Genomic DNA, 57671 nt, shown 5'->3' with positions numbered 1-57671 from the left:
GTTATATACTGCAGTTAGCATGTTTATGATAAATATCGTTTTTGTCACCTACTAGATGAGTTATCACGATGTCAAAAAAACAGCCCAATCGGCTTGCCAAACTTATTGATCATCAAGCTTTTGCTGGTAGCGCACTACCCCAAACCCTTGCTGATAATATGCAGTTTTATATAAAAGCGACCAATGAGATAAAAGCGCTACTGGTAGATTGTCTACCTGAGGAAATCCTCAATAGCTGCTGGGTCGTCGGACTTACTGCTGAGCAATTGGTACTCAGTGTCAGCTCAATGACGGCTGCTAACCATATTCGCTATTTACAGAGCGCGTACTTGCAAGTCCTTAATGAGCAGTCAATTACATTTAAACAACTCAAGCAAATTCGCGTCATTGTAGCCAATACTTCTACTGAAAATCATGTATCAAAATCATCTTCAGGGCTAGCGGCGGCCTCATCAAAATCTCGTAAAGCTAATAAAAATCAGGCTCTTAGCCAAAACACAAAGCGGACTATATCACAGGCTGCAGAGCATGTCACCACTGATGAAAACCTCAAAAAAGCACTTTTGCGCCTAGCAAATCACTAAAAATCATCTCGTTACTATGTAAAGTTATGTAAACAAAAACAGAAAATCATCCCTTGAACGCTGGGTTTTTGTAATATCGCAAACAAAAAAAATCGTCTATCGCTTTCATTCAAATAATGAATGAAAGCGATAGACGATCATAAAATTATCCACAGCTTTTATATTGTCTAGGTTAGCGCAGAATTGTTAAAGTAAGCTAAACAATATATTCAAAAATACGAATATTCTATGACTGTAAGCATGGGCAACTTATGTAATATTGCGTAAATGTTTCGATACTTCGTGTATATTCCTGTATTTATCCTTCAACGGCCAAACCATTGAGTGGCAAATATTCGATCGGACAAGTTACGTTGTCATCAAATGTTACAATTTCAAAGTTATCATGATTGGATAATATCTCACGTACCAGCAAATTGTTTAGAGCATGACCAGACTTGTAGGCATTAAAACGACCTAAAATAGGATAACCTATCAAATATAAATCGCCCAATGCGTCTAAAATTTTATGACGGACAAATTCATCATTGAAACGCAGGCCTTCTTCGTTGAGTACGCTCATATCATCGATGACAATGGCATTGTCCATACTGCCGCCTAGCGCCAAGTTGTTTTGACGCAAAGCTTCGATATCACGTAAAAACCCAAATGTACGAGCCGAGCTGAGCTGCTCGATGAAGTTTTGGGTCGAGAACTGTAATTGGGCGTGCTGAAAGTCTTTGTCGATAGCAGGATGATCAAAGTCAATCTCAAAGTTTAACTCAAAACCCTCATAAGGGCGCAACTCTGCCCATTTATCATCGACTTTTACTCGTACAGGTCGCAAAATCTTGATGAATTTTTTGGGTGCTTCTTGCTCACAAAATCCCGCCTCCAGCAGTAAGGCGACAAAAGGCGCGGCACTGCCATCCATAATCGGTATCTCTGATGCCGACACGCGAATCAATAAATTATCAATACCCAGTCCAGCAATCGCACTAAGCAAATGCTCTACCGTACCCACGCGCGTACCTCCAAAGACCAGATTGGAGGACATCATGGTGTCTTGTACCAAAAAGGCACTGGCTGGAATCGGTTGGCTGCCGGCGATGTCTGAGCGCTCGAAAACAATACCTGTATCGACTGGCTGCGGATGAAACGCTAAGTCAACAGGCTGACCACTATGGAGACCAGTACCTGTAACGGCTATCGCTATTTTTATGGTTCTTTGGTTCATGGCTGTCTTCTCACATATTTTGTTACAATTGCCATAGTGTACCATTACCCGCCCCTATTTCGCCATAGTTAAAAGTAGCTATTTTACTTATCTCCTTGATTGATAACACTTATCACTGATTTTTTGCCGTCATCTGTGGTCTGTTTTTTCTCTTATATCCGTATCTACATCTCAAAATCTGTCATACTTTTTAACACTTAGATCAGGTTTGTAAACTACAGCAGACACAAAAAAGCCAGCAATGTATGCTGGCTTTTTTGTCTATATCTTATATGACAGACAAGATCTGTATGACAAACTACTTGTTTTGCTGACGCTTTAGATAGTCTTGAATACTGTTGGTTTTGGTCTTAGGCTGCTCTTGTATGGTGTTTGCACGGGCAGCATGGTCTTGATACATTTGCGCTTGTGATTGCTTTTGACTGTTTAACGCACTGGTATGTACGTTAGGATCAACAGGCTGAGTACTGTTTACAGACGGTACTGGCTGCTCTTTCACTTCCGGCTCTTTACCAGCGTTTTCGTCTAAAGTAAGACCGGTTGCGATGACGGTAACATGCAAATCATCGCCCATTTTTTCATCGATCACTGAGCCATAGAAAATATGCGCGTCATCGATGTCTGTGATTTCTTCGACGATTTCACTGATCTTGCTCATCTCGTCGAGTGATAACGACTCAGAGGAGATAACGTTGACCAATAGGCCTTTGGCGTTTTCTAGGCGTAAATCATCAAGTAGTGGCGATCTGATGGCTTTTTCTGTGGCTTGACGAGCACGATCATCACCGCTGGCGCGGCCAATTCCCATCATAGCGTGACCTTTGGCTGTCATCGCGGTGCGAATATCGTTAAAGTCAATATTAATCATACCTTCGCTGGCGATGGTCTCAGCGATACCTTGAACCGCATGCAATAACACGTCATCGGCTTTTTTAAAGGCATCCTGCATTGAGATATTGCCATAGACGCTCATCAGCTTGTCGTTTGGAATGGTTATGATAGAGTCTACAAAATTGGTCAGCTGCTCGATACCTGCCTTTGCCGCCTTAATGCGTTTACCACCTTCAAATTTAAATGGCGTGGTCACAACAGCAACTGTCAACACTTCCATCTCTTTTGCGATACGAGCCACCACTGGCGCGGCACCCGTACCCGTACCACCACCCATTCCAGCGGTAATAAACACCATGTCTGAATGCTCAAGCAAGCCGCGGATGGCTTCTTCTTCGCTCTCTGCTGCTTCGCGGCCGACTTCTGGGTTGGCACCAGCACCTAGCCCGCGGTTGGTCTTTGCGCCCAGCTGCAGTTTATGCGGCGCTGTCAGACGGTCAAGTGCTTGTTTATCCGTATTGGCACAGACGAAGGTTACACCTCTAATCCCTTGTTGTACCATATGTTCAACCGCATTACCGCCGCCGCCACCCACACCGAATACTGTGAAGCTTGCTTGGCCGTTATTTTGAAGCTGGTTATCATCTGGCATGGTGTATTTTAACATAAGAAAGATTCTCCAGTTGCAGATAGCGTAATGTTCGATACGTAGTAACGCACTCATGTGGCGCGCTATCGACATACTATATATAAATGTATTTAAATAAAATAGGGTAAATGGCCCAAATAGTTTGGCTAAGACGAAATATGTCGTCTTAGCACGGTATTTACTGCTTAATCTATTGTTTGTCGGTCTCGCTCTTGCCTCACCCCTCTATAAGCCTATATCAGAGTGTCTTGACTAAAAGCATGGCCCAACAGTATCAGCGGCACTTAGCAGCGTTATAGTATCTTTTTTAAGACATTGGCAAAACGCTGGCCTGCGCTCTGAAAAACGCCCGTGACGCGGCTTTTTTTGATGGCTTCAGGCTCGCTTTTTTCACTACGGCGAAACTGCTCACTTTGACTATATAGTAGTGTACCAAATGCCGTCTGATAAGCGCGATCATTCACTTGGGTATTAAGCTGTTTAAACGCTTCGTCATTATCAAAATGATTGTGTGCGCTGATTGCAGGATGAGTATTGGTCAGCACCACCGGCATTTTGAGCAGCTTTTTGGTAAAGGGTATCATGCCTTTGATGGCCGTACCGCCGCCTGTGAGCACGATGCCTTTATCAATATAGCCGATTAGGTCAGCCTCATGCAATTGACGCGCCACTTCGGTAAATATCTGTATATAGCGCGCTTCAATAATACGTGCCAGATTATAGGTACCGATATTGATCTCGTCATTCGATCCTTGTGGCTTAAAAAGAAAAAACGAGCTGGGATCGACGCTATTGACATCGACGGTACCATACGTTTTTTTGAGCTTTTCTGCCTCAATCATCGAGATGCCAAAATCTGCTGAAATGTCCATCGTTACCTCATGGCTACCCGTGGCGATACAATGGGTAAAAATCAGCTTGTTTTCTTTGTAAACACAAATACTGGTCGTACTAGCGCCAATATCCACCAAGCAAACCCCTTGCTGGCGCTCATCGCTCATCAAGCTATATTCAGCACTAGTCACCGCATCAAACACAATATGATCGATGCCGACATCACAGCTTTGTAAGAGTTTTTGGATATTTTGGCGACTAGAAACCGGCATCATCATCATGTGATACATCACGGTGATGTTGTGCGCCATCATCTCAATGGCATCATCGACCATAAAGTCTTGCTCATCGACATAGATACCCTGCTGGCAGCAATGCATCAGATAATAATCTGGCGACAAATCGCGGGATTTGGCATTGGATAGGGCTTGCACCATGTCTTTGGCACGGACCACTTCGTCTTCGACTCGCACCTCACCTGCACTGTTGCTACTGAGGAGCTCGGGCGTGGCAAGCGTGAGCCACACACTATGCACACGGCAATTGGCCATGTCTTCTGCTTCTTGGATGGCTTGTTTGATGGCGCCTTGTAGACGTTCGCGGTGTTTGATTTGCCCTTGATAAAAATCACTGTTTTTAACTTGTCCCACGCCCAGTATGCGAATGTCTGTTGCAGAGACGACATTGCCTATCACGACATATACTGCCGTGGCGCTTAGATGGACAACAACCAGATTTTCAGTATTTTTCATGGTACCAGACAAATTATCGCTAAACAGGAGAGCAGATGACGTCTCCATTAAATCATTAAAACCATCGCTATATTCTTTGTAGTAAATAAACAACTTGTACTAAATAAAAAACTTATACTAAATAAACAGCGTCTATCTGTCGGTGCGCTATGACTGGCTGTTTATCAGGTTTGTGCAAGACCGCTCATGCTCTTCTTTCTGAGCCGGCTCTTATCATTTTTTACTCAATATCATCACCGATTACGATGAGCGCGCTGGTGGCGCGCTGATATCCCAAGAGATGGTAAAGCCGTTTTTGTAACGCAAGTCCACTGACTGTATCTCATCACGGCGATCGCTTAATTGATTGGCCAGTAATTGACTCAGATTAAGCAGTTTTTGCGCCGTATTTTCGTTATCGACAATCACTCGCAATCCATTATCAAAACGAATCAGCCACGTCATTCTGGGTGATAAGATGATGTCCTCGACCTGTATACCTAGCGGCGCATACCAGTCGTTGACTTGCTGCATTTGCTGCATGATGACTGGTGCTTGTGATATCTCACCTTGCAGCGTCGCAAAACCCTCTTGCGCCAGGTCTTTGCTATCAGCAGGCACAAAAACCGCGCCTTTTGCATCGACCAGTCGCTCTGTACCAAAGTTTGCAATCGCTTGTTTGGGCAGTGCCGTCACCACGATGCCGCGTTGCCAATCGCGTGAGACACTCACTTGATCGACCCATGCTAGCCCGGTTGCGATATCTCTGAGCGCTTGCAAATCAGAGGTAAAAAAACTACTGACTTTTTGCTGATTCATCACTTGACTGAGCGAACGATACTGCGTCACGGTCAAGCCCTGATTGCTCACATGAATAGCAGCTGGCGGGGCATCTCGCAGCGCCTTGCCGCCCATCAGTAGTATCAGTACCAACAAACCTAGTACCAAGACCATAAATAAGTATCTAACCGAAGTCGGTACTTGAAAACTAGAGGTCGGGCGACGGGTTTTATCACTCATCAAGTCAGTTGCCTCGTTGACGGTTTGAGCCATAACGACCTTTTTCCCTATATTTGCATAGATTGCTCATGCTGTTTGTTGATATAAATTGGCTCATCAATGTTGCAAACCGTTTAAGTGCAAACCTTTTAAATAGTAGGTTAGCAAATACTTGGGAGAAAACGACATTTATAGTGCGCTCATGCTCTGTTAAATGTAACATTTTTCTTACTTTATGAACGACTTATGACAGCTGATCATAAAAAACACAAATATCACCAAAACAACCCAATAATTACAATATTAACGTATTTTGTGGTCAAACAATAGCCTAACCCCAAAGAGTGACTATGAATTTACACAAGTTTACATGAAGCTATGACACAGCAGCGCTAGCGATACATTATCCGTTTTCATGCCTTGCAGACTTTTGGGTAAAACGGCTTTTGATAAACCCTGCTAAACAGTCTGAGACAAAATATGCCAGCACAGCGCGTCAAAATCCATACCGCGCGCTTTTGCAGCCATCGGCACCAAGCTATGACTGGTCATCCCAGGTACTGTATTGATTTCTAACAGCCAAAAATTGCCCGCCTCATCCTGCATGGCATCGATGCGGCCCCAGCCTTTGGCATCGACGGCACGGAACGCGGCAAGGCTCAGCTCTTGTAAGTGCTTTTCGTCGGTGGCACTTAAGCCGCAAGGGATATAGTAGCTGGTGTCGTTGCGATTGTACTTGGCCTCAAAATCATAGAAATTGGTGATATCGGCAGGCTCAAGGCGAATCACAGGGTAGGCCTCGTCATCAATGATCACGATGGTAAACTCACGGCCAGTAATCCAACGCTCTGCCATGACCGCGTCGCCGCACTGCACGGCTGTTGCATAGGCGGCCGGTAGCTCGTCGAGATTGTTGACTTTGGTCATGCCAATGCTTGAACCTTCATGCACCGGTTTGATAATGAGCGGCAAACCCAGCATATTGACCACTTGCTGCCAATCGGTGTCGGCTGTCAATAATGAGAACGGCGCGGTTGATAAGCCGCACCCTTGCCATAACTGCTTGGTGCGTACTTTATCCATACCCAGTGCCGAGGCCAAAATACCTGAGCCTGTCTGCGGAATATCGAACCATTGCAGCACGCCTTGTAGCAAGCCGTCTTCGCCGCCGCGGCCATGCAAGACATTAAACACGCGATCATACTGACGAAGCTCGGTGATGTCTTGGTACTTAGGATCAAAATGGGTGGCATCAACGCCTTGGTTTTGCAAAGCTTGCAAGACAGCAGCCCCGCTGTCTAACGACACGCTGCGCTCATTGCTACTGCCACCATAAACAACGGCCACTTTACCAAATTCACTGGCATTTTTGACTTTAGAGGTCACCGCTTTTGATGACTGCTCTTTGGTTGATTGTTTGTTTTCCATACTGCTCTTCCCTGCTTGTGCCGCTGCTGCGATGGCTGGCTCTGGGTTGATGATAATGGTTTTATCCTCAATGATAGGCTCATCTTGTTTTAGCGTCTCTGCTAGGCTATCTGGAGTGTCTTGCTGAGTTTGTATCGTCATGAGGATAATTCCTAAAGGTCTTTTAGCTTACTGGATATAAAGGTTGTTTGCGGCCAAGTCGATGGCAATCTGCCCAACATTACCAGCGCCTTGAGTGATCAGCATGTCATTGGCCTTTAATAAACGCTGCATAGCAGGGGCTAGATTGTCCTTATCGATAATCGTCGGCTCGACTTCACCGCGCAGACGGATACTGCGTGCTAAGGATTTGGTATCAGCACCAGCAATCGGATTTTCGCCTGCAGAGTAAACTTCTAATAACAACAACTCATCGACGCTTGAGAGCACTTCGACAAACTCATCATAGCAGTCACGTGTGCGGGTATAACGGTGCGGCTGAAACAGCATCACCAAGCGGCGATCCGGAAAGCTTTGGCGCGCCGCTTTAATCGTCGCATCGACTTCTTTTGGATGATGGCCATAGTCATCGATGAGTAACACATCGCCCTCATCGATAGGCACAGCGGCGTGCTGCTCAAAGCGGCGACCAACGCCTTCAAACTTTTGCAAAGCGCGAGTAATCGCCTCGTCATCGACGCCTTCATCGGTCGCCATGGTGATAGCGGCCAGCGCATTGTAGACGTTATGGATGCCAGGGATGTTTAAGGTCAGACGCAGCGGCTCGCGGTCGCGGCGCAATACGGTGAAATGCGTCTTGGTGCCTTCACTCACCACATCGATCGCTTGCACATCATTAAAAGGCTCAAGCCCAAAGGTCAATACTGGACGGCCAATATCATCAATCATCGCATACAGCTCAGGATCATCACCGCAAACCACAGCCAAACCATAAAACGGCATGTTTTGTAAAAACTGAATATAAGCCGATTTGAGCTTATCAAAGCTGTTTTCGTAGGTGTCCATATGGTCTTGATCGATATTGGTCACAATCGCTGCCATCGGATGCAAGGACAAAAACGACGCATCTGACTCATCGGCCTCGGCCACCAAATAACGACTGCTACCGAGCGCGGCGTTTTTGCCAGACGCATTGAGTTTACCGCCGATGACGTAGGTCGGGTCTAGCTGCGCCTCTGCCATCATTGTGGTCAATAAGCTGGTGGTGGTGGTCTTGCCATGTGCACCCGCAACCGCGATACCATGACGATAACGCATCAGCTCGCCCAACATATCAGCACGGCGCACCACAGGCAGGCGCGCTTCTAACGCTGCTTTAACCTCAGGATTACTCCGATCAATCGCGGAGGACACAACGATGACATCGGCGTTGGCGATGTTTTTAGAGTCATGCCCAATCGATATATCGATACCAATCTGCTGTAAGCGGCGCGTCACCACACTGTCAGCAATATCAGAGCCGCTGACCTGATAGCCTTGATTGTTCATCACCTCTGCAATACCGCACATCCCCGAGCCGCCAATACCGACAAAATGCAGATGTTGAATACGGCGCATTTCTGGTATTTCGATCAAACGCTTGGGTAGAGATTTTTCAGAGGTAGACATAAGAGATTCTCTTGGTTAAAGGCAAATAAAATAGAGTAAGTCAAAATAACGGATTAAGACAATCAGCCTCAACGCCTGTCGCTGACCACGATAAAAACTATAACGTTTGCCAAATGATATCAGCAACCTGCTTGCTGGCATGGCGATTGGCAAGCGCGTGGCCTTTCTTGGCCATCTCCAAACACGTCGCGCGATCCAGTGCCGCCAGCTCTTGGCTCAAGCGCTGCGCGGTCAGCTCAGACTGCGGCAATAAAATCGCAGCACCGTGGTCCGTTAACGTGCGGGCATTGGCGGTTTGATGGTCATCCACCGCGTGTGGCAATGGCACAAAAATCGCCGCAATACCGACGTTTTGAATCTCAGTGACCGTCAAAGCGCCGGCACGGCATACGATGACATCTGCCCAATTATAGGCGGCGGCCATGTCATCGATAAAAGGCTTTACCACAAACGTGTGCTGGCTCAAATCCTCATGATCGTAGGCCACTTGCGTCGTTTGTTCATTATTACGGCCGCATTGATGACGCACATCAAACGGCTGATCTAATAGCGCCAAAGCCTTGGGCACATTGGTGTTGAGCGCTTGTGCACCCAGCGATCCGCCTACTACTAATAGCTTTAGGGGCGTGCTGTCGTGGATATCATAACGCTCAGTAGGCTTTGTGACGCCCGTAATGGCGTTGCGCACAGGGTTGCCCACAGTCTCAAGCTTAGCATCCTGCTGGCTATTGGCAAATGTATCTTCAAACGCTTGTAGCACCTTGGTTGCCATCTTGGACAAATAGCGATTGCTCATACCAGCGATGGCGTTTTGCTCATGAATGATCAGTGGGGTTTTGGTCAAACGCGCTGCAATACCGCCAGGCGCAGTGACATAGCCTCCAAAACCCACCACCATATCGATCTGATTGCTACGAATCACTTTGATAGCCGCCATCGTCGCCGAGAGCAGGGTCACCGGCAGCTTTAAGAGACGGCCAACGCCCTTGCCACGCAGACCCTGCATATCGATTGCATGAAAGCGGTAGCCTGTCGGCTCGACCAAGCGATTTTCCATACCAGCGGGCGTGCCCAGCCAGTGAATCACCGCGCCGCGTTTGCTCAGCTCTTCACTAACGGCCAGTGCCGGAAACACGTGGCCACCTGTCCCAGCAGCCATCATTAGTATATGCGGTGTTTTCATGAACCCCTGCCTATCTTTTTTGTATTTATATGAAGCACTTATTGTCCTATCGTGGTCATGGCCCACCGTCCAAAACGAGCCGCCGAAAGCTGGCATAGTATAGTGTAAATTATGGGCTGATATATAGTACTTTATGCACAGTTCATAACAAAAATCCAAGCCATGAAAAATCACGGCTTGGGCGTTATTAGTATGTGCTTAGAGGCGCATTTTTCGGCCCCATCTTAGCACAAGGTTTTTTTCTCATTGTGCACATACTTTAGTAATAAATTACGCTATCGTTACTGCTTTGTTTAATGAGCGCGCTTGTGCTCGATTGCGATAATCAAATCTGTAGCAATATCGGTGCCACACTGGTCATCAATCTCGCGTACACAAGTCGGACTGGTAACGTTAATCTCTGTAATACGGCCGCCGATCAAATCAAGCCCGACAAACATAAGACCTTTTTCTTTGACGATGGGCGCGACGACCTCTGCCACTTGACGCTCCATATCGGTGAGCGGCATCGCCACCCCACTACCACCGGCCGCAAGATTGCCACGCGTCTCGCCTTTGACTGGAATACGTGCCAAGCTATAATCAACCACCACGCCATCGACGATGAGCACACGCTTATCGCCCTCAGCGATCTCAGGTAAGTAGCGCTGCGCCATGATCGGCAAAGTCTCAAGCTCAGTCAAAATCTCTAGCGTCACCCCGATGTTTGGACTGTCAGCGGTCAGGCGAAAAATACCGGTGCCGCCCATGCCGTCTAAGGGTTTGACGATGACGTCTTGTTGCTCGGCGATAAACTGGCGAATGTGTGCCTGTTTGCTGGTCACAATCGTCGGACTCATATAGCTGCTAAACCAAGTGGCGAACAGCTTTTCATTACAGTCGCGAATCGCTTGTGGGTCATTGACCACCAATACGCCTGCCGCTTTGGCATGATCCAGCATATAGGTGGCATAAATGAAGCGCATGTCAAACGGTGGATCTTTACGCATCAAAATCACATCAAAATCACTGATCGCGCCTGTGGCCTTGTCGCCCAAGCTATAAAAATCTGCCGGATCACGTTTGACGGTCACAGGCTGGGTATCGGCCATCAACTGACCGCGATCCAGCCACAGATCATGAATCTGACAATAGCCAAGCGTATGACCACGGTCTTGAGCCGCCCACATCATCGCCAAGCTGGTGTCCTTTTTATAATTGACCTGCTCGATAGGGTCCATGATGACCAGTATGTGTAAGGATTTTTTTTGATTTTCTTGGCTCATAATAAGACTCATTTATATTAGATGGTTTAGGCGCGCTGATATATAACTGATATACAGTCGATATGCATACTGTCAATCACAGAGCAGCAGTCACTATAACGATAATGACCAACTATACACCGTACTGCGCGCGGTAATGCTGCATTTTTGCAAGTTGGGTGGCGTCTTTGTACTGGCCGTTTGCCGCTGCCAAATAGCTGATCAGATCGTCGATATCGACCAATGCTCGTACTGGTACGTTTAGCGTCGCGGCCAGCTCTTGGATAGCAGAGTGCTCACCTTGGCCTTTTTCTTTGCGATCAAGCGCCACGATAATACCTGCCACGCTGGCGCCCGCTTGCTCGAGTATCTCGACCACTTCGCGCATCGCTGTGCCAGCCGTGATCACATCATCGAGCACCCAGACCGCCTTACCGCTGACATCTGCACCCACCAAGTTACCGCCCTCGCCATGTGTTTTGGCTTCTTTGCGGTTATAGCCCCATTTGGCGTTGATACCGTGATGCTGCCACAACGCTTGCGCGGTGGCAGCAACGAAAGGGATGCCTTTATAAGCCGCACCAAAGATGACCAACTCTTGCATATCCGCTTCGTCACTCTCGGTCATTTGTGCCGCCAAAGCATCTGCATAGCCGCGTGCCAGCAAAGACAACATCTCACCTGTCGCCAGCAAGCCTGCATTAAAAAAATAGGGACTGATACGACCAGACTTTAGGACGAACTCGCCAAACTTAAGCACTTGGTTATCAAGCGCCAGCTGAATAAATTGATGTGAAGAAAAAGAGGCGGTTTGGGCGTCAGCAGTTGCAGCATTTAGCATGAGATATTCCTATAGGCAAAAAAAGGCAAAAAAGTGGCGTTATTGTACGCATTATTGATCAGCTTGACCAACCGTTGATGGCATAATCCTGCATATTGGGATAACGCATCAATAAGCCATTACGCGATGAGAGGTTAAAGTAACAGTGACCGTCGTGGCTGACTTGTATGTCCCAGCCCAAATGGTAAGCGGCGACCACGATATGACCTGCAAACACTCGAATTTGCCTATAAACATGGCGCTGCGCAGGCTCACAGATTACCTGACTGAGTAAATAGCTGCGTACGTACTGGCACACTTGCGCCGCACTATAGCTTTGATTGATACTTTTACGTGTCTGGCACTGCTTTAGCGCATGAACCGCCGCGCTGCACGCCATGATATCGGTGGCCAAGCTGCCCTCGCCCGTTTCAAACTGCTGCGGCTGCAAGATCACCTGCCAGTCATCAGCATAGGCATCGCTTAGTAACTCGTCAGGATTATAACGTTTGATAAGAGCGCGCAAAGAGGCGGTAGAGGTTTTGGTCTTCTCAGGCAAGCCTGCGCTTGTTTGGTGGGTTTTTACCGAGCGATCAGCAGGTGCAAAACCATAACGATGGAGCGCTGGATACGCGCGCATGGCCTGATGGATATCGGCCATATCCAACAGTATCATGCCACTTAGCGGCGATAGTAGCGGCTGTTCGCTGTGGTTTTGATAAAAGCTGTCAGGCAGCTCGACAAGCTTTGCTGCCTGTAATAGCGCCAAATGCTCAGCCAACGCCTCAGAGGCAATCAGCGCCCACTTCGATAAGCCGCTGGTACAAGGCTGATAGAACCGCGCAGAGTTGCCGTAAAGCCGGCGCAGCTGACCGTTTAGCCGCCGCGCTGGCTCTGGAATATCACTCAGCGGCCGTGCAGGATCGAGCGGCGCTTGGCTTGGGTCAAAATTAGGGTGCACGATGGCAGGCTGCTGACTATCAGGCAACGTAGAGGAGCGCTCAGCATTGCCTTCTGCCAGCATGTCGCCTGCTGCGTGCTTTGCAGTAGATAAGCGGCTCTCAGAAGTAGAAGGCTGGGTCATGAAATCTCCATCAATAATAAAAAACGATAAGCGCGAAATAAGTACCAACTGTGCTGTATCGGTTTTAAAATAACTGAACGATAGGGTTGACGATAGACGGCTATTTTACGCTTGATGGCGCAAAATATCACGGTAACCTACTTGCCAGTCAGGATAATCAAGCCACGCTAATGGTATATTGCTGTGCAGACGCTTGCCCGTGACAGCGGTTTTTTCATCCGCTATCGCTGGCGGTGCTTCTCCCACTTGCGCACTGAGCCAAACACCAAGCTCCAAGGTGGTGACTGGCGCATAATCCGTCGCAATATAAAGCGGCTTTGGCGCAGCAATGGTCAAGACGTTGACGATGATATTGACCAAATCGCTATCCATAATACGATTGCTCCAGTGGGCGGCGGCGACGGGCTTTTTTTGCGGATCACGGGCTTGACGCAGGCGCATCAGACGCTCGCGCCCATAGATACCACTCGGGCGAATGACAATGGCGCGATCACCAAAGCCTTGCTGCAGTACCTTTTCTGCTTGCAAGATAATTTGCGAAGCTTCGCGCTTAGGCAGGGTCGGCACTGTCTCTTCGTCTATCCACTCACCGCCATCCTGCCCATAAACGCCCGTTGACGAAATAAACACAACGCGCGTCAGATGTGGTAGTTGCTCGGCCAGCGCGGCTACATGCTGAGCAATCGCCAAATAGCTGTTTTGATAACCGCTGGCTGAGTAGTCATCGGGCGTGACGATAATCGCCAGATGGGTAAAGCCTTGTAGCTCATCAGCGCGCAAGCACAAGGCATCTGCTTGCATAAAGCTTGCTTGATCATTTAAATCATAGTGCTCGCGGGTGCGGCGAGCAAGACCGGTAACTGACAAACCATCCTGCGCCAGTTTATTGGTCACGGGCAGTCCGATGTCGCCTTGTCCGATAATCAGTAGGTGCATACTCATTTTATATCCTTAAAAATAGCGTCGGTATGACAGCTGTATATCGTCATTGGCGTCGATACGCTCCTGCCACTCATAGCTGGCATTGATGCGCACTGCTTGATTTTTATCGATATCGTACTGTAGGCCGATGCTTGAGATTGGCTGCCAATAATGACTGCGAACGTCTGGGTCGTCACTGCTGCCATGATACCAATATGGCAATTGCAATTGGGCCTGCGCGCGTAACTGATTGTTAATCTGATAGTCACAGCCTGCATTGACCCCAGCACCGATACGAAAGCCTTTATGGATGCCGCGGCCTGTTTGCCCCTTCCCTGACAATAGGGCGTAGCATAGCTGCGGCGGCATCTCTCCGCTACCAGCTTTTGGGCTGCTAAGCGCCCACGACCAGCCCGTCTCATAGCCGGCGCTACCGACCAAGTGATCGCGCCCTGATGGTTGCGAGCCATCATTTACGCGGGTCGCCTCGACACTGGCGCCCCACGTTTTTCCTTGCTTGGCGGTATTGACAGGATTAAAAGAGCGACCTCGTAGTATTGTAAAATTCTCTAACACCACACGATCTGGCTCATGGTCTTTACTGTTGTCTGTCTCATAAAAACGCACGGTCGCAGCCAGTGCCTCTAGATTAAAAAACTGCGGAAATCCTGCAGCGCGATCCAAGGTATCATGGAATCCCAAACGCATCCCCACATCAAGGTAGCCGTTATCACCGCGCTGACCTACGCCAATCTGAGCCACTTGCAATGGATGCCTATCAACTGGGTTGTTGTCCGAGGCGATAATGCCATGATCTATGATGGTCTTTTTATCGCCAGCTGAGATACTCGATGCCACATTGCGCGCGGCTGATTGAATATTACTCGCGTCATCATTGGTGAGATTTTGATAGCCCAGTGCGGCCGCCTTGGCCTTATTTAGCTCGGCTTGACGCACGGTACTATCAGATGGGGTATAGCGAGCATCTGCCAATAAAGACTCCTCATCAAGCAGCTTGACCACATCGGAGGGAATGACCACATAAGGCAGCTGGCTGAGCAAATCCTGCTCGGGGCGCACCACATCGATCAGACGCAGAATCTCAGAGGCGCAGTTGTCCGTGGTAAAATAATAAGGAATGTCTAAATCCTTAGTCTCCCACACATGCAGGATGATTTGCCGTACCTCTGCGGGTGTCAAATCCAACTGATACGTCCACGCGTCACGCTCATCGTCTTTGAGATATTTGGCCAGCTTTTCGGGATAAGGGTCAATCTCAATTCTATTATTATAACCGCCGCTGGTGGCTTTAATGGCATAAACGGCAAACGCATCGTCAGGGTCGCCATCGACGGTGTCATTGAGGGCGTAAGCATGGTGAATCTGACTGGGATCAGCAGCGCTGATCGGTGAGTCGATACGTAGCAAGGTATGGGCGAACGCGGAGATTGGATTGTCCAAGTACTCCTCAGCAAACACAATGGACAGCTGCTCGGGGTTTAGCATCGCCATCCACTCTGTCAGCTCAGGGCAGTCCGCTTGCAAGCTTGAGCTATCAATGCCTAGCCTCTGAGTGAGCCAGTGTGTGCGCGCAGGAAAGCGGCAAATAGCTGACTGTGCATCGCTGCGGGGTTTGGACTCAGGCGGTGCGACCCTCTGCTCGGCCAAGGCCACTAGCAGCGCATCCAGCTCAGCGCCAGCGTCGTGCTGGCCGTCAGTGCTGAGGAAAAACGTAGGACTATCGATAAGGCTTTTGGACGCGCCCTTATTAAAGAGCGATTTTTTATCATCCAAAAAGTACAACAATCGCCGCCAAGTGGTATGCTCAGCCAGACTGTGCGCTTGCACCTGCTGACGCCATGTGGCTAATAGTTGTTCGGCTTCGCTATTTTGACTAGGCAGGGTGCCATCAGTCTGCGGCGTTAGGCTCTGGCTAATATCAGCCGTGATGGTTGGCGCAGCCGCCAGCTCGCCTGTCATCACCAAAGACGCAGGCATCGGCAGCACAGCCTGCACTTGCGCTGAGAGTAGCAGCGCTGCCACTGCAAAAGGCAAACGTGCACGCACGCAGCACGCTCGCAGGCGAGTAGCGCTTGAGGTACAATTTACAGAAAAACTCGGCTTTGTAGACATGAGGAAACTCTCGCCCGTTATCATATGAGTGAATATAAATCTAAATAACAACTAAATATGCTAACCATCATCATCGATGCCATACATCTGACATCTGCGCTCAACCTATTTATAACGAAAACGACAATATAAAGAGAACATTATGCCCAGCTCAACCATCCCATCATCCATGACTATCGATGATGGTCTACTATCGGCTGCCACTTGGCTTGCATCACCCAATTTTAATAAGCGACCTGAGCACACCACCATTGACACCATTGTCATTCACAATATCAGTCTACCGCCCAACGAGTTTAGCGCATGTGGCTCTGATGGTGTGCATTATGTCAAAGCACTATTTACCAATCAGTTGGACTGGGACGCCCATCCGTATTTTCAGACGATCAAAGGTGCTGAAGTGTCAGCGCACCTGTTCATAGAACGTGATGGAGCAATTACGCAATTTGTCAACTTCAATGAGCGCGCGTGGCATGCTGGTAGGTCCAGCTACCTTGGGCGACCTGAGTGTAATGATTATAGCATCGGCATCGAGCTTGAAGGGTCTGATTTTGTGTCCTTTACCGCCGCGCAATACCACACGCTTGCAGCCGTCGTCGCGGCTATATATAGCGCCTACCCCAACACCCGCCGTCACATCACTGGACACAGCGACATCGCCCCTGGACGCAAGACCGATCCAGGCGAGTTTTTTGAATGGGCGCGGCTGCGTGAGCTTATTGCTCATCAAATGGCAGGATAGCTGCTGGCTGGTAGCATTTCCACAGTCGTTCCATTTATCTCGATAACGAAAGTGCTATAATTTGTCAGTTTTTTGACACCCATCACTCAGTAACTTCTTATCAGCAACCCCTTATCAGTAAACAACATAGCAAAACAGGTTCTTATGGCAAAAAGTCGGTTATTTCGCTCTACGATGGTCGTCAGTAGCATGACCATGCTGTCTCGTATTTTAGGCTTGGTACGTGATGTGGTGTTATTGGGCGTGTTTGGCGCAGGTGGCCTGATGGATGCCTTTTTGGTCGCTTTTAAGATTCCAAACTTTTTGCGGCGTCTGTTTGCCGAAGGCGCTTTTAGCCAAGCATTCGTCCCTGTGCTGTCTGAGTATAAAGAAAAATATAGCCTACAGCAGGTGCAAATTTTGGTCAGTCGCACCTCAGGGGCGCTGCTACTGGTGCTGTCCATGCTGACGGTGCTGGTGATTTTAATCGCGCCATGGGTGGTGACACTGTTTGCCCCAGGGTTTGCTGACCAACCCGATAAGTTTGCCATCACCGCTGAGCTGCTGCGCCTGACTTTTCCGTATTTGTTGTTTATCTCTATGACCGCCTTTGCCAGCGGTATCCTACAAAGCTATGGCCGCTTTGCCGCACCAGCCTTCGCCCCCGTATTATTAAACTTGTGCATGATTGGTGGTGCGCTGATTTTCGCGCCGATGTTTGATACACCGATCATGGCGCTCGGCTATGCAGTGGCTATCGCAGGATTGCTACAGTTTTTGATACAGCTGCCGCAGCTTTGGCAACAAAAGCTGCTGGTCGCGCCCAAGGTTGACTTTAAGCATGAAGGGGTCAGACGTATTCTAAAGCTGATGCTACCAGCTATCTTTGGTGTCTCGGTCACCCAGATTAATCTGCTGCTCAATACCGTCTTTGCCTCATTGATGATAGGCGGCTCAGTCTCTTGGCTCTATGCAGCCGAGCGCATGAGCGAGCTACCGCTTGGGCTCATCGGCGTGGCGATTGGGACGGTGATTTTGCCCAGCTTATCAAAGAGCGAAGCGCAAAAAGACGATGTCAGCTTTAAAAAAACCATCGACTGGGCGGCACGTCTGATTATTTTGGTGGGCGTGCCAGCGTCGGCGGCGTTATTTATCTTAGCCGATGCGCTCATGCAGGCACTGTTTTTACGCGGTGAGTTTACCTTACGTGATTCACAAATGAGCGCGCTGGCGCTGCGTAGTATGGCGGGTGGTATTTTAGGCTTTATGCTGATTAAGATTTTTGCACCTGCGTTTTTTGCGCGGCAAGACACCAAAACCCCAGTAAAAATCGGTATTATCTCTGTCTTTGCCAATATGATTTTTAGCGTGGTTTTTATCGGTATTTTTTACTTTTTAGAGATGCCGCTACATGGCGGATTGGCCTTAGCCACCACAGGTGCTGCTTTTGTCAACGCCGGCTTGTTGTATTATTTCTTGTATCAGCGTGAGATTTTTCGCTTTGGTAGTCATTGGAAAAAACTGTTTGCTCAGTTTGCGATTGCTACAAGTGCCATGGTTGCCGCCCTGTACGTCATGCTGCCTTATTTTCCAACCGATGAAGCGCAGTGGCAGCGTATCATTGCTCTGCTCATCATGTGTGCGGTGGGCGCAGCGGTCTATGGCGTGGTCTTATTGGCCACAGGCTTTCGTCCGCGCCAGCTCAAACACGGCTAAACGACGCCTTTACCAAACCAAAACAAGCCTTATATGAGAAATGATAGTGCGTGAAGCTGATAGTTGTGATAATTGACGTTTAACGAATACATAAATTTTAAGGGTCAATATGACAACGAAACAATCCACCTTACTACGCTTACCGACCTTACTCACTGCTAGCGTTCTAAGCACCGGCTTACTTGTGAGTGGTTGTGGCAATAATGATAATAAAGATACCGCGGCTATTGAAGATAACGCAGCTGTTGCCAAAACCTCTGAGGATGACCTAACGACTGCAGTAGAGACAGTCGATAGTGATAATGTCAATCCTGTCACCGCCTCTGCCAAGCAAAAAAGCTTGGTGACTAATCCAACCGAAGCAGGCACGCCAGAAGATACGGTAAAAAAAGCGCTAGATAGCTTATATTATGGTGATGCCAAAAAATCCTCCTCATATTATGAAGTGAATATGGCAAACTTTGAAGAAGAGCTGGCCAACACGCAGTCAGCGTTTCAACAAACAGTCGATGGCGTCACCATTACGGATACCAAGTATAGTGATGATAAAACGCGTGCCACCATCACAGGCGAGCTGATGCTAAAAGGCCAAAGTGAGCCTGCGCCGCTGACTTATGAGCTGCAAAAGATAGATGGTCAGTGGAAAATTTTAGGTTAAGATGGTTTAGTTAAGGTGTTTTTGATAAATGTCCTGTAGATGAATATTCTTTATATAAAGGCCGCTTAAATGATAAACATCTTCGGTCAAAAGATGCCAAACCAACGCATTTAAGACGTTTTATCTGAGATGTCATCTGACGTCACCGCTTTACCGAGCATCACCACATCAGCGACAAACCCCTGCATATCGCATACTTTTGGCATGTAGCCCCACTGCTCAAAGCCAAGCTTACCAAACAGTCCTAAGCTTGGCTGATTGTGCGCAAAGATTAGCGCGACGACATTATGAATACCAAGGCTTGGTGCTTGCGTCAGCATCCAGCGTGTCAGCAAGCTGCCTAAACCCTTTGCTTGATAGTCTTGATGCAGATAGATACTAATCTCTGTGCTGATATGATAAGCCATACGCGCATATAAGTCGCTAAAGCTGCCCCACGCCACGATTGGTTCTGTTTTTTGACTGGTTTGCGCCGCTTGCACTGTTTGAGCTGTATCCTCGCTCGCTTGCTCCCTCGATTGAGCCCTAGCTCTAACGACATAAATAGGCCGCGTCGGACTGTTTATGTGCTCGGCAAACCACGCGGCACGCTCTTCACAGGTCACGGGTGTCAGCTGCGCTGTGGCTTGTTTGCCAACGATACTTTGATTGTAAATCGCCACAACCTCGGGCAAATCCTCTGCTCTAGCATGCTGTACCGACCATACATCATTGAGATGGTAAGACGGGGCCAAAGCAGGTAAAGAAGTAGCAGTCATAGAATGTCCAGAGCTAAAAAGCGACACAGGGTATTTGGGAAAATAATACTCACCATCTAGACCTTCATCAACAGACAGTAAAGCTGCGATAGCGCAGATCAGCAAACACGTTTTTTGCGATGCAGCCATCGCTGACACAAATCGTTTGATACTGGTTCGTTTGATACTGGTATTATCCATAGACCATAAGATGTTAGTATGGCTATTTTACTTTATAATGGCTGGTTTTAGACACCTCAATGTTTTATCTGGGCGTGTTTTTTCCTTCTTTATTTGGTCTTATTTATCATAGCTGACATTTATGAACACCTATTTTCTTGAGCAACTGATTGCCACACCAAGCGCCCTGCCTGCCCATACTCACCCAGTAGCGCTAGCGCCTTGTGTGCTCACTATCGGTAACTTTGATGGTGTGCATTTAGGCCATCAAGCGATGCTCGCCCAAGTACGCGATATCGCTGATGCGCGGGGGCTTGACGCTGCTGTCATGATATTTGAGCCGCAGCCACGTGAGTTTTTTGCGCCAGCAAGCGCCCCTGCTCGCCTCACCAACTTGGCAGAAAAGCAAGCACTACTTGCAGAGTACGGCGTAGAGACACTCATTGTCGCAGGATTTGACAATGAGTTTCGCTCGCTATCGGCGCAGGCATTCGCGGATTTACTGGCACTACGCCTAAACGTCAAAGCGTTGGTGCTAGGAGATGATTTTAAATTTGGCCATGATCGGACGGGCGATAGTGCGTTTTTGCGCAGCTACGGCTTAGACGTGACCAATCTGCATACCGTCGTCGATGATGGCGGCAAAGCAGCACGTATCAGCTCAACCCGTGTGCGTGATTTGTTATTGGCAGGAGATATTGCGTCGGCCAACGCCTTGCTTGGCCGCGATTATACAATGACAGGCGAGGTCATCAGTGGGGATAAAATCGGCCGTACTCTGGACTTTCCCACCGCCAATATCGAGCTTAAGCGCTTAAAGCCTGCGCTGCATGGTATCTTTGCCGTCGATGTGGTCAGCTTGGATGACAGAGGCGAGATAATCGCAGATGGTTTAACAAAATTGGCTAATGATGACAATATGGGCATAACAGGTTTGCGTCCGCACAGTTTGTTTGGCACGGCCAGCATCGGCACCCGCCCCTCTGTCGACAAAGCCCACGACTGGCGCTTAGAGGTACATTTCCCTAACCTACAAGCTGACTTATATGGCCTGACGCTACAAGTGCGCTTCTTGCACTATTTGCATGGCGAGCGCCATTATGAGAGCTTAGACGCCCTAAAAACAGGTATCCATAATGATGTCAAAGAGCTGATTGCTTGGCGCGCGCAGCAGCCTGATTAAGCAGTATATTCAGATGTGATAGGTGTGAAGCTCAGACGTTCAGACAAAAAAACCCACAGTCGATATCGTACTGTGGGTTTTTTATGCTTTTCTAATATTTCTATATTGGGTTTTTTATATCAGCTTTTAGGCATCTGGATGCATACGGACATTTAATTCATCAATCGTCTCTACCCAAGCGGCGTCTTTTTTCCACTCCTCTTGCAAAAACATACGCTGATTGTCCGTCCAGATATCAGAATCTACCAGTTTTTCATCTTTGGCCAATTTGTTTTTTTCGATAAACTGATTAATCGCCTCATCAGAGTTATCGAGTCCTAACTGAGCAAATAACTCATTCATATTATATTCAGGTTCACCTAGCATACTGTCTCTCCTTAAGTGGTGCAGGTTTAATTGTACTTATTATTGCAACGAACCCATTTATTGTAGCAAGCTTTTTTTTGTTCGCTGTTAATCCACGTTTATCTAACGTTATCAATTGTATTGATAAGGGTCTCAATAAATGTCAACGCACAAAAAAGGCCCTCTATCTTAAGAGGGCCTTTTCTATATGGCTGTCTACCATACTTTTAGCAAAGTCATGGCTTACGGTAGTAGGTGTGCTACCGCATCACGCTCTTCGCTCAGCTCTTGCTCAGTGGCAGCCATTTTCTCTTTTGAGAATTCTGATGACACGTCAACGCCGTCTACGATAGACCAGTCGCCGTTAGCGCATGTGCATGGGAATGAGTAGATAAGGCCTTCAGCGATACCGTATTCGCCATTTGAGTAAACACCCATAGAGACCCAATCGTTCTCGTCAGTACCGAGCGCCCACGTGCGCATATGAGCGATAGCAGCGTTGGCAGCGGAAGCTGCAGACGAGGCGCCACGAGCTTTAATGATAGCCGCGCCGCGCTGCTGTACCTCTGGGATGTACGTGTTTTCGTACCAATCACGATCAACCAATTCTAGCGCTGGTTTGCCATTGACAGTCGCAGCCGTTAGGTCTGGATACTGGGTCGATGAATGGTTGCCCCAGATGGTCATGTTTTTGATGTCATTGACAGTGCTGTCAGTTTTTTCGGCCAGCTGTGCCATCGCACGGTTATGATCTAGGCGAGTCATGGCGGTGAAGTTACGTGGGTCAAGATCCGGTGCATTACGCTGGGCGATTAGCGCGTTGGTGTTGGCAGGGTTGCCGACGACCAATACTTTTACATCACGGCTAGCCACTTCGTTCAATGCTTTGCCTTGTGCTGAGAAAATCGCAGCGTTGGCTTCTAGTAAGTCCTTACGCTCCATACCTGGGCCACGTGGACGGGCACCGACGAGTAACGCGTAGTCAGCATCTTTGAATGCCACATTTGCATCATCAGTTTGAACGATACCTGCCAACAATGGGAATGCGCAGTCTTCTAGTTCCATGACCACACCCTTTAGGGCGTCAAGCGCTGGTGTGATTTCAAGCAATTGCAAAATAACTGGCTGATCTTTACCTAGCATCTCGCCAGATGCAATACGAAATAGCATCGCGTAGCTGATATTACCAGCGGCACCAGTGACGGCAACACGTAAAGGCTGTTTCATTGACATTGAATACTCCCTAATTGATGGTTAGATCATTCATGATTGTAATAGATGATTATCTTTTTAGACATCGACTTGTTTGCTGCACAAAGGCAGCGCTAAACCGAGAGCTAGTGTAGCACTTCGTTTGGTAAATCGTCTAGAGACAATCAGAGGCTTGCCGCGGATTGTCACAGATTATATTGTTACATTTTATACAAAATAATCGACGGGGTCACAAAAACACTGAGGCGACCAGCGCTTAAAAAAACGGGTAAAAACAAGGTAGAAACAAGATAAAAGACAGCGAGTAAAGACTAAAACACGGCCTTAAACAATCACCAAAAAGAGAGCGTGGCAACACAGCCTGCAAAAAAACAGCGCTCATACCCGAATAGTACAGCGGCCAGTGTCCATGTTGGATTACGGCAACACCTACTTACCGCCTGAGATGATAAACTTGCTACCGCAATTATTTACCACTTGATAGCACTTACCAAAATCACTGCCATCATAACAGACATGGATGTCGGTCAAAATCGACTGACGACGATTGCCAGCCTGACAGATCAGATCAATACCACTGGCGGACATACCGCTATTTAAGCGCGTCATTTGACTGATAAATCGCGCTTTAGAGACAGTGTAGCTGTTACCCGTATTAAGCTCGTTTGGGAGTTTTAGCGCACCGGCGTAGTTGGTGATTTGACGAAAGTAACTGGCCGCACTCAGAGGGCTACAAGCGCCGTAACGCTGCCATGCCTGACTACGAACCGTGGTATCAGGCATGATACGATTGACGACTTTTAGCTGTAACGGTGTCAGACGCGGCTCACTGCCCACGCCGCAGCGCTCACCATAGCCCATATCTAGCCCCGACACCGTCAAAGAGTAGCCTTCTAGGCATTGACGCATGCGCGCGCGTGTCGGCTGTATGCTACATAGCGCAGGGGTCATCTCAATCATCAACACCCGCTGTCCTGTCTTGACGGTGCTAGCAGCGTGCGCGGGTAACAACATCACGCCTTGCAACATGATCAGCGCGCCTATACTAGATGACGCCATAATGGCTCGGCCAGATGGGCTAAACTTGGACGCCGACTTATAAAACAAGTGCATTTTCATCTGTGATGATGAGGGATGCCTCGCTTTTGATAATACAGACAGGGTAAAATATTTTTTGATCATAGGAGGCTGGAAACATCTAGCAATGACAAAACATGAACTATCACTTAGGGCTGCACAAAGACGTCGATATCGGACATCGCAAGGCTTACTAAGCATAAAGGTAACAAAAATATGAGTGCTTACCAATTGATAAACACAAAACTTTGGCGCTAAACAACAGGCCAATAACCACAACACAATAAAATCATGGTAGCAAACCGTTTTTTTTAATCTATAGCAGAAACGTAAACATCGGAGCAAGGCGGCAGCTGTAACACCGCCATATATGCGACTCCCTGACAAAGTCAGGTCTGTGCCAAAGCGGCAGCGCCACGAGCAATGGCCATGTTGTCGCTACATCTGTCCTAAAATAAGCCACCAAAGGCAAACCATCAAAGACGAGGCATTGATGGCTATTAAAGGATAAAAGTATTAAAACGCTGCTGGTACGGTGCCCATACGCTGCGAGATCGGCTGACTGCGGCCAAGCAAACTGCTATATACCGTCGCGTTTTCCATCACATGCTTGACATAGTTACGAGTCTCAGGAAAAGCTATCGACTCCACATACTGGTCGGCCGCAAGTGAGCCATACACAGGCTGCCAGCGTTTGGCGTTGTTGGGTCCAGCATTATAGCCTGCGGTGGCCAGCACTGGCTGGTAGTTGAGCTTGCCTAAGATATCACCCATATACCATGTGCCATAGCGGATATTGGTATCGCCGCTGTTGGCACGGCTGGCGCTATAGCTCTCGCCCAAATGACGAGCGATATACTTTGCTGTACCTGGCATGATTTGCATCAAGCCGCTTGCACCAACGTTTGAGCGTGCCGACGTCACAAAACGGCTCTCTTGACGCATGATACCATAAGCCCACGCAGGATCGATGCCTGCCGACTGGCTATAGCGTACCACTGCGCTCTGGTGCGGCATCGGATGCGATAGCGCCAGACTGTTTACGCTATCGGTATTATCAATCGCATAAATAGCCCGATCCAGCCAGCCCATGTCATAGGCTTGCTGAGCGGCAGCAATGATGAGGCTGTCATCACGATTGTCTCGGGCCTGCTTGACAGCCCAGTTCCACTCGCGGTTGGCATAGCCCCGACTCGCGTCAGAGTTGTATAGTGCAAATGCACGAGCAAAGTGTGGGTTTTGCATGACGCGGGCGCGCTCTGCGGCGCTGACAGTTGGCAAGTTATTGCCGCCCAAACGGCTGGCATCAAAACGCTGACCGACTTTATCTTTTGCTAGCAGGCCATAGTAATCATTACTCTTGGCGATATTTTGATACATTCTTTTTGCTAGGCCGCGTTTACCTGCATCACTTGATTGCTCATAAGCGCGTGCCAGCCAATATTGCCACTGATTGCTTTTTTGGGTTTCGCCATCCATCTTTGAGATGGCTTCGACTACATCATCCCAGCGGCTAAAGCGAATCGCGGCCATGGCATAGTCTTCGGCTTCTTCAAAGTTAAAGTCATCATCTAAGCTATTGCGAAACCAGTCCACCGCCTCAGCATTAAACCCATCATCGGTATTATGATTCATACGCTGTACCCCAAGGATACGATAGGCGTAGCGGCGGGTTTCGTCATTGAGCAAGCGTGTCGCGCGCTGATTGTCTTGTTTGATATCAAAGTCCAACTGTAGCGCTGCTTCACGATAAGACTTATCGGCGACGCGGCCCAATGCATATAAGTACAAGTATTGATTGGTTTGGCTGGCAGGCTCACGACCAAAACGCGTAAAAAACGCCGATGGGTTGAGCTGAATCTCACTCAACGCCGCATAAGCAATGGGCGTCCCTAATCGCGATGACAAAGCCATGATATCGCCCGTCTTGCCTTTACGTAGCATACGCTTGAGGCGCGCGGCGCGATCTTGGTTGCTAATCAAGGCGTTATTGTTCATCTCCATCGCCAGCTGATCACACAGTGCAGGCTGCTTTTTGGTGGTCAGCCATACATCAGACTTGGCCGCCATGGCACGCATGGTATCACCGCCATTATTAAAACCAAGCGCCACCGCACAGCGCTCAGAGCTATCAGCATTGGTTATCAGATTGGCCACTTGCCGTACAGCGGCATAGTCATTGGCTGCCGCTTTGGTCTCAGCAAAGTCCGCCACCAGCTTTTCGGCCATGACCGTATTAGGATACTGACGGACAAACTGCGCCACCGCCGCCGAGCTTTGTGAGCCCAAATCCAAGTTCATGCGCCAATAAGTCGGGTACATCGCAAACAACCCACCACTCATCAACTGTTCGTAATTATACAGTGCGCTGACATCTCCCCGATCGGCTGCTATCGCCGCCGCCATAAACGAGTCAATGCTATTGTCTTGTTGATAACTGGGTTTTTGCTCAAAGCGGTCATCCTCGCCCCACGTCAGCTCCGCACAAGCAACTTGTGATAGACCAAGCGCACCAAGGGCTGTCGCCATGAAGACGCCAAGCCGCAGCGTACTGGTGGTCAACCGCGATGGGCGGTATTCTCGGCGAACAGAGGCTCTATCCTTGATGCTATGAGCGGCACGCAACTTTGTCATACTGACTCTCTTTATTATGTCTTTATCAATAGGTAAACAGCGGTTTATCACGTACCGCTAGTCGTATGCCACTTATCATACTATACCCGTTGCACTTTCAACCATCACCTTTACCTTTTATTAATAAATACGACAGTACGGTGTAACATAAAAGTGATAGTAAGTGGTGTTATTTTGCAAAGTGGTGATTAGTCGCAGTAAATAATTGATACTGTTAGAAATAACCCACCCTATCGCCGCTTAATGACCCTTGCTAATTTTTCACATTGGCACAGGGTTGTGATAAAATACGCCACCTGTTAATCGGCTACCCTGCTATATTTTAGTCAATCATGGACTTATCCTTATGAGTGTTACTGTATTTAATCCCCGCCTCGATGACGCTAATGTTACCCCAACAACGGCGAGCGCGCCTACCGTTGCGGCACTCAAAGACTCAAGTTCTGCCAGCATATCTGCCGATCAAGCCCCGACCAAAAAAGTCTTTGTTACCACGCAAGGCTGTCAGATGAACGTCTATGATTCTGGCAAGATGCTCGATGTGCTCGGTGATTCACACGGCATGGAGGTCACGCACAACATCGATGAAGCAGACGTCCTGCTGATGAATACTTGTTCTATCCGCGAAAAAGCGCAAGAAAAAGTATTTTCAGAGCTGGGCCGCTGGCGCAAACTGAAAGAAAAACGTCCTGACCTTGTCATCGGTGTCGGTGGCTGCGTGGCCTCACAAGAAGGCGATAATATCCAAAAGCGCGCGCCCTATGTCGACATGGTGTTTGGCCCACAAACCTTGCACCGTCTGCCAGAGCTGTATGACCAATCAAATGAGCAGCGTAATATCGCACCCAAAAACCGTATTGGCACCATTGATGTGTCATTTCCGAGTATCGAGAAGTTTGACTTTTTGCCGGAGCCGCGTGTCGAGGGCTACAAAGCATTTGTCTCTATCATGGAAGGCTGCTCGAAGTATTGCTCGTTTTGTGTGGTGCCTTATACTCGCGGTGAAGAGCTCTCGCGCCCGCTCGATGACGTCTTGGCCGAGATTGACAGTCTTGCCGAGCAAGGCATTCGTGAGATAAACCTACTTGGTCAAAACGTCAATGGCTATCGCGGCGAAAAAGACGACGGCAGTATTTGCCGTTTTGCAGAATTGCTGCACTATGTCTCGCACGTCGATGGTATCGAGCGTATTCGCTATACCACCAGCCACCCGCTGGAGTTTACTGACGATATCATCGATGCCTATGCCAAGCTGCCAGAGCTGGTTTCGCACTTACACCTGCCGGTACAAAGCGGCTCAAATAATATCCTTGCGGCGATGAAACGCAACCACACTATCGATGTCTATATCAATCAGATCAATAAGTTAAAAGCCATTCGCCCAGACATTCACTTATCGAGCGACTTTATCATTGGGTTCCCTGGTGAGACCGATGAAGATTTTCAAGATACATTGAACCTGGCAAAAGCGTTGAACTTTGATCACTCGTACAGCTTTATTTACTCTAAGCGTCCGGGCACACCCGCCGCTGAGCTGCCCGACAATGTGAGCTTTGCCACCAAAAAAGCGCGCTTGGCAGAGTTTCAGAAAGTCATTGTTGAGTCAACGCTAGCCAAGACCCATGAGATGGTCGGCACCACGACGCGTGTCTTGGTTGAGCAAGTGGCCGACCGTCACCCTGATTGCTTGATTGGTACCGCGGATAACACCCGCACGGTGATGTTCCCTTATAATGAGGCACAAATGAACGAGTTACTCGGTAAAATCGTCAGCGTACGCGTGACCGACTTTGTCAGCCCGCACATGGTCAAGGGTGAGCTGGTCGAGGTATTGGCGTAATGTTGCCTGCGTAGATATCAGCCTTCTGCTTCTTAAACGCTCATCAAAAAGCCGCTCTCTACTGAGGTAGGGAGCGGCTTTTTTAGCAGTGGCTAGGGCGTGTCGAACATTCAACCTTGGCAAGGTTAAACCATAAATCCATTCAATACCTCAGCCAATAGTGCCGCTGCAATAAGGATAAATATCACCCCGCAGCCACGGTTGAGCCATGCCAAGCGACTGCCAACATCTAGCCAGCTGGCCAGCTTTTTGCCACCAAGCGTATAGACCATCTGCCAAATCGTCTCACTCAAAAACAGCCCGCAAGTCAGCATAAGATACTGCGGCCATAATGGCGCACTAAAATCGATAAACTTGGGGAAAAAGGCGGCAAAAAACAAAATGGCTTTGGGGTTGGACAACGATACCCATACCCCAGTACGAAATAGCGTCATGTTGCTGGGCGAGGCCTTTACCGCGGCGCTAGAGAGCGAACGCGGCCGAGGCGTGTCGTGCGCGGCTAAGGACGGCAAGCTCTCTGGATAATCGGCCGCCACCTCTTCGCTCATCTCGCGCGCATCATTCATCAAACTTCCTGCACTTGCATCACGCCAAGAGCTTATACCCAAATAGATCAAATAAGCGGCACCGACAGTCTTAATCAGGGTCAGCAGCCACGGCGACTGACGACTAATCACATCGAGCCCCAGTAGCGTCGAGAGTAGCAATAAAAACAGCCCAAGGCTCAGACCCGCCAGCGTCCATAGCGTGCGCTTTACCCCATAGTTCATCCCATACTGAAACGCCAGCAGCATATTAGGACCAGGGGTTGCCGAGATAAAAAACGTACTTGCAAAAAACATCGCAAACAGATGCCAAGACATCAGCCAACCCCTACTTTTTTATAAAAATAACTGAATATACCTAAAACGAAGACACGGAAACACCACCACAAGGACGGTGTATTTTATGCCTACTTATATAAAAAACAAGCGATTTTATGCGTCAGACTCGCTATAGGCGAATCCAAATACATCAGATACGTGGCTGTCAATGAGAGCCAATGAAACGTTGTGTCGTTTTGTTTTTATATCAAATTGACTATATTAGGGCGTGTTGAACATTCAAATGTGGCACTGGCGGCGGCTATTTTTTGCCAATACGCAGTGAAACTTTCGAAGCCTAGTCATTCTAGGATAGACAATTTCGCCATGTATTGGCAAAAAAGAGCCCCGCCCCGAAGGGCTGATGCTAAAATCACCCCAAACGGTGTTGTAAACCTAGCTAAGGCCTCGACATTATCGTCGGTTTACGCCTAGTTTGGTGCGATTTTATCTATCAGCAGTCCTAATATTTGAATGTTCAACACGCCCTAAACTCACGACTGCGATGTAGCACTTGCTAATAACTTTTGCAAAAACGCATCACAGCGCGCCATCTCACTGAGCGCGACAAACTCATCAGCCTTATGCGCCTGCTCGATACTACCAGGACCGCAGATAATCGTCGGAATACCGCTATTAGTAAACTGTCCGCCCTCTGTGGCATAAGCCACTTTGTGACGGCTGTCATCATCGGTGAGCGCCGCTATCAGCGCTTGTAGCTCGGCACTGTCGTTGTCAGTCATCGCAGGCACAGCCTCCATCTGTAGCAGCTCAATGCCGGTATCAGCAGCACGCGCTTGCATCTGCGCGCTCAGCTCTGCGACCTTGGCTTTGATCGGTACCAAGATATCGTCTTGTGTCATGTGCGGCAGGTTACGATAATCAAAGGTAAACTCACACAGATTGGGCACGATATTGGTCGCAGTGCCGCCTTGTATAGTGCCGACAGACAACGTCGAGTACGGCACATCAAACAACTCATCATTGTCATCACGGCCGCTGATCTCGTCTGCCAGCTCATCGACATAACCAATCAAACGGCTGGCATAGCTGATGGCGTTGACACCTTGCGCGGTCAATGACGAATGCGCCGACTGACCATGTACACGGCAACGATAAACCGCGACGCCTTTATGCGCGACAACCATCGTCATGTTGGTCGGCTCGCCGACGATACAATAATCAGGCGTGATACCGCGCGCCTTGAGATCTGCCAGCAGCAATGGCGCACCCAAGCAGCCAACCTCTTCATCAAACGACAATGCCAAATGCAACGGCCGGCGCAATTGACCGGCGTTAGACAACTTTACTGCTTGCGGTAATAGCGTCAGCGCGCAAGCAATAAAGCCTTTCATGTCGCAGGCACCGCGGCCATAGAGCTTATCGCCGCGAATGGTCGCAGTAAACGGTGCTGTCGTCCAGTCCTGCCCCTCCACTGGCACCACATCGGTATGACCAGACAGCACCAGACCATGGTTCACCTCATCAGCGTTTGCCCCAGCAGGTACTGTGACAAACAGATTGGCCTTATCTTTGGCGTCATTAAAGGTCAGATCTACGGTCAAACCCAACTGCTCACAGTACCCTTGCACATCCTCAATCAACGCTAGATTTGAGTGGCGACTGACGGTATCAAAACCAATCAAACGCCTAAGCCAGTCGATACTATCCGTAGGATAGCCAGTGGCGTACGAGTCGTCTTTGAGCTGATCATCACTGTGTAAAGTCATAAAACATCCTTATTATGAGGTACCTGTTACGATACAGGCGTCGTCCCCCTTGAGGTTTAAGAGGGATTATTTTGGTTCATCACATCCACCACAGGCGGCATTGGTTTTGGCAACTTACCTTCTGCTTGTAGCTCTTTGGTGGTTTTTGCATCGATGGCCAATCCAGCGATTAGCGCGATGTCTTTTACTGGTTTGCGCTTGCGAGTTGCAAAGCTCACGGGCACCATCCGCGCAAACTCGTAAATATACAAATAAGACTCTTCGCCGCCCTCAAAGTCCTCATCTTCTGCCAGACGAATCGCCCCAATCTTGGCCAAATCCGATAGCATCTCGTTTTCATCACCACTGATCTGACAGTCAGTGATACCAAAGCCTGTCATAAAACCATTGGCCCACTGTTTCAATGCCATCACACGCTCGTATAGATCGTGTTCGTCATCCGGCAGCAGCGGCATATACGCATAGGCATCGTCTTTGTCCTTGAGCTGAAACACCGTGTCTTCTGCTTCTTCTGTGAGCAAGGTCAGCGCCGCTTCAGGCAGTGGCGCAAAGCTCAGCTCTTCAAACACCTTTGCCCATACTTGCTCGTCAGGCGCGTTACACGCCGTCATCAACCCCGTCATCAGACCATGCACCTCACTGATCGATACGTCATTCCAGTCGTCAAATGCGGTCAGCCACGTATTCCAGCCAGAGATATTGTCATTCATAATAATTGTCCTAGTAAATGGTTGTGACTTATAAAATCAGAAAAATCGCTTATAAAACAAAAAATCAGCTCGATATCACTCATCGCGCTGAGCCAAAAAATACATAGATAAGATTTAGGTATATGTAATTACTTTGTTGATATAGATATTATGCGGTCACCTATGGCATTATTAAATACACAAAACAAAATTCATTCACGCTTACTTGTTAAGGATAAAAACTGACTATGTATGATCAACTTAGAATATTAGAGAAAATGATACTCGACATCAAAAAACAGTATCAGCTTGTCAGTGCTGAACTTAGCAGCCTAAAAAAGCACCCAACCACAGATCCAAAGCAAATCACCGACTTACAAAACAAGCTAAATACCAGCCATAGCGAGCGTGACGGTGCCAAAAAACAACTGAACGATCTAGATAAGCGCTATCAAAGCTTGGCCGAAGCCCATCATATGATCGGTGAAGAACAAGATAAGCTACAAAAGCAGATCAGCCAATTACAACAACAAAACCGTGAATTGCAGCAGCATAATAATGAGCTAAAGCAGCAGTATAGCGATATCAAACAACAAAATAGCGAATTACAGAAAAAGAACCAGTTGGCAGCAGAGCGTACTCAAGTTGTCCTCAAACGCCTCACGCGTATCGACCAAGCCGAAGGTTAGAGTCTTGTTGATCGCTGTAATAGCTGATACCCCCATTTACTGACCCATATATTGTAGGATTTATCATGACTGATGACCATACCAATGCCGCAAACAAGTCGCCTAAGCAAGCAGGATCTAACGCCTCCAAAGCCCCTGCCAGCCCAAATTCGGCAAGCGCTGCCAGCAAGCCTGTGACACCCGAGTCCCAAGTCAAAAAAGTCGACATTGTCATCGCGGGCGTAACCTACCCCATTTACTGTCCGATCCATGAGCAAGAAGAGCTACTGTCTGCCGTCTCCTATATCAATAACTACGCGCTGGATCTCAGACGCGAGGCACCCAGCCTGAGCCAAGAAAATCTGCTGGTGCTGTGCTGCCTTAATTTGTATGAAAAAATCCATGCCAATCAAAGAAGCGAAGAGGATCGCCTGCAGCAAGATAAACAGTCTGAGGCGCTACTCAAAAAGATCTTGAAAGACGCCCAATCTATTTTGTAGGCCAGCGTGTCTTTTGGCCTGTTTGATAGATAGGTTAAAAAGAAAGTTTATGAGTAAATAAAAAAGCGCTTGGCTCTATAAGCCAAGCGCTTTTTTGATACACTTTTTGATACTATGGCTAGCCGCCATTATGCATTAGGATCATATACCTTGCCTGCATGATAGTCTGCCTGATGCTCGTAATTGCAAAAAAACAAAACGTTACTATCCGTCTCCATACTGCCAGCACTTGGCTGTGCAGTATTTGCCGTGACAGATGCAGGCTTGGTTTCGAGGACACCGCGGTACTCAGCCAAACTATTGCCACAAAAATCACAGGTGCGCGGTGTGACCACATCGCCTTTTTGCGGCATCATGCTTTTGGGTGGCCGCGGATACATAAACTTATAAAAGGCCCACATCACAGCCCAGATGATGAGAATCACAATAATCACAGCAAACACGGCGGTGCTCCTTTGAAGATGGGTTCAGACATGATAAATGCAGCGCGGCAGCATCGCCCAAAAAGCTGGCAATATAAGGCCAGCTTTTTTATGGGCTAAATAGGCTGGTAGATGCAATATAAACCAGCAAAAACAGGCCGGGAACCTTTGACTATAACAGATATAGTCGTTACTAACTAAAAAAGATACACGGTATAAACTCGCTAGACTGGTATAAATTTCCTTGCGTTCGGTGCTGCGCCGACGGGTGCGGCAAAAATTTATCCCAGTCTCGCTGTATTCTTTTATACTGACCTGACTATATCTTAGCGACAACGGGCACTATAGCTGTAATTCACTGATATCAGCCACGGTCAAAAACAGCGCTCGTACTTGCTTGAGCAGCGCCAAGCGGTTGTTTTTTAGCGCCGCATCTTCACTGTTGACCATAACATCAGCGAAAAACTGGGTCAAAGGCGCATCCAGACTTGCCAGCGTTTGCAAGACTTGCGTATAGTCAGCGGTTTCTAGCAAAGGTTTGACCGCTGTTTTCGCTTGTTGGACAGCCTGATACAATTCTTGCTCAGCAGGTTCAGACAATAGCGCCTCGTCGACGTTATCTGCCACGCTGACCTCTGACTTGGCCAATATATTTGCCACCCGCTTGTTTGAATCGGCAAGTTTTTCAGCTTGAGCCAGCTCACTAAACGCTTGTACCGCACGAATACGCTGATCAAAATCCAGCGGCATATGCGGCTGGATCGCTTGCACGGCTTGGATGGTATCGACGCTCACGCCCTGCTCGGTGTACATCGCCCGATAGCGAGAATTTAAGAAGCCCATCACTTGGGTAAAAGTATCACCCATTTTGGCAATCTTACTGCCATCGCTGGTGCTATAGCCTTTAACCGCTTGCTCAACCAAAACGGCAAGATTGATCGGTAGCTGTTTTTCGATCAAGATACGCAAAATACCAATGGCCGAGCGGCGCAGACTAAACGGATCTTTTGAGCCGGTAGGTGCTTGGTCAATGGCAAAAATACCGACCAGCGTATCCAAACGATCAGCCAATGCCAGACAGATACCAATCGGTGTCTGCGGCAACACATCACCGCTAAACTTCGGCAAATACTGCTCTTGCAGGCTGTCCGCGACTGCCGCAGGCTCACCATTTAAGCGTGCATAGTAGGTTCCGGCGATACCTTGCAACTCCGGATACTCACCGACCAGCGAGCTTGCTAGATCAGCTTTGGACAAGATGGCAGCGCGCACGGTGTCTTCGACCTCGATATCGTGGCCTTGCTGCTGCATCAAGGTGGCGATAAAGGCAGCAAGCTTGGCGATACGCTCAGACTTTTCCCAAATCGTACCGAGCTTGTCTTGGAAAACGCGAGTCTTTAAGCTCTCGGTCAAAGCAAACAGTGGCTGTTTTTGATCTTGCAAAAAGAAAAACTCGGCATCAGCCAAGCGCGGCCGCACGACTTTTTCGTTGCCTTCGATGATTTGATTCGGGTCTTTTGACTCAATATTGGTGATAAAAATAAAGTACGGTTGCAACTTACCTGCTTTATCGGTTAAGCAAAAATACTTTTGATCCGCTTGCATGGTGGAGATTAGCGCCTCTTGCGGCACTTGCAAAAAGCGCGGCTCAAAGCTTGCTCTAAGCGCAATCGGGAAATCAACCAGCGCGGTCACTTCATCTAGCAACTCTTGCGGTACGATGGCGTCGGCATTGACTTCATCGGCCAGTGCTTTGACTTGGTTTTTGATGAGCATTTGACGCTTATCAAAATCGGCCACCACTTTTAGATCCGTTAGCAGCGACTCGTAGTCGGTAGCATGAGCAATTTTATGATAGTCAGGGCTGTGGAAGCGGTGACCACGGGTTTGGTTGCTGGTTTGATGCCCTTGGATAGTGGCATCAATCACCGCATCGTCTTGCATCAAGACTGCCCACTGTACCGGACGCACAAACTCATCACGGCTGCTACCTGAGCGCATACGCTTGGCAATTGGCAGACTATCTAATGCCGTCTGAAAGATACTCGGTAGCAGCTCTGTGGTCGCTTGACCGTGAATGGTCTGCTCGTAGCCGACATAATCCCCTTTATCGGTATTAATCGTTATCAGCTCGCTGGCTTCAATCCCTAAACCCTTAGCAAAGCCCATCGCTGCACGGGTTGGGTTGCCATCGCTATCAAACGCTGCTTTAATCGCAGGGCCACGTTTTTGTTCGGTACGATCAGGCTGCTTATCGCTAATTCCTGTGATCTGAATCGCCAAACGGCGCGGTGCGGCAAAGGACTTGATGGCATCAAAACTGATATCGGCGTCATTTAGTTGCTCGGTGACACTCGTTTGCAAGGCATCGCGTAGCGGTTTTAGGCTTTTTGGAGGTAGCTCTTCACACCCCAGTTCAAATAAAATAGTACTCATGGGATGCTCCTATTTGTCGTTGGTAGATTGGTGGTGGTTGGTGACAGCTTTATCGCCTGTCACATCGTCTGCTGCCGCGTCTTCTTCTGGTGCTTTTGGTAGATACTTATCGAGCGCTGCTTGGCGATGTTCTTCATCAGCCAACGGGAAGCCAAGCTTGGCACGCGCTTCAACATAACCAAAGGCCACTTTGCGCGCCAAGGTACGGACACGCAAAATAAAGCGCTGACGCTCCGTCACAGAAATGGCGCCACGAGCGTCCAGTAGGTTAAAGGCGTGAGAGGCTTTGAGTACCATCTCATAGGCTGGCAGCGGCAGTCCTTCGGCCACAAGCTTATCGGCCTGCTGCTCATAAAAATCAAACATCTGCCCCATCATCGGCACATCGGCGTGCTCAAAGTTATAAGTGGACTGCTCCACTTCGTTTTGATGAAAGACATCGCCATAGGTCACACGGCCAAACTCACCATCCGCCCAAACCAAATCATAGACGCTATCGACGCCTTGTACATACATCGCTAGACGCTCAAGACCGTAAGTAATCTCACCGGTGACTGGAAAGCACTCAATGCCGCCCACTTGCTGAAAATAGGTAAACTGCGTGACTTCCATACCGTTTAGCCAAATCTCCCAGCCCAGTCCCCACGCCCCAAGCGTTGGCGACTCCCAGTTGTCTTCGACAAAACGCACGTCATGAACCAGCGGATCGATACCGATGGCGCGCAGTGAGTCCAAATACAGCTCTTGGATATTGGGCGGATTGGGCTTGAGCACCACTTGAAACTGGTAATAGTGCTGCAAGCGGTTTGGGTTGTCACCGTAGCGGCCATCTGTCGGGCGGCGTGATGGCTGCACATAAGCGGCATTCCAGCGCTCAGGGCCAAGCGAGCGCAAAAACGTCGCCGTATGAAAGGTACCGGCACCGACTTCCATATCGTAAGGCTGCAAGACCACGCAGCCTTTGTCAGCCCAATAGTTTTGTAAAGTGAGAATTAAATCTTGAAAAGTCATCGGTTGAGCATCTTTTTTTGCTGTCATCGAAGTTGTCGCTTGAGATGTCATAGTTTGGGTTTTCATAGCAAAGCCACTGTGGAATTAGTATTATTGAATAAAACGTTGATAGCACTCGTAGCACCTATATGGCAACGACTCTATTTGCCTGCTCACCTTACTAAAAATTGACCATTTTATCCATATTTACCGCAACTAAATTTATGCTACCTATCCAAATACCGTGCGCTATGCCCCATATCAAATGGCATTGAGGGTATTTATGTCTATCAAGCAGCGTAGATATAGCACGCAAACAAACCCTATACCCGTCGCACCTCTCAACTTATAACCATTTTTTCAATTGACCATATAGTCGATGCACTCTAAGAAGAACATAGCGCTACTGGGATGAATTTTGCGCAGCCTCTGGGAACGCAGCACGCAAGTAAAATTTATACCAGTAGCGCGTTTAAGTTTATATAACAGTTTTATTTTCAATTGACCATAAAGGCAAAAACAAAAAAAATACCCAAATGCGTGAGCATCTGGGCAGGAGGAAAAGTATGTCGCTGGTATCCTGATGGGTCAGGCTTTTTGTTTTTTTAGTAACGCTTACTTGGTGACGCTTGTTTTTTGATACAGATTTTAATATAAGTTTTAATGCAAGCAAAGCTGGGTAACGAATCGTTTGTATGTCAATCTATGAAATATCAGCCTATTGGGCGCTACTGATAAGACTCATGAGTGGCTTTTGGCATGATAATCCATAAAATAATATAAATTAAGATACCTGGAACCGCCGCACTCAGTGAAGATACAATCACAAACAACAATCTTACCCAAGTAGGCGACCAACCGACGTATTCTGCAATACCGCCCATCACCCCTGCTATCATACGATTGTTTTGCGAGCGATGTAATTTTGCTAATTTAGCCAAATCCAATACCTCTCTATTTTATATTTTCTATTTCTTATTATTCCAACCTAAATAAAAGACCGCGATTCTGCCTTTTATTCTTTGCATTATATTTTTTATCTTACGTCTTTTAGCGTCTTTTAGTTAGGCTTAATCTGTAGTCTTTCTAACTTACAAATCAGTATAGCAACTATTTTCTTATGGTCTGTTGAATATGTACCAGTGCTTTGTGAATTTATGCTACCTAAGCTTGCCCTAATCTATCCTAACTGCCTGTAAACTACTGATTTTAAATAATTATTTCAAAATGTTTCAAAAATGGGTTTGTTGCCAAAACCTTACTTTCACTGCCTACCTACTCTAAAATACCAAGCACAATCAACCAGATACGCTTATATGATTTTTCTGGTTATACTGATGATTGTATCTATAGGTTTATAGGCAATCCGATATCAGAATAATACAGCGAGATGACAAGTCGTTTTTTGCAGCCTCTGTGATAACAGTACACAAGGAGAATTTGTACCAGTTGCACGTTCATAGGAGCGTATCGATTTTATTTTAAACTGACGATACCCTAGCCATATTGTTTTATCACCGCTTAACGCCTGTTTAATAAAAACAACCTTTATCAGCGCTTGTTTACAATAACCTACCTGCAAATCGACCAAAACCTTTATACCATGCAGATTGTCTTACTTTTATAAAAACGCTTACTAAAAAACCAACAAGGATTGCTATGTACGATACGGGGTTGATGATTGGTCATTTTGAACCACTACATTTGGGGCAAATGCGCAGTATGTTGGAGGCCGCAGGGCAAGCTAAAATACTGCATATCGTCATCACAGCACACCCGACGCCGCATCCAGACTTTAGTATTACGCTACAAGATAAGGCACGCTGGCTACAGATGGCCTGTGCTGACCTGCCTTTTATTCATATTCATACCACCCATGAGATTGCCCTGCCGCTTCATGATAGCTTTGATGAAGTGCACATCGACATCCCAGCCAGCAATGCCAAGCTGCATCGTCTGAGCCAAGCGCTCGCGTTGCCTGCAGAAGCGGTGCTGTTTGTGGCACAAAACCATCCTTTAGCCAAATCCCATATCACAGAACACCTGCAGATGCCCGTGGTGACGACGGCGCTACAGCCAGCGTTTGACTCTTATGCCATCGCTCGCGATCCTATCGCCCATTGGTCAGCGATTCACCCTCAAGCGCGCAGTGATTACACAAAGACGGTCGCGATCGTCGGCGGTGAAAGCTCAGGGAAAACAACCTTGGTACATAAGCTTGCCAACTATTATGGCGCAAGCTTTGCGTTAGAGATGGGACGTTTATACATCGGTACGGACTTGGGTGGTAGCGAGATTGGGCTGCAGTACAGTGACTATGGCCCCATCGCCCTCAATCATGCTCAGGCGATTCGAGAGGCCGCAGCCGTAGCGACTGCCCCTGTGACCATTGTCGATACTGATTTTGTGACCACGCAGGCGTTTTGTGAAGAGTACGAAGGTCGCAGCCACCCGTTTGTGGCCGCATGTATTGATGAGCTTCGCTTGGACCATACCATCATGCTAGACAACAATACGCCATGGGTAGATGACGGCATGCGCTCACTGGGCACCCCTGAGGCACGCGGGCGCTTTGAGCAGCGGCTGGTCGATATCTTTACCCGCCATGGTATCGATCCGCATTTGATCGATGCGCCTGATTATGATGCTCGCTATCGGCAAGCGTTACGTTTTATCGATCGACATGTCTATAACAAAAACCAATAACAAAGCGCGGTGAGTCAACGCCAAATAAAAAACAGATAAAGTAAAAGACAGATGAAGTAAAAGACAAGCAAAGTAAAAATACAGAATAAAAACAGCATATTATAAAAGAAGTGGCTTGTAAAAGAGTCAAAACCACAACAGTCAAACAAGCCGCTCCCAACATTTATTTTAGGAAAAACCTATGCGTATTCAGCTATTAGACAATATCACTGGTAAGTGGGCCATGCAGTGGATCATCACTTGGTTTATCTGCGGCGTGATTGCTTTATCAGCAGGCTTTTGGTTGACCACCGATCATACTACCCTAGATTGGTTTTATTTGGCGGTGTCCTTTATCGGCTTGATTTGTGTGGTATCGCTATCATTTCGCAAAAACGTCTTGGGCAATGGCTTTGGCATGGCCGCCACTGCAGGTGAAGTGGTGGTGCAGGCAACCTCGGGCGCGGTGGGTTTGATGCTGGCGCCTCTGTTTAACTTTTTTACCCATGTCTATGGTATTTTTTATTGGTCAAAGCACACCGACCCTGACGGCGACATGATACCCAAGTCTGCCAGCAAAGCCGTTTGGCTGATTACCATTGCCTTTATTGTGATTGGGCTGGCGCTATTTCCTACCGTCAACGACCTTTTAGCCAGCTATGGTTATGCGGTGGTTGAAGACGAAAACAGTCTATTTTTAGGCTTTATTTCTTTTTTTTGGATCAATGTCCTCGCCTTTGTGCTCTCGATCACCGCCCAAGCCGCCATGATTTTGCGCTATTCGTTTAACTGGTGGCTGTGGATTATCGTCAATTTTGTTTGGCTCATTGTCAATCTTATGTCTGGCAACTACATTTTTGCCATTCAGACCATGATCTATCAAGTCAACTCCTTTATCGGTCTGTATGAATGGCATCGTAGCGAGAGAAGCTAATATACTGAAATAATAGGGCTTAGATGACTTAGATGTATGGCTTAGACGCTTTTGATAAACCCTATCGCATCTAGGATAAAGCTGACAGACCTGACAGACCTGACAGACCTGACAAACTAAAGAACCGCCATAAGAAAGCCAAAAACGAGAGAAATGCTCAGCGCTGACTGAACCGTCTATCAGATACTATGGTAGAGAAGTCCAATTAGTGCTACAAATGATACTAGAGGCGCTCTGATGTGGGAGAGGAGTGTCGTATCTTAATGACTAACAAGGAGGTTAGTATGTCTCGTCGTCCGCCCCGCATGTCAAAACGCACACTTGAGCAGTGGCTCAGTGAGTATTCTGTCAGCCACCAAAACCTAATCAACAAAAAAATCCATTGGCTCTGCGTGCCGACCATCTTTGTCAGTTTGCTTGGGATGGGTATGTCGCTATCCGTTTGGTTTACCTTAGTGCTTAGTGCCTTGGTCTTGCTATTCTACATGCGTTTGTCCACGCCGTTATTTTTGGCGATGGGCATGTTTATCCTTATCTGCCTGTCTGTCATGACCTTACTACCGTGGGGCTTTAAGGTCTGGGCAGGTGTCTTTGTTGTGGCTTGGATTGGGCAGTTTATCGGTCACAAAATCGAAGGCAAAAAACCCTCATTTTTTGAAGATTTACAGTTTTTATTAATCGGCCCTGCATGGGTGGCCAATAGCCTGATGGGTAACAAAAACAATAGCTAACCATCCGGTGGAGCGCATTATGTGCTCAGGATTGGTATTCTGACGGTTTTTATACCTGTTCTTTTCGTTTATATGGTTTTGTCTTTATGCCATCAAAGCTGTACGACGATAAATCACTTGATTTCTTCATCCTAAAAAAGCGCCACCCATGAGCTGGATGGCGCTTTTTTGGTTTTTTATCTCTCATATTACCGAGCTTTGGTGCTTATTTACCAAACACCTTCATACGCTCCTCTACTGGCTTAAACTCTTTATCACCAGCTGGCTGCTCGATGGCACCAAATACCATCTGCGCGTTTAGCTCCCAATCATCAGCGATATTCCAAGTATCGGCAACCTGCTGATCGATCACTGGATTATAATGCTGCAAGTTAGCGCCAACATCGATGCTTGCCAATGCCGTCCAAATCACGTACTGATGCATGGCGCTGGTCTGATGTGCCCAGATTGGGAATTTGTCCGCATATAAAGGGGCCGCTTCTTGCATACTTCTGACCACACCTTTGTCTTCAAAAAACAATATCGTACCAGCACCGGCCTTAAAGCCTGCGATTTTATCTTTTGTACCTTGGAATTTCTCGTCGTCACCCACGATGACCTTCAAGGTCTCTTCGGTGATGTCCCACAGTTTTTTATGGTCCTCATCGAACAAGACAACGATACGGGCTGACTGAGAGTTGAAGGCGGAAGGCGTGTGCAAAATAGCGTGCTCTACCAATTTTACAATCTCATCCTTAGAGACTGGTAGTTGATCGCTCAAGGCATAGATAGAGCGGCGTTTTTCGGCAAGATTTTGTAAAGTGGTTAGGTCTGACATAATAGGACTCCGTCGAGTTAAATATTTAGGTTGTATATAAAGTATGTGTTTTAAAAGATAGTAAAAATAGTAAAACTTGCTTGATCGTCATTCGATTGTAAAAGCAACACCGACCGATCTATATTCAAATTTTGTAAAAAATCTTCACAATAACGTGAACTATAAAAGATAAATTAACAATTCGTATTGTCAAATCATCCTTTAAAACCGTCAGGCAGCGCTGGAGCGGGCAGACGTTTCATATCAGAGTCGACATTACCAAAGCGCTCATGGCCGTTGTTCCAATCGATGATAGACTGCTCAATTTCTTCTTTATTATCAGCGACAAAGTTCCACCACAGCAGCACTTGATTGTTTAAGGGCTCACCGCCGATAAACATCACCCGTGTGCCTTTTTTGGCGACCAGCTTGATGCTTTCGTTATTTTCGACATCACTATCGTGGAAGCGAAATAGCTGATCTTGCTCACAGATTTTGCCTTCAGACTCGATCTGCCCTTCACTGACTAAGATACCGTATTCAAAACCAGGCTCTAGAGTTAGGGTGACCTCGCCATCCTCTAGCCAGTACACATCGATACCGACCATTTTGGAGTACTGTATCGTTGGCGCTTCGTAGCGCTCGCCTGTGACGCTGGTGTAGTTGCCCGTGGTCAATATCATCTCTACATTATTTTCCGTCCACGTCGGTAGCTCTGGATAATGATGAAAACCGCGCTCGATTTTTTGGTCTGTCGGTAGAGCAATCCACAGCTGCACCATACTCAGCGCGCGCGCCGCATCTGGCGAACCGCCCGTATCCGGAAAGACACTTTGCTCGGTATGACTGATGCCTTGCGTCAACCCTGTACCTGCGGTCATGACATTGACTTGGTTTTTGGTAATTACTTGCTCGTTGCCCAAGCTGTCTTTGTGCAGCACTTCGCCATCTAACATCCAGCTAAAGGTTTGCAAATTGGTATGCGGATGACGACCCACTTGCATACCAGCCTCACCGTCCTCAAACTCAGCAGGACCTGCATGATCCAAAAAGCACCACGCACCGATCGGTTTTTTGCCGGTATTAGGTAACAGACGGGCGATAGGAATACCGCCAACATCGGCCAAACGCGGCTCTAGGGTTTTAATACTCATGACTCACCTCTTATTATCAACTTATCAATGATATGTGTTATCTGGTGTCAAAGATGATGACCATAGCGCCGCCACCTTTTAAAGCGCCTAAAAGCTCATAGGTACTTCCATGACAAGGACTTTAGCGTCTTCAGCGACATCCATCGTAAAACTTTTAGTATCCCAAACACCAAGACCATCGCGGGTATCTAAAGTGTTACCGTTTACCACAACCTGACCACTAATGACAAAGACATACACGCCGTTGTTAGGGTCTTTTAAGTCATAGGTCTGTGTCACACCTTTGTCAAAGTCACCGATGCTAAACCACGCATTTTGATGAATCCACACGCCAGCATCGTCGGCATTTGGTGACAGCACTTGGTTAAACTCATTTGGCTGCAGGATGTCATCCATACGCAACTGCTGATAGCGCGGCGTGACATTCATTTTGTTTGGAATGACCCAAATCTGTAAAAACTTTACAGGCTCATTGGCATCGCCGTTCATCTCACTATGAGTGATACCTGTCCCTGCCGACATCACTTGTATTTCGCCCGTTTCGATGATGCCTTCGTTGCCGATATTGTCGCCATGACCGAGCTTGCCCGATAACGGGATACTGATGATTTCCATATCACGATGTGAGTGTCTGCCAAAACCTTGACCACCGATGACAAAATCATCGTTGATGACACGTAGCGCGCCAAAACCCATACGCGCTGGATTGTGATAGTTGGCAAAGCTAAACGTGTGACGGCTTTTGAGCCAGCCGTGGTCGGCATCGCCGCGAGAGTCTGCTGCATGATAGATAGTTTGCATAATAAATCCTTATATCGTCGTACGTTAACTGGTTTAACACTGCTCATTAACGCGCTTGTCTAAGTAATGATGCTATTATAATTGTTGTCTTATCATAGATAAACAAAGCCAATCGCAAATAACTATTATTATATTTAGAACAATAAAAACTACTGATATTGATGCTGACGTTAATACAAACATAACAGAAACATCAGCATAAACTGTTAGCATGACTAATATTAGCCAATTTAGGTTAAGTTAAGTTTATAAATGTGTCATCAAATATATTCGCCATACAAGGAGCGCAACCATGTCGGACGATGCAAAAAAACAGCCGCTACAGTACGAGCTGGTCGATAATACAGATGAAAAACGCTTTGAGATGCATATCGATGGTCACATCGCGTTTGAAGACTATGATTTTTTTACCACAAGTACCGGTGAAAAAGGCATTGAATACAAACATACCGAAGTGCCAGAAGCGCTGGGCGGACGCGGTATTGCAGGCTATTTGGTCAAGACCATCTTAGACGACGCTGCCGCCAAAGGCTTACGCGTCAAACCCACCTGCCCTTATGTCAAAGCGTATATCGACAAACATCCAGAATACCAAGACAACTCGGTGTTTCATAACGCTGCGCCATAGAGTTTAGGGCATAGTTAATCTTTTTTTAAATAGATATCGTCCTACTGGTATAAAGTGTGCCAATGTTAGGTCGGATTGACTATGTTAAAAACCGTCTATAAAACCAAAAACGCCATGCTAAATAACATGGCGTTTTTTTAGGTGTGGCGGCGGGTAGTGCTAGTGCAGAGTGCCAAATGGGTTTGGCGCTTAGAGTCTTAGCCTATATTTTGTAAAAAGCTTTTGTCACGAGCCAGCCATGCTAAATACAGCACAGGCAATACAAATAGACCGACAGCCCAGTAGCTTAATTTGACATAAAGCAGTGCACCCAATAACGCACCAATGACAAAACTGCTCACTAGCGCTGAGCTATGCGCAAGTTTTTTGGCGTTATCGAGTGTTCTATTGGCAAGATAATCTGATAGATGAATGCCTAACTGAGTGGTATTACCCGTCATCAGCACCGTTGGACTCATATGTTTGATGACGGTTTTGCTGGCTGTATTGCGAATCGCCAAGGCCGTCAAACCCAAGCCGCCGGTAACCGCAACGGTGATACTATTGCCATCCGTAAACGGCTGGAAAGACAATCCTGCTATCATAAACGCGGTGAGAAACACCGCCTCTGCCAGTAGCAAATGAGTCAGTATCAGCCGCTGCTGACGACTATTATCGATATAGACTTTGGTCACAACGACCGTCAAAACAAATAGCGGCACAGAAGCCAGCTTGATCCACAGGCCGTCCTCGCCTTTGACCAAACCACTGCCTGCCAATACCAAGTTGCCTGTGACATGAGCGGTAAAAAACCCAAAAAGGGTGATAAAACCGATGGTATCAATCGCACCGCCGACCACCGTCAATAACACAGGCGCACGGTAGCGCTGCCAAAAGCTCGGCGACTTAGCAGTTGTACTAAGCACCCGTACGTCCTACATTATTGCTATCTGCGTCGCGGCTGTCGGCCATGGCGGCAAATTCAACAAACGCTTCGACGAATTTTTGCAGATATTTTTGGGTACGCTCACTGACACTACCGTCTTCATTTAGACTGTCGGTCGCTCGGCTTAGATGTACCTCAGGGCGGATCATCATTTGTGCCGAGAGCATCTGCATGCTTTTACGGACATCGAGCCCACTGTTGATACCGCCATAGCTACTAGGAGATGCCGTCATCACAGCGACTTTTTTATCCGTCCATATGCTTTGTTTATACGGGCGCGAGGCGATGTCGATGACGTTTTTGAGTGCCGCTGGCATCGTGCGATTGTGCTCGGGCGTGACGATCAGCACCGCATCCGCGGCCTTTAATTGCTGTCGGACGCGCTCGTAGCTGTCGATTGTGGTCCCATCATAGTCTTGATTATAAAGCGGCAAATCAGCGATATTGACTTCGTTTATCGTAACACCTGACGGCATTTGCGACACGACATATTCGGCAAACTTACGATTGATAGAATCTTTACGCAAGCTACCGATGATAAGAGCAATGGTTATTGATTCGCGCATAACAACTCCTTATAACAAACCGTTTATCAATGATGACTAAATGACAGCTCACAAAAAAGACATTGGCTGCTTGCATCATCATACTATACCGCGCTTTTATATCTCTTTTCTTAACGCTAAACTGCCAATTTAAGCGCTAAACGTAAACGATAAGAACTCGCGCTCGGCTTATCTTTTATGATCGATTGAATAGGCACCTGGGCCATGAGCAAATATCAGTAAAAAACCACCCGCCATCGCGATGTTTTTCATAAATGGGTTCATTTGCGACTCATCGAGCCAAAACTGATGAAACATCAGCGCTGATATAATATTGAACCCTACAAACAATAAAGCGATCAAGCGCGCTTTAAACCCCAACAAAATAGCGATACCGCCAAATAGCTCTAGCGCGATGACCAATGGTAACAGCATACCAGGCACGCCCATTGACTCCATATAACCTTGGGTTGCCGCATAGCCTGTGATCTTGGTAAAGCCTGAAAAAATAAAGATCATCGATAAAAACAGACGACCAATCGGGGCACTAACTTCTTGTAATTTGTCCATGATAACTCTCCAATATGATAAATCTGGCCAATATGATAAATCTGGTAACATGAAATCCTGCTTAAGCACCACATCTTATTTAAAAGATTTTTTTACCTTTAAGCTGTTTCATTAAGTAACCGCTATATTGTAGTCGTTGCTTATAGGTAGATAAACCATGATAATTACAAATATAAGTTCTGATTATCAGAACAACTATCCGTATAATTCTGCATAACGATAGTAGCGGCTTTCTCTATTTATACAGCATACAAGCGTTACAAAAAGCAACGAAGAGACACATTTATAATAGACAGTAGCGCTCAAATCTCCTATTTTTTTGCTAAACTTAACCATAACATCTATAAGCACTACTTAACGGAAATAGATGAGAAAACGTTAAGCCAATGCGCTCTTTGCTCTACCACAATTCTCGATCACAAATAAGGATAATGAACCATGATGCTCCCTTCTATCAAACAAGCCAATCGTGTCCTCGCCTTCGCTGCTATCAGCGCCCTTGGCATGATGAGCACTGTCGGTCAGGCAGCGACCTATGAGCTGGACCCTAAGCATACCGCGGTGCGCTTTTTTGTCGATCATTTTGGTACATCGACCAATGCTGGTGGCTTTTATAACCTCTCAGGCATTCTTGAGTACGCACCCAAAGAGCAAAAAGGCTTTATCGGTATCACCATTCCGATGGGCAGCTTGAGCACAGGTCTCAAAGAGTTTGATGGTCATTTAAAATCTGCGGATTTCTTTAATATCAAAGAGCATCCAACCGCTTATTTTAAATCTACCAATTGGCAGTTTGATGGTAATAAAGTCAAATCAGTCACAGGTGACTTAACACTGCTGGGTCAGACGCATCCTGTGACGCTGACAGCCACTAAGTTTAACTGCTATGACAGCCCACTGCTAAACGCTGAAGCGTGCGGCGGCGATTTTGAAACCACCATCGACAGAACCAAGTGGGGTCTCAATACTTATACCGATGGCGGTATGATGAAAAACATCAAACTGGTCGTTCAGGTAGAAGGCAGTAAAAAGGCCGATCTCAAGTAACGACGGCTTCTCTTATAAAGATCAGATAGTTGATCATAGGTAAAACAGATACACGATATGTACTACAATTAAGCTGAGTTTTTAACTCAGCTTTTTTTCTGGTATAAAGATCTTAATAAGCACTGTTGGCGTTTATATAGTCGAACCCAAATAAGTCAGCTACATAACTATCATGATGCGGCAGAATAATAAAAGGACAATTAGGATGGGACAGCTAGAAGATATGGCAATGTTTGTACGCATTGTCGAAGCGGGCAGTATCACCAAAGCTGCCGAGCAGCTCAATATTGCCAAATCAGCCGTCAGCCGCCGCTTAAAGGAGCTAGAAACTCGCCTCGGCAGTCAGCTGATCAGCCGCACCACGCGCCAGTCCAATTTGACGCAAGCAGGTGAGCAGTATTATCAACAGGTGATGCATATACTCAGTGAAGTAGATGCGCTCAATGAGCAAACCAGCGGCGCGCCCACTCGCATCGAGGGCACCTTAAAAATGACGGCACCGCTGTCTTTTGGCTTGATGCACCTCAACGCGGTGATTGATGAGTATGCCAATCTACATCCCAACCTAAGTTTTGAGCTGGACTTTTCTGATCGGCATGTCGACTTGATCGAAGAAGGCTATGAGCTGGCCATCCGTATCAGAGAGTTACAAGACTCGAGCTATCAGGCCAAGCGTTTGGCGCTGATTCGTTATGCTCTCTGCGCCAGCCCTGACTACCTGAGAAAAATGGGCACACCTAAGACCTTGGCTGACTTGGCGACCCATGAGTTTTTACAATACGGTCTGAGCAAAACCAGTCATTTAGAGCTGACGGACGCTCAAGGCAAAAAGCACAACCACACTATCGATGCCAAAATAAAAGCCACCAATGGCGAGTTTCTAGTCGATTTGGCAGTAAAGGGACATGGCATTGTGTTTATACCGACTTTCATCGCCTATCAAAGGCTGGCTCGCGGCGAGCTGGTGCCGATCCTACCCCAGTATCAACTGCCGACACTCAGTGCTTATGCCGTGTATCCAAAAAACCGTTTTTTATCACAGCGCTGTCGCTATCTGATTGATTTTATTGCCGAGCGGTTTGGCGACGACCCGTATTGGGATAATTTTTCTGAAAGGCTTATACAAACTTAGCCGTCTAGCAAAATTGCTATAAACCTTAAAACAATACTGCTAGTATTATCTAACGATATCCATCCGTCATAAGGAGATGCATTATGGATTTATCATCGTTAGGTATCAAGACCATCCACGAGTTTGATGATATTCATCAAAGCCCATTACCCCAAGAGCGCCTAAAGGCCGCGCGCAAACAAGCAAGCGCGTTTCGAGAGCGCTTGATGTCTGAGCCGCCGGTGCAGTTTTATCAAAGCGCCGATATGGTCAGAGTGCCCTATCCCACGTGGTACGCCTACAGCGGCGTCTACACCCAAAGCACGTATAAATTCCCCTACATCCATATCTTGAACCGTATTTTTATCATTCAGTATCATGACTTTTTGGGCGAGCTAAAAACCCTGCTGTTCTCTCCTTCTGATATCGAAGCGGATCGTGAAACGCCTTTTTTTAAGCGTTTAACGGATAAAATGCCGAACTGGTCACCGCTCGAAAATGTGGTCGCGCCTGTCATTCGTGATGTGGCAGATGCCCTCGCAGAGGTGGGCCTCATGCCCGAAGACGTGGATTATATCAGCTATGATCATCTACACACTCAAGACATCCGCCGCTGGCTCGGTACTAAAGGCTCGGGCAAAAAAGACCAAGCCGCCTACTTCCCTAATGCAAAGATTCTGGTGCATGAGCGTGAGTGGCAAAGCGCCAGTGCTTTATTGCCCGTACAAGCAGACTGGTATTGCCCTAATGGCATCGATGGCATCGACCCTGACAAGGTGATTCAATTTACCGGTAGTATCCAATTGGGTGAAGGTCTGGCGCTGGTACATACCCCAGGCCATACTGAGGGCAACCACTCACTCGTCGCCCGCGTGCCCGATGGCATCAGAGTCACCTCAGAAAACGGCGTGGGCGCAGACGCTTATGCGCCAATGTGCTCGACCGTCAACGCCATCCGCCGTTATGCAAAAGAGACCGGTATGGAGGTTATCTTAAACGGCAACACCCTAGAAGGCAGTAACGAGCAATATATCTCCATGGTCATCGAAAAGACCATCGCAGGCCCCTCCCAAAACCCCGACTTCCCTAACTGTGCTTCGAGCAGTGAAGCGACGCCCTATTGGCTAATTCCTGGTCATAAAGTCAGTCACCTGATCGGTGAGGCCAGCTTTGGTACACTACAAGCGGGCTCGATGAAACATAACGCCGCACAAAAGGCAGGTGCCTGATGCGTTATTTCACCGACAAGACCATATATATCACTGGCGCTGCTTCTGGTATCGGCTTTGAGAGTGCCAAGCAGCTTATCAAGCAAGGCGCGCACTTAGTATTGTTTGATGTGCAGCCGCTTGATGATGCCTTATCGGCGTTACAAGGGCTAAATAAGCACAATGCCTCAATCAGCACCTATGAGCTGGATGTCACTGATGCTGAGATGACCTGTACAAAAATTGCTACCGCAGCGGCTCAGTGCCCACCAGATATTTTGATGCATTTTGTGGGTATCACAGGTCCATGGACGTTTGATAAGATGAGTCAAGCACAGTTTGAACGCGTGATGCACATCAACTTATTTGGCACGCGCAACGTCCTTGCGGCGGTGCGGCCGTTTTTGGAGCGTGGCGATCAGGTCATGGTCACCGCTTCTATGTCGTCGTTTACAGGCAGTTATGGCTATAGCTCTTATAGTGCTTCTAAATTTGCCATTTGGGGCATGATGCAGTCACTAAACTACGAATGGAAACCGCTAGGCATTGATATCACAGTCTTTGCACCGCCGCCGATCGACACACCGCTGACCCAGTCTGAGGTCGGCGTCATGGATGCAGCAGGCGTCGGTATGAAAAAACTGGCAGGCGAATTAAATATCGAAGAGGCAGTCAAATCCATGCTAAAGGGTGTGGAAAACCGATCGTTTTTAGTGGTGCCAGGCGTGATGGCAAACCTCATCAGGCTGCAGCTGCGTTTTTTTCCAGTCAGCTGGGTCAATTGGATAGGCAACAAGGCGGCAGCGTTTTCGGCCAAAAAATAATAGCTAAGTAAAAAGAATACAATGATGCAGCCTGCTAATGAGTCCTGAGTCACAAAAAGCGTCATCCAACCACTGGATGACGCTTTTTTATCTGGAACAATTACGTGCTAGGCGCTCGTTAATCTAAGGTCTGTACGCCGCCACCATTGACAAACAACGTCTGACCACTTACCCACTCAGAGATAGGTGAGGCAAAATACAGCATGGCGCCTGCGATATCATCCGCCTCGCCCAAACGCTTGATGGGCGTGTGCGACAGCATGCGCGCTTCGATCTCAGGTGTCAGCACACTCTGCAAGGCCGCTGTACGCGTAGCCCCTGGGCCGACCGCGTTGATACGCACCTCAGGGCCAAAATCGTGCGCCAGATTTGCCACCATGTGATTGACTGCCGCTTTTGATGCAGCGTAGCCACTCATGTCAGGGCTTTTATTGATACTCGACATCGAGGTGGTGATGACGATTGAACCGTAGCCGGATTGTTTCATGTGCGGCACACACAGCTGACACAGACGCCAAGCGCTAAAGACATTTAGTTCAAAATCCCGGCGAAAATCATCCACTGAGATTTTAGACGGATCTTCTTGCCCGCCGCCACCGCCGCCAGCGTTGCTGATCAATATGTTGACCGTCCCAAAAGTTGCCAACGTTTTATCGACCATGGCCACCAAATCATCGTCTTTTAAAATATTACACTCTACGGCCAAAGCCTTGACCCCAAAGCTTTCGACTTCTTTGGCCGCCGACTTGGCATCTTCTATCTTCAGATCGGCGATGACGATGTTGGCGCCAGCTTGTGCCAGTCGCAGCGCAGTGGCTTTACCAATACCATTGGCACCGCCGGTGACAATGGCGGTTTTACCTGTCAAATCAAACAATGCCGAAAAGGCTTTGGGTTGAAACGCTTGCATACTCATTCCTTATCATTGTTATTTATGATGTCTCGTGTGTTACCTCGTATGTTACTTAGTATGCGCGCTTACTCTAAAATACGTGTATCAATTCATCCGTAATTTGTAACCGCTTTTGCGTAAGATTTGACCAGCTGCCAAATTTCACCCATAAAAAAAGCCTCACAATAATGTGAGGCTTTAGTGCTCTAACAGAGCCATATTTGGAGCGGGATAAGAGATTCGAACTCTCGACCCCAACCTTGGCAAGGTTATGCTCTACCACTGAGCTAATCCCGCTAAACATCGAATCGCGTTATTGTTAACAACAACTCCGTCTCGATAGGCTGGCTATTTTAGCAAAAATTCTAAGCCTGTCAACACCTTTTTTGGCATTTTTTGCAGATATTTTCGCTGCCAGCCTTTATTTACCAGCGATTCTGCTATAAGCGTTTGATTTTACAATGAGTATTATCCGCCAGTTTTTCTAAAATATTTTAGCAAATAAAGGGTTATATTTGCTGGGCTCACGGCTATGCATGTCTATCCCTGTGTTTGGGCGTGCTGTTTACTTACAATCATAGGGTGTACTGTTACTTTTTCTGTCTTGGTTTTGGCTTATTAACATTATTATACTTTGTGCAACTTTATTTATTATTTACAGTGAGGATGTTTATTATGAAAAAATTACTGACCACAACTGTCATGGCCGCGTCTTTGTCGGCGCTGACACTGACTGGCTGTAGTAGCACCACCAATACCGGCGCGGTGGGCGTTGATCGTCAGCAGTTGCTCTTGGTCTCTAATGAGCAGGTGTTACAGTTATCAGCGCAAAGCTATGCAAAGACCTTGCAAGAAGCAAAAGCTCGCGGCTTGCTCGATACCAATAGAGCCCAGCTCAATCGCCTCAAAAACATCTCCAATCGTCTAATCGGGCAAGTCGGCGTCTATCGTCCTGATGCTGCAAAATGGCCATGGGAAGTACACACGATCAAATCAAATCAGCTCAACGCTTTTGTGATGCCAGGTGGTAAAATCATGTTTTATTCAGGCATCATCGATCGCCTCAATCTGACCGACGATGAAATCGCCGCCATCATGGGACATGAGATGTCTCACGCATTACGTGAGCACTCACGCGAGCGTATCTCCCGCCAATACGCCACTCAAACGGGCATTGGCGTCGCCGCTAGCATCTTTGGTCTCTCGCAAGGTCAGGCGGAGCTGGCCAATGTCGCCGGTGACCTAGGCCTGAGTCGTCCGCACGGCCGTACTCAAGAAGCAGAAGCCGACCAGATTGGCCTTGAGCTAATGGCTCGCGCAGGCTACAACCCGCAGGCCGCGATTAGCTTATGGCAAAAAATGCAGCGCGCCAGCCAAGGCGAGCCGCCGCAGTTTTTGAGCACTCACCCAAGCAGCAGCAATCGCATTGCCCAGTTGCAGTCATTGATGCCCAAAGTCATGCCGCTTTACCAAAAAGCACGCCGCTAATCATCATTTAGCATGACTGATTAGATTGATTGTCAAGCAGAGTACAGACCACGGTTTGTATTCTGCTTTTTTATAAAAGTGGCCATACTTCTTTGTCTGCTGAATGATAAGGCTTGCGTATCAGTGTCTGCTACAATCGGTGTCTGTTATAATAACCTCATGCATCGCCGCAAGACACTAGTACGTCATCGGTGCCCATACTTCATCAAACACCACCTTATCAAACAATATCGCGTAAAAGGATGCTATCCATGAGTACCACGCCTACCGCTGATGCCCTCTATGCTGAGCTACAGAGCTTGCAGCCGCAGCATATCGAGCTGATTAACGAATCGATGAATCATGCAGGCTACTTTGATGGCAAAGAAAGCCATTTTAAACTCACTATCGTAAGCGACGCCTTTGAGGGCAAGCGTTTGGTCGCTCGCCATCAACTGGTTTATGGCTTGGTCGCGCCCCTACTGACCTCGCAAGGTGGCTCGGTGCATGCCTTAGCCATACATGCCTATACGCCAACAGAATGGCAAGGGCAAAGCCCAGACAGCCCCTTGTGTGCTGGTCAAAACAGCTAAGCCATCGACAGAATAATCAACCATGACTGCGCGTGGTATGAACGTTATGACGGTAGCGCTGCGTGATTGGATCATCTCAGAGGGAAGGATATTTAATGAAACATTTACATATGCTGATGGCCGTCCTGACCATCGTTCTGTTTTTATATCAAAGCTATCTGGTATTGAGTGCCAATAGACGCGCCCCAAAGGCGGTGAAGATAGCCACGCACATCATTTATGCGCTTGTCATCGGCTCAGGTGCCATCATGTTGATGCAGCTAATGAGTGCCAACGCCCCTGTGCAGTGGGTGTTTGCCAAGATTATTTTGCTAGTCGCTGCCATCAGTGCCAGCATAAAAGCCTTTAACAACCATGCAACGCCCGGCCAAAGGAAAACGGGGATTTTGATCTCGGCGATCGCCTATGCAGGTATCGTGATACTTGCTGTGGTCAAACCAGCCAACTTATTTTAAGGCGCTGTTTACGGAGGCTGCGAAAAACTCATCCCAGTAGCGCTTTGGAACTTATGACAGTTTTGTTTGCACCGACTATAGCTGGCATATTTCATAAATGACATATTTTTCAATATCTTAATCTGTTTATTTTTGCTATCTTAAATATAAACAACGGCGTTTATCACCGATCTTGCTGTTTATATAACCCCCATCTTGCCTTATGGAGCCACTATGAAAACTCTCTTTTCCGCGACATTACTGGCCTCAGCAGGCATTTTTGCGCTTGCAGGCTGCGCCTCGACTGGCAATATCACTCCGCAGTATGTGCCGCCCAGCACCTACCAAAACTATGACTGCCAAGCGCTGAGCCAAGAGTACAACCGTATCAATCGTTATGTCGAAACGGCGCGCAATCAGCAGTCGACCATCGCTGCCTCTGGCGTGGGGGTCGGCGTCTCAGCGGGCCGCTGGGGTATCTCACCCAATATCAGCTTTGGCGTGGGCAAAAGCAACAACACCAAAGCCCGCGATGCCAAGCTATCACGGCTTTACGGCGAGCGTGATGCCGTTGTTCAGTCTGCGCGCATCCAGCGCTGCAGCTTTGCCAGTGGCATCAAGATATATGGCGAATAAATAAACAAACAAACTATGGTGAGTTGATAGAGGTCAAATCGATAAAATACCATCGTTGCTCGTACGACCATAAAAAAGCCAATACGCGATCAACGTATTGGCTTTTTTGGAGGACATCTAGGGCGTGTCCTCAATTCAATCGATAGCCATCTAAATGGGCTAAAAATAGCTAAATCTGGCCAAACGGTGTCAAATAGCTGACTAATATCTCAATATTCTCTGCGCTATTTTCCTTGTTTGACGGCGATTTATCTCATTTTTATCGCCATTTTTAAAATGAGGACACACCCTAGTGGTTATGATTGCAGGCTTTGTACCCACTGCACGATTTGCTGACTGGGTAGCGCGCCTGACTGCCGCGCAATCTCTTTACCACCTCTAAAGGCCACCATCGTCGGTAAGCTGCGTATACGATAAGGGGCGGCGGCTTGTTCGTACTTATCGGTTTGCAATTTGGCAAAGACCACTTGTGGCAATTGACTGGCAGCCTCTTTAAACTGCGGCGCCATCATCAGACACGGCTGACACCAGCTCGCCCAAAAATCCACGATGGTCAATACCTCATTTTTTTGAATGACTTTATTGACGGTGTGTGCGCTCAGCTCATGCGCGCTGCCTGTCAATAATGGCTGACGACAGCGACCACAGTTTGGCGCAGCAGTCAGGCGCGCTGCTGGTATACGGTTGGTCGCTTGGCAGTGTGGGCAGACCAGATGCAGGTTTTGTTCATTCATCATCAGACTCCTTTTTTAGCCCTTATGATTTTTGTGGCGTATGTGTTTGTTACTTTTAAATATAGCATAACTTTACATGCTGCCATTATCCCAGCGCATTGATGGGTACTTTAAGATAACGGGTGCCATTGGCTTCTGGTTGCGGAAAATTCCCTGCATCGATATTGACTTGCACAGCCGGAATAATCAGACGCGGCATCGAAAGCGTGGCATCGCGCCGCTCACGCATCTGCACAAACTCTGCCTCGTTGATACCGTCTTTGACATGGATATTGCCCATTTTTTGGGCGGCAACCGTGGTCGTGGGGCAGTGTTTGCGTCCTTTGCTCGGATAGTCATGACACAGATACATGATGGTATCTTCGGGAAGCGCCAGCAACTTTTGGATAGAGTGATACAGCATCTTGGCATCACCACCTGGGAAGTCACAACGCGCCGTGCCGACATCGGGGGCAAACAACGTGTCTCCGACAAACACCACGGTTTTTTCGGCATCGGCTGCCAGATAGGCCATATCTGCACGCGTATGACCTGGCACATACATCGCCGTGATGGTGATGTCGCCAAGCGCTAAGGTATCGCCGTCGTCTGTCAAAATGTCGAACTGGCTGGCATCGGTACGAAAACTCATGTCAAAGTTAAAAATTTGCTTAAATATTTTTTGCACTTCCGTGATGTGCTGACCGATGACGAGCTGCCCGCCGAGTGTTTCTTTGACATGAATGGCCGCCGATATATGATCGGCATGGGCGTGGGTTTCGATGATATACACCAGCTCCCAGCCCTGCTCACGGACAAAGGCGATGACCTCATCGACGCTACTGGTAGCGGTGTGACCAGACTTGGAATCAAAATCCAATACAGGATCGATGATAGCACATAGCTTGTGTTGGACATCGGCCAGTACGTGTGTATAGGTCTCAGTATCGCTATGTAAGAAAGAATGAACTTGCATGGCAGCCTCGCTATCAGAATGTTTCATCTATAAATATTTTTAACCTATAAATAATAGTTAAGTATGATATCGAGTCGTATATAATATTTACTCGGTTGCCGACTCGTTTATGGTGTTAATATAGCAACTCCCATACATTTTATCAATTTATATAATGTAATTAATGATAACTTGCTATCATTGATGATATCATTGATAATTAACCATATATTTATTGATGTTACCGAGACAGTTATTGCTATTTTATAAGGAGCTCACTCTGACTACTTCTACTTCAGCATCGAGTGCATCCATTCAGAGTACGAATGAGGATGCACCCACATATCCAGCAGACTTTGCCCCCGCCGATCTGGCCAAGCAGATGCAACAAGCCTCTATGCAAGCCAGCCAACTATTAAAGTCGCTCTCGCATCCTGATCGCTTGCTGCTGCTGTGTCAGCTCACCCAAGGTGAATACTGCGTCAGTGAGCTTGAAGGTTTGGTCGGCGTTGGACAGCCCAGCTTGTCGCAGCAGCTCGGTATTTTGCGCAAAGATGAGCTGGTCACGACCCGCCGCGAAGGCAAACAGATCTACTATCGTATCGCAAGTGAGGATGCGCTGGCGGTCTTAAATCTGCTGTACCAACGTTTTTGTGCCAAAACCGACTAGCCACAGTCAGTCAATAGCCGTTCACAGACGCGGACGGCCACTATCACTTGATGGCGCTGCTATTTTTTGTTGTCAAAATATTTTTTAAGATGATGTGCTGATATGTCTTCTATCGCTGCTCGCCTGATTCCCACATGGCTACGCCAATACCAGCTAGCCACCTTGCCAACTGACGTCATCGCCGGATTGGTCGTGGGCGTGCTTGTCATTCCGCAGAGCCTCGGCTACGCAGTATTGGCAGGATTACCACCTGTGTATGGCCTGTATGCGGCGATTGTGCCAGTCATTGTCTATGCTTGGCTGGGCTCGAGCAATGTCCAAGCGGTCGGTCCTGTCGCCATCACAGCTATTATGACGGCAAGTAGCTTGCTGCCCTATGCCGATAAAGGCGCTGAGCAGTACGCCTTGATGGCGAGCCTATTGGCGTTTATGGTAGGGGTGCTGCTCTGGGTAGCGGGACGTCTCAAGCTCGGCTGGATCATGCAG

The 57671-nt window shown here is 47.6% G+C and carries 55 protein-coding genes and 1 tRNA gene (1 of these 56 running past the window's edge); 22 read left to right on the top strand and 34 right to left on the bottom strand.

Annotated elements, in window-relative coordinates; all coding sequences use genetic code 11:
• Positions 1-68 precede the first annotated feature (68 nt).
• Entirely contained in the window at positions 69-584 is a 516-nt protein-coding gene (locus tag AADH33_RS02435; RefSeq protein ID WP_100749987.1) for a DciA family protein, read from the top strand.
• Between the two features lie 298 nt (positions 585-882).
• Here AADH33_RS02435 and lpxC read toward each other — a convergent pair whose 3' ends face one another.
• The 12 genes from lpxC to AADH33_RS02375 form a co-directional block, all read right to left on the bottom strand.
• Entirely contained in the window at positions 883-1800 is a 918-nt protein-coding gene (gene lpxC / locus AADH33_RS02430; protein ID WP_348549447.1) for a UDP-3-O-acyl-N-acetylglucosamine deacetylase, read from the bottom strand.
• 298 nt (positions 1801-2098) lie between these two features.
• Entirely contained in the window at positions 2099-3298 is a 1200-nt protein-coding gene (ftsZ, locus tag AADH33_RS02425; protein WP_075100743.1) for a cell division protein FtsZ, read from the bottom strand.
• Between the two features lie 275 nt (positions 3299-3573).
• Positions 3574-4866, bottom strand: a complete 1293-nt coding sequence (ftsA, locus tag AADH33_RS02420) for a cell division protein FtsA (protein WP_348549446.1) — start codon at positions 4864-4866, stop codon at positions 3574-3576.
• Positions 4867-5106: 240 nt separating this feature from the next.
• Positions 5107-5898: a cell division protein FtsQ/DivIB gene (locus AADH33_RS02415; protein WP_075100450.1), complete on the bottom strand. Its 792-nt coding sequence runs from the start codon at positions 5896-5898 to the stop codon at positions 5107-5109.
• A gap of 405 nt (positions 5899-6303) precedes the next feature.
• Positions 6304-7272 carry a D-alanine--D-alanine ligase gene (locus tag AADH33_RS02410; RefSeq protein WP_075100742.1) on the bottom strand — a complete coding sequence of 323 codons (969 nt, stop codon included), beginning with the start codon at positions 7270-7272 and terminating at the stop codon, positions 6304-6306.
• A gap of 168 nt (positions 7273-7440) precedes the next feature.
• Entirely contained in the window at positions 7441-8880 is a 1440-nt protein-coding gene (murC, locus tag AADH33_RS02405) for a UDP-N-acetylmuramate--L-alanine ligase (protein ID WP_348549445.1), read from the bottom strand.
• Between the two features lie 97 nt (positions 8881-8977).
• Entirely contained in the window at positions 8978-10063 is a 1086-nt protein-coding gene (gene murG, locus AADH33_RS02400) for an undecaprenyldiphospho-muramoylpentapeptide beta-N-acetylglucosaminyltransferase (RefSeq protein ID WP_348549444.1), read from the bottom strand.
• A 293-nt stretch (positions 10064-10356) separates the two neighbouring features.
• Entirely contained in the window at positions 10357-11328 is a 972-nt protein-coding gene (gene gshB, locus AADH33_RS02395) for a glutathione synthase (RefSeq protein ID WP_348549443.1), read from the bottom strand.
• Between the two features lie 112 nt (positions 11329-11440).
• Positions 11441-12148: an orotate phosphoribosyltransferase gene (pyrE, locus tag AADH33_RS02390; protein WP_348549442.1), complete on the bottom strand. Its 708-nt coding sequence runs from the start codon at positions 12146-12148 to the stop codon at positions 11441-11443.
• Between the two features lie 58 nt (positions 12149-12206).
• The gene (locus tag AADH33_RS02385) at positions 12207-13211 is read right to left on the bottom strand and encodes a hypothetical protein (RefSeq protein ID WP_348549441.1); all 1005 of its coding nucleotides are present in this window, start codon (positions 13209-13211) and stop codon (positions 12207-12209) included.
• A gap of 105 nt (positions 13212-13316) precedes the next feature.
• Positions 13317-14153 carry an SDR family oxidoreductase gene (locus tag AADH33_RS02380; RefSeq protein WP_348549440.1) on the bottom strand — a complete coding sequence of 279 codons (837 nt, stop codon included), beginning with the start codon at positions 14151-14153 and terminating at the stop codon, positions 13317-13319.
• A gap of 9 nt (positions 14154-14162) precedes the next feature.
• Complete coding sequence (locus AADH33_RS02375) at positions 14163-16265, bottom strand: Lnb N-terminal periplasmic domain-containing protein (RefSeq protein ID WP_348549439.1); 2103 nt, start codon at positions 16263-16265, stop codon at positions 14163-14165.
• A gap of 142 nt (positions 16266-16407) precedes the next feature.
• On the opposite strand from AADH33_RS02375, the gene ampD reads away from it, so the two are divergent.
• The 3 genes from ampD to AADH33_RS02360 all read left to right on the top strand — a co-directional run bounded on the left by ampD (position 16408) and on the right by AADH33_RS02360 (position 19360).
• Complete coding sequence (gene ampD, locus AADH33_RS02370; protein WP_348549438.1) at positions 16408-17007, top strand: 1,6-anhydro-N-acetylmuramyl-L-alanine amidase AmpD; 600 nt, start codon at positions 16408-16410, stop codon at positions 17005-17007.
• Positions 17008-17151: 144 nt separating this feature from the next.
• Complete coding sequence (gene murJ / locus AADH33_RS02365) at positions 17152-18702, top strand: murein biosynthesis integral membrane protein MurJ (protein ID WP_348549437.1); 1551 nt, start codon at positions 17152-17154, stop codon at positions 18700-18702.
• A gap of 109 nt (positions 18703-18811) precedes the next feature.
• Positions 18812-19360: a hypothetical protein gene (locus AADH33_RS02360; RefSeq protein WP_348549436.1), complete on the top strand. Its 549-nt coding sequence runs from the start codon at positions 18812-18814 to the stop codon at positions 19358-19360.
• A 110-nt stretch (positions 19361-19470) separates the two neighbouring features.
• Here AADH33_RS02360 and AADH33_RS02355 read toward each other — a convergent pair whose 3' ends face one another.
• Positions 19471-20298, bottom strand: coding sequence for a GNAT family N-acetyltransferase (locus AADH33_RS02355; RefSeq protein ID WP_348549435.1), 828 nt, complete (start codon positions 20296-20298; stop codon positions 19471-19473).
• A gap of 121 nt (positions 20299-20419) precedes the next feature.
• On the opposite strand from AADH33_RS02355, the gene ribF reads away from it, so the two are divergent.
• Positions 20420-21460 (top strand): riboflavin biosynthesis protein RibF, encoded by a 1041-nt coding sequence (gene ribF / locus AADH33_RS02350; protein ID WP_348549434.1) that lies wholly within the window; start codon positions 20420-20422, stop codon positions 21458-21460.
• A gap of 126 nt (positions 21461-21586) precedes the next feature.
• Here ribF and AADH33_RS02345 read toward each other — a convergent pair whose 3' ends face one another.
• The 4 genes from AADH33_RS02345 to AADH33_RS02330 form a co-directional block, all read right to left on the bottom strand.
• Entirely contained in the window at positions 21587-21826 is a 240-nt protein-coding gene (locus tag AADH33_RS02345) for a DUF2789 domain-containing protein (protein ID WP_348549433.1), read from the bottom strand.
• Positions 21827-22048: 222 nt separating this feature from the next.
• A complete protein-coding gene (locus AADH33_RS02340) occupies positions 22049-23038 on the bottom strand; it encodes a malate dehydrogenase (protein ID WP_172953122.1) in 990 nt (329 codons plus the stop codon).
• Positions 23039-23446: 408 nt separating this feature from the next.
• Entirely contained in the window at positions 23447-24076 is a 630-nt protein-coding gene (locus AADH33_RS02335; protein WP_075100738.1) for a hypothetical protein, read from the bottom strand.
• A gap of 534 nt (positions 24077-24610) precedes the next feature.
• On the bottom strand, positions 24611-26728 hold the full coding sequence (locus AADH33_RS02330) for a lytic transglycosylase domain-containing protein (RefSeq protein ID WP_348549432.1): 2118 nt from the start codon (positions 26726-26728) through the stop codon (positions 24611-24613).
• Positions 26729-27074: 346 nt separating this feature from the next.
• Between AADH33_RS02330 and miaB the strand changes: the two genes are divergently transcribed.
• Positions 27075-28568, top strand: coding sequence for a tRNA (N6-isopentenyl adenosine(37)-C2)-methylthiotransferase MiaB (gene miaB / locus AADH33_RS02325; protein WP_348549431.1), 1494 nt, complete (start codon positions 27075-27077; stop codon positions 28566-28568).
• Positions 28569-28693: 125 nt separating this feature from the next.
• Here the strand turns inward: miaB and AADH33_RS02320 are convergent, their stop codons facing one another.
• The 3 genes from AADH33_RS02320 to AADH33_RS02310 form a co-directional block, all read right to left on the bottom strand.
• Positions 28694-29431 (bottom strand): LysE family translocator, encoded by a 738-nt coding sequence (locus tag AADH33_RS02320; protein WP_348549430.1) that lies wholly within the window; start codon positions 29429-29431, stop codon positions 28694-28696.
• Positions 29432-29925: 494 nt separating this feature from the next.
• Positions 29926-31161, bottom strand: coding sequence for an acetylornithine deacetylase (gene argE, locus AADH33_RS02315; RefSeq protein ID WP_348549429.1), 1236 nt, complete (start codon positions 31159-31161; stop codon positions 29926-29928).
• Positions 31162-31217: 56 nt separating this feature from the next.
• Complete coding sequence (locus tag AADH33_RS02310; RefSeq protein WP_348549428.1) at positions 31218-31871, bottom strand: UPF0149 family protein; 654 nt, start codon at positions 31869-31871, stop codon at positions 31218-31220.
• Between the two features lie 227 nt (positions 31872-32098).
• Between AADH33_RS02310 and AADH33_RS02305 the strand changes: the two genes are divergently transcribed.
• Positions 32099-32539: a hypothetical protein gene (locus AADH33_RS02305; protein ID WP_317053327.1), complete on the top strand. Its 441-nt coding sequence runs from the start codon at positions 32099-32101 to the stop codon at positions 32537-32539.
• Between the two features lie 65 nt (positions 32540-32604).
• A complete protein-coding gene (locus AADH33_RS02300; protein WP_348549427.1) occupies positions 32605-33018 on the top strand; it encodes a cell division protein ZapA in 414 nt (137 codons plus the stop codon).
• A gap of 128 nt (positions 33019-33146) precedes the next feature.
• Here the strand turns inward: AADH33_RS02300 and AADH33_RS02295 are convergent, their stop codons facing one another.
• The 4 genes from AADH33_RS02295 to AADH33_RS02280 all read right to left on the bottom strand — a co-directional run bounded on the left by AADH33_RS02295 (position 33147) and on the right by AADH33_RS02280 (position 37807).
• Complete coding sequence (locus AADH33_RS02295; RefSeq protein WP_341534381.1) at positions 33147-33461, bottom strand: hypothetical protein; 315 nt, start codon at positions 33459-33461, stop codon at positions 33147-33149.
• A 321-nt stretch (positions 33462-33782) separates the two neighbouring features.
• The gene (gene glyS / locus AADH33_RS02290) at positions 33783-35876 is read right to left on the bottom strand and encodes a glycine--tRNA ligase subunit beta (RefSeq protein WP_348549426.1); all 2094 of its coding nucleotides are present in this window, start codon (positions 35874-35876) and stop codon (positions 33783-33785) included.
• Between the two features lie 9 nt (positions 35877-35885).
• A complete protein-coding gene (glyQ, locus tag AADH33_RS02285; protein ID WP_348549935.1) occupies positions 35886-36887 on the bottom strand; it encodes a glycine--tRNA ligase subunit alpha in 1002 nt (333 codons plus the stop codon).
• A gap of 707 nt (positions 36888-37594) precedes the next feature.
• Positions 37595-37807, bottom strand: a complete 213-nt coding sequence (locus AADH33_RS02280; RefSeq protein ID WP_348549425.1) for a PspC domain-containing protein — start codon at positions 37805-37807, stop codon at positions 37595-37597.
• Between the two features lie 718 nt (positions 37808-38525).
• Between AADH33_RS02280 and nadR the strand changes: the two genes are divergently transcribed.
• The 3 genes from nadR to AADH33_RS02265 all read left to right on the top strand — a co-directional run bounded on the left by nadR (position 38526) and on the right by AADH33_RS02265 (position 41216).
• Entirely contained in the window at positions 38526-39572 is a 1047-nt protein-coding gene (gene nadR, locus AADH33_RS02275; RefSeq protein WP_348549424.1) for a multifunctional transcriptional regulator/nicotinamide-nucleotide adenylyltransferase/ribosylnicotinamide kinase NadR, read from the top strand.
• A 181-nt stretch (positions 39573-39753) separates the two neighbouring features.
• Entirely contained in the window at positions 39754-40485 is a 732-nt protein-coding gene (gene pnuC, locus AADH33_RS02270) for a nicotinamide riboside transporter PnuC (RefSeq protein ID WP_348549423.1), read from the top strand.
• A gap of 284 nt (positions 40486-40769) precedes the next feature.
• Positions 40770-41216, top strand: coding sequence for an Mpo1 family 2-hydroxy fatty acid dioxygenase (locus AADH33_RS02265; RefSeq protein ID WP_348549422.1), 447 nt, complete (start codon positions 40770-40772; stop codon positions 41214-41216).
• Between the two features lie 205 nt (positions 41217-41421).
• Here the strand turns inward: AADH33_RS02265 and AADH33_RS02260 are convergent, their stop codons facing one another.
• The 3 genes from AADH33_RS02260 to AADH33_RS02250 form a co-directional block, all read right to left on the bottom strand.
• The gene (locus AADH33_RS02260; RefSeq protein ID WP_207970281.1) at positions 41422-42033 is read right to left on the bottom strand and encodes a nitroreductase family protein; all 612 of its coding nucleotides are present in this window, start codon (positions 42031-42033) and stop codon (positions 41422-41424) included.
• A 194-nt stretch (positions 42034-42227) separates the two neighbouring features.
• Positions 42228-43166, bottom strand: a complete 939-nt coding sequence (locus AADH33_RS02255) for a pirin family protein (RefSeq protein ID WP_348549421.1) — start codon at positions 43164-43166, stop codon at positions 42228-42230.
• Positions 43167-43253: 87 nt separating this feature from the next.
• Positions 43254-43967 carry a pirin family protein gene (locus AADH33_RS02250; RefSeq protein ID WP_075100424.1) on the bottom strand — a complete coding sequence of 238 codons (714 nt, stop codon included), beginning with the start codon at positions 43965-43967 and terminating at the stop codon, positions 43254-43256.
• Between the two features lie 292 nt (positions 43968-44259).
• Here AADH33_RS02250 and AADH33_RS02245 point away from each other — a divergent pair, with 292 nt between their 5' ends.
• Positions 44260-44595 (top strand): GNAT family N-acetyltransferase, encoded by a 336-nt coding sequence (locus AADH33_RS02245; RefSeq protein ID WP_348549420.1) that lies wholly within the window; start codon positions 44260-44262, stop codon positions 44593-44595.
• A gap of 197 nt (positions 44596-44792) precedes the next feature.
• Here the strand turns inward: AADH33_RS02245 and AADH33_RS02240 are convergent, their stop codons facing one another.
• The 3 genes from AADH33_RS02240 to AADH33_RS02230 all read right to left on the bottom strand — a co-directional run bounded on the left by AADH33_RS02240 (position 44793) and on the right by AADH33_RS02230 (position 46635).
• Positions 44793-45500: a YoaK family protein gene (locus AADH33_RS02240; RefSeq protein WP_348549419.1), complete on the bottom strand. Its 708-nt coding sequence runs from the start codon at positions 45498-45500 to the stop codon at positions 44793-44795.
• Positions 45493-46086, bottom strand: coding sequence for an NADPH-dependent FMN reductase (locus tag AADH33_RS02235; RefSeq protein ID WP_348549418.1), 594 nt, complete (start codon positions 46084-46086; stop codon positions 45493-45495). The genes AADH33_RS02240 and AADH33_RS02235 overlap by 8 nt, the downstream gene beginning before the upstream one ends.
• Positions 46087-46254: 168 nt before the next feature.
• Positions 46255-46635 carry a DoxX family protein gene (locus AADH33_RS02230; protein WP_348549417.1) on the bottom strand — a complete coding sequence of 127 codons (381 nt, stop codon included), beginning with the start codon at positions 46633-46635 and terminating at the stop codon, positions 46255-46257.
• A 438-nt stretch (positions 46636-47073) separates the two neighbouring features.
• On the opposite strand from AADH33_RS02230, the gene AADH33_RS02225 reads away from it, so the two are divergent.
• The 4 genes from AADH33_RS02225 to AADH33_RS02210 all read left to right on the top strand — a co-directional run bounded on the left by AADH33_RS02225 (position 47074) and on the right by AADH33_RS02210 (position 50825).
• Complete coding sequence (locus AADH33_RS02225) at positions 47074-47682, top strand: YceI family protein (protein WP_243456370.1); 609 nt, start codon at positions 47074-47076, stop codon at positions 47680-47682.
• Between the two features lie 205 nt (positions 47683-47887).
• On the top strand, positions 47888-48814 hold the full coding sequence (locus AADH33_RS02220) for a LysR family transcriptional regulator (protein ID WP_348549416.1): 927 nt from the start codon (positions 47888-47890) through the stop codon (positions 48812-48814).
• 83 nt (positions 48815-48897) lie between these two features.
• Entirely contained in the window at positions 48898-50022 is a 1125-nt protein-coding gene (locus AADH33_RS02215; protein ID WP_348549415.1) for a hypothetical protein, read from the top strand.
• Positions 50022-50825, top strand: coding sequence for an SDR family NAD(P)-dependent oxidoreductase (locus tag AADH33_RS02210; protein ID WP_348549414.1), 804 nt, complete (start codon positions 50022-50024; stop codon positions 50823-50825). The genes AADH33_RS02215 and AADH33_RS02210 overlap by 1 nt, the downstream gene beginning before the upstream one ends.
• Before the next feature lie 118 nt (positions 50826-50943).
• Here AADH33_RS02210 and AADH33_RS02205 read toward each other — a convergent pair whose 3' ends face one another.
• On the bottom strand, positions 50944-51735 hold the full coding sequence (locus tag AADH33_RS02205; RefSeq protein WP_348549413.1) for a glucose 1-dehydrogenase: 792 nt from the start codon (positions 51733-51735) through the stop codon (positions 50944-50946).
• Between the two features lie 204 nt (positions 51736-51939).
• Positions 51940-52014: transfer RNA gene (locus tag AADH33_RS02200), tRNA-Gly, on the bottom strand.
• A 378-nt stretch (positions 52015-52392) separates the two neighbouring features.
• On the opposite strand from AADH33_RS02200, the gene AADH33_RS02195 reads away from it, so the two are divergent.
• The 4 genes from AADH33_RS02195 (at position 52393) to AADH33_RS02180 (ending at position 54847) form a co-directional block, all read left to right on the top strand.
• Positions 52393-53205, top strand: coding sequence for a M48 family metallopeptidase (locus tag AADH33_RS02195; RefSeq protein ID WP_100750017.1), 813 nt, complete (start codon positions 52393-52395; stop codon positions 53203-53205).
• 251 nt (positions 53206-53456) lie between these two features.
• A complete protein-coding gene (locus AADH33_RS02190) occupies positions 53457-53777 on the top strand; it encodes a BolA family protein (protein WP_201583864.1) in 321 nt (106 codons plus the stop codon).
• 95 nt (positions 53778-53872) lie between these two features.
• Positions 53873-54232: a SirB2 family protein gene (locus AADH33_RS02185; RefSeq protein WP_207970269.1), complete on the top strand. Its 360-nt coding sequence runs from the start codon at positions 53873-53875 to the stop codon at positions 54230-54232.
• Between the two features lie 213 nt (positions 54233-54445).
• Complete coding sequence (locus AADH33_RS02180) at positions 54446-54847, top strand: hypothetical protein (RefSeq protein ID WP_100750020.1); 402 nt, start codon at positions 54446-54448, stop codon at positions 54845-54847.
• A 296-nt stretch (positions 54848-55143) separates the two neighbouring features.
• Here the strand turns inward: AADH33_RS02180 and trxC are convergent, their stop codons facing one another.
• Both trxC and AADH33_RS02170 read right to left on the bottom strand, forming a co-directional pair.
• Positions 55144-55581 (bottom strand): thioredoxin TrxC, encoded by a 438-nt coding sequence (gene trxC, locus AADH33_RS02175; protein WP_075100416.1) that lies wholly within the window; start codon positions 55579-55581, stop codon positions 55144-55146.
• 85 nt (positions 55582-55666) lie between these two features.
• Positions 55667-56536: an MBL fold metallo-hydrolase gene (locus AADH33_RS02170; RefSeq protein ID WP_348549412.1), complete on the bottom strand. Its 870-nt coding sequence runs from the start codon at positions 56534-56536 to the stop codon at positions 55667-55669.
• Between the two features lie 361 nt (positions 56537-56897).
• On the opposite strand from AADH33_RS02170, the gene AADH33_RS02165 reads away from it, so the two are divergent.
• Both AADH33_RS02165 and AADH33_RS02160 read left to right on the top strand, forming a co-directional pair.
• On the top strand, positions 56898-57185 hold the full coding sequence (locus tag AADH33_RS02165; RefSeq protein ID WP_100750021.1) for an ArsR/SmtB family transcription factor: 288 nt from the start codon (positions 56898-56900) through the stop codon (positions 57183-57185).
• Positions 57186-57287: 102 nt separating this feature from the next.
• Positions 57288-57671, top strand: partial view of a SulP family inorganic anion transporter gene (locus AADH33_RS02160; RefSeq protein WP_348549411.1) — the 5' end (the start) only. It continues 1326 nt past the right edge of the window; only the first 384 of its 1710 coding nucleotides appear in the window; its start codon is at positions 57288-57290; its stop codon lies off the right edge, out of view.

The organism is Psychrobacter sp. KFRI-CH2-11 (assembly GCF_038239325.1).
Classification (GTDB): Bacteria; Pseudomonadota; Gammaproteobacteria; order Pseudomonadales; family Moraxellaceae; genus Psychrobacter; species Psychrobacter celer.
This window is presented reverse-complemented; position numbering and strand designations above follow the sequence as displayed.

Bases quoted from the DNA above. Each gene is read 5' to 3' on its own strand.
- AADH33_RS02435 (WP_100749987.1), top strand. From the start codon at position 69: ATGTCAAAAAAACAGCCCAATCGGCTTGCCAAACTTATTGATCATCAA.
- lpxC (WP_348549447.1), bottom strand. From the start codon at position 1,800: ATGAACCAAAGAACCATAAAAATAGCGATAGCCGTTACAGGTACTGGT.
- ftsZ (WP_075100743.1), bottom strand. From the start codon at position 3,298: ATGTTAAAATACACCATGCCAGATGATAACCAGCTTCAAAATAACGGC.
- ftsA (WP_348549446.1), bottom strand. From the start codon at position 4,866: ATGAAAAATACTGAAAATCTGGTTGTTGTCCATCTAAGCGCCACGGCA.
- AADH33_RS02415 (WP_075100450.1), bottom strand. From the start codon at position 5,898: ATGGCTCAAACCGTCAACGAGGCAACTGACTTGATGAGTGATAAAACC.
- AADH33_RS02410 (WP_075100742.1), bottom strand. From the start codon at position 7,272: ATGGAAAACAAACAATCAACCAAAGAGCAGTCATCAAAAGCGGTGACC.
- murC (WP_348549445.1), bottom strand. From the start codon at position 8,880: ATGTCTACCTCTGAAAAATCTCTACCCAAGCGTTTGATCGAAATACCA.
- murG (WP_348549444.1), bottom strand. From the start codon at position 10,063: ATGAAAACACCGCATATACTAATGATGGCTGCTGGGACAGGTGGCCAC.
- gshB (WP_348549443.1), bottom strand. From the start codon at position 11,328: ATGAGCCAAGAAAATCAAAAAAAATCCTTACACATACTGGTCATCATG.
- pyrE (WP_348549442.1), bottom strand. From the start codon at position 12,148: ATGCTAAATGCTGCAACTGCTGACGCCCAAACCGCCTCTTTTTCTTCA.
- AADH33_RS02385 (WP_348549441.1), bottom strand. From the start codon at position 13,211: ATGACCCAGCCTTCTACTTCTGAGAGCCGCTTATCTACTGCAAAGCAC.
- AADH33_RS02380 (WP_348549440.1), bottom strand. From the start codon at position 14,153: ATGAGTATGCACCTACTGATTATCGGACAAGGCGACATCGGACTGCCC.
- AADH33_RS02375 (WP_348549439.1), bottom strand. From the start codon at position 16,265: ATGTCTACAAAGCCGAGTTTTTCTGTAAATTGTACCTCAAGCGCTACT.
- ampD (WP_348549438.1), top strand. From the start codon at position 16,408: ATGCCCAGCTCAACCATCCCATCATCCATGACTATCGATGATGGTCTA.
- murJ (WP_348549437.1), top strand. From the start codon at position 17,152: ATGGCAAAAAGTCGGTTATTTCGCTCTACGATGGTCGTCAGTAGCATG.
- AADH33_RS02360 (WP_348549436.1), top strand. From the start codon at position 18,812: ATGACAACGAAACAATCCACCTTACTACGCTTACCGACCTTACTCACT.
- AADH33_RS02355 (WP_348549435.1), bottom strand. From the start codon at position 20,298: ATGGATAATACCAGTATCAAACGAACCAGTATCAAACGATTTGTGTCA.
- ribF (WP_348549434.1), top strand. From the start codon at position 20,420: ATGAACACCTATTTTCTTGAGCAACTGATTGCCACACCAAGCGCCCTG.
- AADH33_RS02345 (WP_348549433.1), bottom strand. From the start codon at position 21,826: ATGCTAGGTGAACCTGAATATAATATGAATGAGTTATTTGCTCAGTTA.
- AADH33_RS02340 (WP_172953122.1), bottom strand. From the start codon at position 23,038: ATGTCAATGAAACAGCCTTTACGTGTTGCCGTCACTGGTGCCGCTGGT.
- AADH33_RS02335 (WP_075100738.1), bottom strand. From the start codon at position 24,076: ATGGCGTCATCTAGTATAGGCGCGCTGATCATGTTGCAAGGCGTGATG.
- AADH33_RS02330 (WP_348549432.1), bottom strand. From the start codon at position 26,728: ATGACAAAGTTGCGTGCCGCTCATAGCATCAAGGATAGAGCCTCTGTT.
- miaB (WP_348549431.1), top strand. From the start codon at position 27,075: ATGAGTGTTACTGTATTTAATCCCCGCCTCGATGACGCTAATGTTACC.
- AADH33_RS02320 (WP_348549430.1), bottom strand. From the start codon at position 29,431: ATGTCTTGGCATCTGTTTGCGATGTTTTTTGCAAGTACGTTTTTTATC.
- argE (WP_348549429.1), bottom strand. From the start codon at position 31,161: ATGACTTTACACAGTGATGATCAGCTCAAAGACGACTCGTACGCCACT.
- AADH33_RS02310 (WP_348549428.1), bottom strand. From the start codon at position 31,871: ATGAATGACAATATCTCTGGCTGGAATACGTGGCTGACCGCATTTGAC.
- AADH33_RS02305 (WP_317053327.1), top strand. From the start codon at position 32,099: ATGTATGATCAACTTAGAATATTAGAGAAAATGATACTCGACATCAAA.
- AADH33_RS02300 (WP_348549427.1), top strand. From the start codon at position 32,605: ATGACTGATGACCATACCAATGCCGCAAACAAGTCGCCTAAGCAAGCA.
- glyS (WP_348549426.1), bottom strand. From the start codon at position 35,876: ATGAGTACTATTTTATTTGAACTGGGGTGTGAAGAGCTACCTCCAAAA.
- glyQ (WP_348549935.1), bottom strand. From the start codon at position 36,887: ATGACTTTTCAAGATTTAATTCTCACTTTACAAAACTATTGGGCTGAC.
- nadR (WP_348549424.1), top strand. From the start codon at position 38,526: ATGTACGATACGGGGTTGATGATTGGTCATTTTGAACCACTACATTTG.
- pnuC (WP_348549423.1), top strand. From the start codon at position 39,754: ATGCGTATTCAGCTATTAGACAATATCACTGGTAAGTGGGCCATGCAG.
- AADH33_RS02265 (WP_348549422.1), top strand. From the start codon at position 40,770: ATGTCTCGTCGTCCGCCCCGCATGTCAAAACGCACACTTGAGCAGTGG.
- AADH33_RS02260 (WP_207970281.1), bottom strand. From the start codon at position 42,033: ATGTCAGACCTAACCACTTTACAAAATCTTGCCGAAAAACGCCGCTCT.
- AADH33_RS02255 (WP_348549421.1), bottom strand. From the start codon at position 43,166: ATGAGTATTAAAACCCTAGAGCCGCGTTTGGCCGATGTTGGCGGTATT.
- AADH33_RS02250 (WP_075100424.1), bottom strand. From the start codon at position 43,967: ATGCAAACTATCTATCATGCAGCAGACTCTCGCGGCGATGCCGACCAC.
- AADH33_RS02245 (WP_348549420.1), top strand. From the start codon at position 44,260: ATGTCGGACGATGCAAAAAAACAGCCGCTACAGTACGAGCTGGTCGAT.
- AADH33_RS02235 (WP_348549418.1), bottom strand. From the start codon at position 46,086: ATGCGCGAATCAATAACCATTGCTCTTATCATCGGTAGCTTGCGTAAA.
- AADH33_RS02230 (WP_348549417.1), bottom strand. From the start codon at position 46,635: ATGGACAAATTACAAGAAGTTAGTGCCCCGATTGGTCGTCTGTTTTTA.
- AADH33_RS02225 (WP_243456370.1), top strand. From the start codon at position 47,074: ATGATGCTCCCTTCTATCAAACAAGCCAATCGTGTCCTCGCCTTCGCT.
- AADH33_RS02220 (WP_348549416.1), top strand. From the start codon at position 47,888: ATGGGACAGCTAGAAGATATGGCAATGTTTGTACGCATTGTCGAAGCG.
- AADH33_RS02215 (WP_348549415.1), top strand. From the start codon at position 48,898: ATGGATTTATCATCGTTAGGTATCAAGACCATCCACGAGTTTGATGAT.
- AADH33_RS02210 (WP_348549414.1), top strand. From the start codon at position 50,022: ATGCGTTATTTCACCGACAAGACCATATATATCACTGGCGCTGCTTCT.
- AADH33_RS02205 (WP_348549413.1), bottom strand. From the start codon at position 51,735: ATGCAAGCGTTTCAACCCAAAGCCTTTTCGGCATTGTTTGATTTGACA.
- AADH33_RS02195 (WP_100750017.1), top strand. From the start codon at position 52,393: ATGAAAAAATTACTGACCACAACTGTCATGGCCGCGTCTTTGTCGGCG.
- AADH33_RS02190 (WP_201583864.1), top strand. From the start codon at position 53,457: ATGAGTACCACGCCTACCGCTGATGCCCTCTATGCTGAGCTACAGAGC.
- AADH33_RS02185 (WP_207970269.1), top strand. From the start codon at position 53,873: ATGAAACATTTACATATGCTGATGGCCGTCCTGACCATCGTTCTGTTT.
- AADH33_RS02180 (WP_100750020.1), top strand. From the start codon at position 54,446: ATGAAAACTCTCTTTTCCGCGACATTACTGGCCTCAGCAGGCATTTTT.
- trxC (WP_075100416.1), bottom strand. From the start codon at position 55,581: ATGAATGAACAAAACCTGCATCTGGTCTGCCCACACTGCCAAGCGACC.
- AADH33_RS02170 (WP_348549412.1), bottom strand. From the start codon at position 56,536: ATGCAAGTTCATTCTTTCTTACATAGCGATACTGAGACCTATACACAC.
- AADH33_RS02165 (WP_100750021.1), top strand. From the start codon at position 56,898: ATGCAACAAGCCTCTATGCAAGCCAGCCAACTATTAAAGTCGCTCTCG.